Annotated in this window: 62 protein-coding genes and 2 riboswitches; of the genes, 14 read left to right on the forward strand and 48 right to left on the reverse strand. The window is 37.5% G+C overall.

All coding sequences use genetic code 11. The annotated features are described in order from the left end of the window. Positions 1-147: 147 nt before the first annotated feature. The 8 genes from SAZ04_RS16705 to SAZ04_RS16740 form a co-directional block, all read right to left on the reverse strand. Positions 148-1194 carry a M14 family metallopeptidase gene (locus SAZ04_RS16705; protein ID WP_332697312.1) on the reverse strand — a complete coding sequence of 349 codons (1047 nt, stop codon included), beginning with the start codon at positions 1192-1194 and terminating at the stop codon, positions 148-150. Positions 1195-1347: 153 nt separating this feature from the next. Beyond that, positions 1348-1749: a hypothetical protein gene (locus SAZ04_RS16710; RefSeq protein WP_332697314.1), complete on the reverse strand. Its 402-nt coding sequence runs from the start codon at positions 1747-1749 to the stop codon at positions 1348-1350. Positions 1750-1812: 63 nt separating this feature from the next. After that, a complete protein-coding gene (locus SAZ04_RS16715; RefSeq protein WP_332697316.1) occupies positions 1813-2736 on the reverse strand; it encodes a M23 family metallopeptidase in 924 nt (307 codons plus the stop codon). A 96-nt stretch (positions 2737-2832) separates the two neighbouring features. Then, entirely contained in the window at positions 2833-3942 is a 1110-nt protein-coding gene (locus SAZ04_RS16720) for a Ger(x)C family spore germination protein (protein WP_332697318.1), read from the reverse strand. Continuing rightward, positions 3920-5032, reverse strand: a complete 1113-nt coding sequence (locus SAZ04_RS16725) for a GerAB/ArcD/ProY family transporter (RefSeq protein ID WP_332697320.1) — start codon at positions 5030-5032, stop codon at positions 3920-3922. Before SAZ04_RS16725 ends, SAZ04_RS16720 begins: the two co-directional genes overlap by 23 nt. Positions 5033-5044: 12 nt before the next feature. Beyond that, positions 5045-6538 (reverse strand): spore germination protein, encoded by a 1494-nt coding sequence (locus SAZ04_RS16730; RefSeq protein ID WP_332697322.1) that lies wholly within the window; start codon positions 6536-6538, stop codon positions 5045-5047. A gap of 174 nt (positions 6539-6712) precedes the next feature. After that, entirely contained in the window at positions 6713-7630 is a 918-nt protein-coding gene (locus SAZ04_RS16735; protein ID WP_332697324.1) for a VanW family protein, read from the reverse strand. A gap of 190 nt (positions 7631-7820) precedes the next feature. Further along, positions 7821-8405, reverse strand: a complete 585-nt coding sequence (locus SAZ04_RS16740; RefSeq protein ID WP_332697326.1) for a cob(I)yrinic acid a,c-diamide adenosyltransferase — start codon at positions 8403-8405, stop codon at positions 7821-7823. Between the two features lie 279 nt (positions 8406-8684). After that, a riboswitch (cobalamin riboswitch) is annotated at positions 8685-8872 on the forward strand. 114 nt (positions 8873-8986) lie between these two features. Here SAZ04_RS16740 and metE point away from each other — a divergent pair. Both metE and SAZ04_RS16750 read left to right on the forward strand, forming a co-directional pair. Then, complete coding sequence (metE, locus tag SAZ04_RS16745; protein ID WP_431309023.1) at positions 8987-11275, forward strand: 5-methyltetrahydropteroyltriglutamate--homocysteine S-methyltransferase; 2289 nt, start codon at positions 8987-8989, stop codon at positions 11273-11275. Positions 11276-11292: 17 nt separating this feature from the next. Continuing rightward, positions 11293-11469, forward strand: coding sequence for a hypothetical protein (locus SAZ04_RS16750; RefSeq protein WP_332697329.1), 177 nt, complete (start codon positions 11293-11295; stop codon positions 11467-11469). Between the two features lie 66 nt (positions 11470-11535). Here the strand turns inward: SAZ04_RS16750 and SAZ04_RS16755 are convergent, their stop codons facing one another. The 10 genes from SAZ04_RS16755 to SAZ04_RS16800 form a co-directional block, all read right to left on the reverse strand. Beyond that, positions 11536-13317: an ATP-binding protein gene (locus SAZ04_RS16755; protein WP_332697331.1), complete on the reverse strand. Its 1782-nt coding sequence runs from the start codon at positions 13315-13317 to the stop codon at positions 11536-11538. A gap of 2 nt (positions 13318-13319) precedes the next feature. Continuing rightward, complete coding sequence (locus tag SAZ04_RS16760; RefSeq protein ID WP_332697421.1) at positions 13320-14033, reverse strand: response regulator transcription factor; 714 nt, start codon at positions 14031-14033, stop codon at positions 13320-13322. Between the two features lie 89 nt (positions 14034-14122). Beyond that, on the reverse strand, positions 14123-15313 hold the full coding sequence (gene ccsA / locus SAZ04_RS16765) for a cytochrome c biogenesis protein CcsA (RefSeq protein ID WP_332697333.1): 1191 nt from the start codon (positions 15311-15313) through the stop codon (positions 14123-14125). Positions 15314-15379: 66 nt separating this feature from the next. Further along, positions 15380-17017 (reverse strand): cytochrome c biogenesis protein ResB, encoded by a 1638-nt coding sequence (gene resB / locus SAZ04_RS16770; protein ID WP_332697335.1) that lies wholly within the window; start codon positions 17015-17017, stop codon positions 15380-15382. A 15-nt stretch (positions 17018-17032) separates the two neighbouring features. Then, a complete protein-coding gene (gene resA, locus SAZ04_RS16775; protein ID WP_332697337.1) occupies positions 17033-17560 on the reverse strand; it encodes a thiol-disulfide oxidoreductase ResA in 528 nt (175 codons plus the stop codon). Positions 17561-17644: 84 nt separating this feature from the next. After that, on the reverse strand, positions 17645-18373 hold the full coding sequence (locus tag SAZ04_RS16780) for a pseudouridine synthase (RefSeq protein ID WP_332697339.1): 729 nt from the start codon (positions 18371-18373) through the stop codon (positions 17645-17647). A gap of 125 nt (positions 18374-18498) precedes the next feature. Beyond that, positions 18499-19914, reverse strand: coding sequence for an NAD-dependent succinate-semialdehyde dehydrogenase (locus SAZ04_RS16785; protein WP_332697341.1), 1416 nt, complete (start codon positions 19912-19914; stop codon positions 18499-18501). Positions 19915-20145: 231 nt separating this feature from the next. Continuing rightward, a complete protein-coding gene (locus tag SAZ04_RS16790) occupies positions 20146-20679 on the reverse strand; it encodes a spore maturation protein (RefSeq protein ID WP_332697343.1) in 534 nt (177 codons plus the stop codon). After that, entirely contained in the window at positions 20680-21273 is a 594-nt protein-coding gene (locus SAZ04_RS16795; protein ID WP_332697345.1) for a nucleoside recognition domain-containing protein, read from the reverse strand. It lies immediately after the preceding gene. Further along, positions 21266-22414 (reverse strand): D-alanyl-D-alanine carboxypeptidase family protein, encoded by a 1149-nt coding sequence (locus SAZ04_RS16800; protein WP_332697348.1) that lies wholly within the window; start codon positions 22412-22414, stop codon positions 21266-21268. The genes SAZ04_RS16795 and SAZ04_RS16800 overlap by 8 nt, the downstream gene beginning before the upstream one ends. A 187-nt stretch (positions 22415-22601) precedes the next feature. On the opposite strand from SAZ04_RS16800, the gene SAZ04_RS16805 reads away from it, so the two are divergent. Further along, a complete protein-coding gene (locus SAZ04_RS16805) occupies positions 22602-23321 on the forward strand; it encodes a DUF421 domain-containing protein (RefSeq protein WP_332697350.1) in 720 nt (239 codons plus the stop codon). An 85-nt stretch (positions 23322-23406) separates the two neighbouring features. On the opposite strand, the gene SAZ04_RS16810 is transcribed toward SAZ04_RS16805, so the two are convergent. Then, positions 23407-24270: a DUF421 domain-containing protein gene (locus tag SAZ04_RS16810; RefSeq protein WP_332697352.1), complete on the reverse strand. Its 864-nt coding sequence runs from the start codon at positions 24268-24270 to the stop codon at positions 23407-23409. A gap of 95 nt (positions 24271-24365) precedes the next feature. On the opposite strand from SAZ04_RS16810, the gene SAZ04_RS16815 reads away from it, so the two are divergent. Further along, positions 24366-24728 (forward strand): DUF4363 family protein, encoded by a 363-nt coding sequence (locus SAZ04_RS16815; RefSeq protein ID WP_332697354.1) that lies wholly within the window; start codon positions 24366-24368, stop codon positions 24726-24728. Between the two features lie 49 nt (positions 24729-24777). Here SAZ04_RS16815 and SAZ04_RS16820 read toward each other — a convergent pair whose 3' ends face one another. Beyond that, a complete protein-coding gene (locus SAZ04_RS16820) occupies positions 24778-24993 on the reverse strand; it encodes a DUF1657 domain-containing protein (protein ID WP_332697356.1) in 216 nt (71 codons plus the stop codon). Between the two features lie 251 nt (positions 24994-25244). On the opposite strand from SAZ04_RS16820, the gene SAZ04_RS16825 reads away from it, so the two are divergent. Further along, complete coding sequence (locus SAZ04_RS16825; protein WP_332697358.1) at positions 25245-25877, forward strand: hypothetical protein; 633 nt, start codon at positions 25245-25247, stop codon at positions 25875-25877. A gap of 184 nt (positions 25878-26061) precedes the next feature. Here the strand turns inward: SAZ04_RS16825 and SAZ04_RS16830 are convergent, their stop codons facing one another. The 9 genes from SAZ04_RS16830 to SAZ04_RS16870 form a co-directional block, all read right to left on the reverse strand. After that, complete coding sequence (locus SAZ04_RS16830; RefSeq protein WP_332697360.1) at positions 26062-26859, reverse strand: potassium channel family protein; 798 nt, start codon at positions 26857-26859, stop codon at positions 26062-26064. A gap of 106 nt (positions 26860-26965) precedes the next feature. Then, a complete protein-coding gene (locus SAZ04_RS16835; RefSeq protein ID WP_332697423.1) occupies positions 26966-27436 on the reverse strand; it encodes a DUF421 domain-containing protein in 471 nt (156 codons plus the stop codon). A 185-nt stretch (positions 27437-27621) separates the two neighbouring features. After that, complete coding sequence (locus tag SAZ04_RS16840; RefSeq protein WP_332697362.1) at positions 27622-28482, reverse strand: DUF421 domain-containing protein; 861 nt, start codon at positions 28480-28482, stop codon at positions 27622-27624. A 12-nt stretch (positions 28483-28494) separates the two neighbouring features. After that, positions 28495-28701 (reverse strand): DUF1657 domain-containing protein, encoded by a 207-nt coding sequence (locus SAZ04_RS16845; protein ID WP_332697364.1) that lies wholly within the window; start codon positions 28699-28701, stop codon positions 28495-28497. 13 nt (positions 28702-28714) lie between these two features. Beyond that, a complete protein-coding gene (gene spoVAE, locus SAZ04_RS16850) occupies positions 28715-29065 on the reverse strand; it encodes a stage V sporulation protein AE (RefSeq protein WP_332697366.1) in 351 nt (116 codons plus the stop codon). Continuing rightward, positions 29062-30078 carry a stage V sporulation protein AD gene (spoVAD, locus tag SAZ04_RS16855; RefSeq protein ID WP_332697368.1) on the reverse strand — a complete coding sequence of 339 codons (1017 nt, stop codon included), beginning with the start codon at positions 30076-30078 and terminating at the stop codon, positions 29062-29064. The genes spoVAE and spoVAD overlap by 4 nt, the downstream gene beginning before the upstream one ends. A gap of 1 nt (position 30079) precedes the next feature. Beyond that, positions 30080-30559, reverse strand: coding sequence for a stage V sporulation protein AC (gene spoVAC, locus SAZ04_RS16860; protein ID WP_332697369.1), 480 nt, complete (start codon positions 30557-30559; stop codon positions 30080-30082). Positions 30560-30574: 15 nt separating this feature from the next. Then, positions 30575-31009, reverse strand: coding sequence for a hypothetical protein (locus SAZ04_RS16865; protein ID WP_332697371.1), 435 nt, complete (start codon positions 31007-31009; stop codon positions 30575-30577). Positions 31010-31096: 87 nt separating this feature from the next. Then, the gene (locus SAZ04_RS16870) at positions 31097-31300 is read right to left on the reverse strand and encodes a DUF1657 domain-containing protein (protein WP_332697373.1); all 204 of its coding nucleotides are present in this window, start codon (positions 31298-31300) and stop codon (positions 31097-31099) included. A 165-nt stretch (positions 31301-31465) separates the two neighbouring features. Here SAZ04_RS16870 and SAZ04_RS16875 point away from each other — a divergent pair, with 165 nt between their 5' ends. From SAZ04_RS16875 to SAZ04_RS16885, 3 genes are all read left to right on the forward strand, one after another. Next, the gene (locus tag SAZ04_RS16875; protein ID WP_332697375.1) at positions 31466-31834 is read left to right on the forward strand and encodes a hypothetical protein; all 369 of its coding nucleotides are present in this window, start codon (positions 31466-31468) and stop codon (positions 31832-31834) included. A gap of 97 nt (positions 31835-31931) precedes the next feature. Next, positions 31932-32612, forward strand: coding sequence for a DUF421 domain-containing protein (locus SAZ04_RS16880; protein WP_332697377.1), 681 nt, complete (start codon positions 31932-31934; stop codon positions 32610-32612). Positions 32613-32720: 108 nt separating this feature from the next. Then, entirely contained in the window at positions 32721-34304 is a 1584-nt protein-coding gene (locus SAZ04_RS16885) for an alkaline phosphatase family protein (RefSeq protein WP_332697380.1), read from the forward strand. Positions 34305-34352: 48 nt separating this feature from the next. Here the strand turns inward: SAZ04_RS16885 and SAZ04_RS16890 are convergent, their stop codons facing one another. The 3 genes from SAZ04_RS16890 to SAZ04_RS16900 form a co-directional block, all read right to left on the reverse strand. Further along, the gene (locus tag SAZ04_RS16890) at positions 34353-35255 is read right to left on the reverse strand and encodes a superoxide dismutase (protein ID WP_332697382.1); all 903 of its coding nucleotides are present in this window, start codon (positions 35253-35255) and stop codon (positions 34353-34355) included. A gap of 123 nt (positions 35256-35378) precedes the next feature. Continuing rightward, positions 35379-35966: an SMC-Scp complex subunit ScpB gene (gene scpB / locus SAZ04_RS16895; protein ID WP_332697384.1), complete on the reverse strand. Its 588-nt coding sequence runs from the start codon at positions 35964-35966 to the stop codon at positions 35379-35381. Then, positions 35935-36729, reverse strand: a complete 795-nt coding sequence (locus tag SAZ04_RS16900) for a segregation/condensation protein A (protein ID WP_332697386.1) — start codon at positions 36727-36729, stop codon at positions 35935-35937. Before SAZ04_RS16900 ends, scpB begins: the two co-directional genes overlap by 32 nt. A 152-nt stretch (positions 36730-36881) precedes the next feature. On the opposite strand from SAZ04_RS16900, the gene SAZ04_RS16905 reads away from it, so the two are divergent. After that, positions 36882-37418: a DUF309 domain-containing protein gene (locus tag SAZ04_RS16905; protein WP_332697388.1), complete on the forward strand. Its 537-nt coding sequence runs from the start codon at positions 36882-36884 to the stop codon at positions 37416-37418. Here SAZ04_RS16905 and SAZ04_RS16910 read toward each other — a convergent pair. From SAZ04_RS16910 to ribD, 6 genes are all read right to left on the reverse strand, one after another. Further along, entirely contained in the window at positions 37415-37768 is a 354-nt protein-coding gene (locus SAZ04_RS16910) for a GNAT family N-acetyltransferase (protein ID WP_332697390.1), read from the reverse strand. The two genes, SAZ04_RS16905 and SAZ04_RS16910, sit on opposite strands and share 4 nt — an antisense overlap. Before the next feature lie 399 nt (positions 37769-38167). Next, entirely contained in the window at positions 38168-39097 is a 930-nt protein-coding gene (locus tag SAZ04_RS16915; RefSeq protein ID WP_332697392.1) for a manganese-dependent inorganic pyrophosphatase, read from the reverse strand. A gap of 243 nt (positions 39098-39340) precedes the next feature. Beyond that, the gene (gene ribH, locus SAZ04_RS16920) at positions 39341-39811 is read right to left on the reverse strand and encodes a 6,7-dimethyl-8-ribityllumazine synthase (protein ID WP_332697425.1); all 471 of its coding nucleotides are present in this window, start codon (positions 39809-39811) and stop codon (positions 39341-39343) included. A gap of 104 nt (positions 39812-39915) precedes the next feature. Next, positions 39916-41109, reverse strand: a complete 1194-nt coding sequence (locus SAZ04_RS16925; protein WP_332697427.1) for a bifunctional 3,4-dihydroxy-2-butanone-4-phosphate synthase/GTP cyclohydrolase II — start codon at positions 41107-41109, stop codon at positions 39916-39918. 46 nt (positions 41110-41155) lie between these two features. Then, positions 41156-41812 carry a riboflavin synthase gene (gene ribE, locus SAZ04_RS16930; protein ID WP_332697394.1) on the reverse strand — a complete coding sequence of 219 codons (657 nt, stop codon included), beginning with the start codon at positions 41810-41812 and terminating at the stop codon, positions 41156-41158. Further along, positions 41813-42898 (reverse strand): bifunctional diaminohydroxyphosphoribosylaminopyrimidine deaminase/5-amino-6-(5-phosphoribosylamino)uracil reductase RibD, encoded by a 1086-nt coding sequence (gene ribD, locus SAZ04_RS16935; RefSeq protein WP_332697396.1) that lies wholly within the window; start codon positions 42896-42898, stop codon positions 41813-41815. Positions 42899-43096: 198 nt separating this feature from the next. After that, a riboswitch (FMN riboswitch) is annotated at positions 43097-43242 on the reverse strand. A 182-nt stretch (positions 43243-43424) separates the two neighbouring features. Here ribD and SAZ04_RS16940 point away from each other — a divergent pair. Then, positions 43425-46634 carry a DEAD/DEAH box helicase gene (locus SAZ04_RS16940; RefSeq protein ID WP_332697398.1) on the forward strand — a complete coding sequence of 1070 codons (3210 nt, stop codon included), beginning with the start codon at positions 43425-43427 and terminating at the stop codon, positions 46632-46634. A 104-nt stretch (positions 46635-46738) separates the two neighbouring features. On the opposite strand, the gene SAZ04_RS16945 is transcribed toward SAZ04_RS16940, so the two are convergent. After that, a complete protein-coding gene (locus SAZ04_RS16945) occupies positions 46739-46867 on the reverse strand; it encodes a hypothetical protein (RefSeq protein ID WP_431309024.1) in 129 nt (42 codons plus the stop codon). A gap of 33 nt (positions 46868-46900) precedes the next feature. Here SAZ04_RS16945 and SAZ04_RS23730 point away from each other — a divergent pair, with 33 nt between their 5' ends. Beyond that, positions 46901-47050: a hypothetical protein gene (locus SAZ04_RS23730; protein ID WP_488803351.1), complete on the forward strand. Its 150-nt coding sequence runs from the start codon at positions 46901-46903 to the stop codon at positions 47048-47050. Positions 47051-47067: 17 nt separating this feature from the next. Here the strand turns inward: SAZ04_RS23730 and SAZ04_RS16950 are convergent, their stop codons facing one another. The 7 genes from SAZ04_RS16950 to SAZ04_RS16980 form a co-directional block, all read right to left on the reverse strand. Next, a complete protein-coding gene (locus tag SAZ04_RS16950; RefSeq protein WP_332697400.1) occupies positions 47068-47550 on the reverse strand; it encodes an SMI1/KNR4 family protein in 483 nt (160 codons plus the stop codon). Positions 47551-47650: 100 nt separating this feature from the next. Continuing rightward, positions 47651-48370, reverse strand: a complete 720-nt coding sequence (locus SAZ04_RS16955; RefSeq protein ID WP_332697402.1) for a P-II family nitrogen regulator — start codon at positions 48368-48370, stop codon at positions 47651-47653. Further along, positions 48348-49097, reverse strand: a complete 750-nt coding sequence (locus SAZ04_RS16960) for a DUF1538 domain-containing protein (RefSeq protein ID WP_332697404.1) — start codon at positions 49095-49097, stop codon at positions 48348-48350. Before SAZ04_RS16960 ends, SAZ04_RS16955 begins: the two co-directional genes overlap by 23 nt. Further along, positions 49094-49786: a DUF1538 domain-containing protein gene (locus tag SAZ04_RS16965; RefSeq protein WP_332697406.1), complete on the reverse strand. Its 693-nt coding sequence runs from the start codon at positions 49784-49786 to the stop codon at positions 49094-49096. Before SAZ04_RS16965 ends, SAZ04_RS16960 begins: the two co-directional genes overlap by 4 nt. A gap of 138 nt (positions 49787-49924) precedes the next feature. Next, the gene (locus tag SAZ04_RS16970) at positions 49925-50968 is read right to left on the reverse strand and encodes an FUSC family protein (protein ID WP_332697408.1); all 1044 of its coding nucleotides are present in this window, start codon (positions 50966-50968) and stop codon (positions 49925-49927) included. Between the two features lie 100 nt (positions 50969-51068). Continuing rightward, on the reverse strand, positions 51069-51707 hold the full coding sequence (locus tag SAZ04_RS16975; RefSeq protein ID WP_332697410.1) for a hypothetical protein: 639 nt from the start codon (positions 51705-51707) through the stop codon (positions 51069-51071). A gap of 199 nt (positions 51708-51906) precedes the next feature. Next, positions 51907-52587: an SIMPL domain-containing protein gene (locus tag SAZ04_RS16980; protein WP_332697412.1), complete on the reverse strand. Its 681-nt coding sequence runs from the start codon at positions 52585-52587 to the stop codon at positions 51907-51909. 136 nt (positions 52588-52723) lie between these two features. Between SAZ04_RS16980 and SAZ04_RS16985 the strand changes: the two genes are divergently transcribed. After that, complete coding sequence (locus SAZ04_RS16985) at positions 52724-53500, forward strand: PRC-barrel domain-containing protein (protein WP_332697414.1); 777 nt, start codon at positions 52724-52726, stop codon at positions 53498-53500. A 100-nt stretch (positions 53501-53600) separates the two neighbouring features. On the opposite strand, the gene SAZ04_RS16990 is transcribed toward SAZ04_RS16985, so the two are convergent. Then, the gene (locus tag SAZ04_RS16990; RefSeq protein WP_332697416.1) at positions 53601-54752 is read right to left on the reverse strand and encodes a M20 peptidase aminoacylase family protein; all 1152 of its coding nucleotides are present in this window, start codon (positions 54750-54752) and stop codon (positions 53601-53603) included. A gap of 618 nt (positions 54753-55370) precedes the next feature. Between SAZ04_RS16990 and mgrA the strand changes: the two genes are divergently transcribed. Continuing rightward, a complete protein-coding gene (mgrA, locus tag SAZ04_RS16995; protein ID WP_332697418.1) occupies positions 55371-56369 on the forward strand; it encodes an L-glyceraldehyde 3-phosphate reductase in 999 nt (332 codons plus the stop codon). 107 nt (positions 56370-56476) lie between these two features. Here the strand turns inward: mgrA and SAZ04_RS17000 are convergent, their stop codons facing one another. Beyond that, positions 56477-57007: a hypothetical protein gene (locus SAZ04_RS17000; RefSeq protein ID WP_332697419.1), complete on the reverse strand. Its 531-nt coding sequence runs from the start codon at positions 57005-57007 to the stop codon at positions 56477-56479. Positions 57008-57100: 93 nt separating this feature from the next. Between SAZ04_RS17000 and SAZ04_RS17005 the strand changes: the two genes are divergently transcribed. Then, positions 57101-57424 carry a winged helix-turn-helix transcriptional regulator gene (locus SAZ04_RS17005; protein ID WP_332697429.1) on the forward strand — a complete coding sequence of 108 codons (324 nt, stop codon included), beginning with the start codon at positions 57101-57103 and terminating at the stop codon, positions 57422-57424. Positions 57425-57671: the final 247 nt, after the last annotated feature.

Below are 57671 nucleotides of genomic sequence, written 5' to 3' on the forward strand. Positions count from 1 at the left end.
TTTATTGGATTTTAGAAAGAAAGATAAAGGCATAAGAGAAACCCCACTTGAAAAAGTGGGGTTTCTCAACAATCTGAAGGTACCTCTTGTTAAAGAGGTACCTTTTCTAGTTAAACTGTTTTCTAACAATTGCAATAGCAAAATGTATTAAAGTTTGAGCCCTTCTAATGCAAGGAGACAATTATTGGACCAAATTTCAGCAAAAGCTTCTGGTGGTAGAGGGTTAGTACCTACCCCTACTTCAATCGTGAACCCTGGTCGACCTGTTTCTTGAATAAACCAATCTTTATAACCTCCATCACTATCTGCTGTGTGTACCGGTAAATAAGAACTTACTAACGAGAGTCGTTCAACCATCTCCTTGCTTTGGCTAGGCTCTAATCCTCTGTATCCCCAATAAATTACCTGCCCTTGTGAATGAAAAGCAAGGACATAGGAAAATGAATGTTTTTTTGTAAGTTGATAGATCGCTTTAGCTTCTGGCTCAGTCAAGGGCGCAGTTCCACTGTAATGACGCGCCCATGGAACTTGCGGACTTTCTTCTGCCTCTCGTTTCCATCCGGCAGGCCATTGATGATTTAAATCAACACCTCTTATATTACTTGACCAATGTTCAAATCTACGCATTCCTTTATTAATTGCTAATACGTCTTTGTAGTAAGGATGATCTTCATAAATTCCTTGAAGGACTAGATCAACACCATCAGGGTTTACAAGTGGAACGACAACTAATGTGACTTCACCTAATATTTTTGTAAGATCATAATCATGCCAACTTTCGTTTTTATTATAAAAGGTTGCAAGTTGATCTATGTAACGTATAAGAAATTTACTTGTATGCCACTCATTAGCATGCCACCCACCTGAATAAAAAATTTCTTTTTTGCCACTTCCATAGAAAAACGCATAAATTGGTTTATTCATGACAGAATAACCAATCACTTGGACTTTTACACCTTTTTCTTTTAATCGAGGGATCATTCTTTCTAGGTCATCTTGCCCAAATTCAGTTTGACATGTCCAATCCTGTTCTTGTTCTAATTGAATAGCTGGTATATGAATTTCCATTCCCGGATATAAATAACTTTTTTCTGAATAGATATGTGGGTTAAACAACAATATATCAAACGGCCTAATTTTATACATATATGCTATTTTTGAAATGGTCTCTCCTGACTTTATAATGTGTTTCATCTCATCCCTCCTCCCCTTATACATATGACTCACTTTACTGATGCATACAGTAAATTCAACTTTATTTTTTTCAGATCCTAATACGATATCCATTTCGCTGATACAACTGAAGCTTATAAAAAAAGAGATCGCCAAAGCGATCCTTTTTTTATGTTACCAAATATATGTAAACAATAAATCTAACTGCACTTCTTTATTTCTCTGTAAATAGGCAGTACCCTTGGATGTTAATCGTAACTTGTCTTCCTCAGCAGTTACTAACTGCGCTGCAAATGCAACATCAATATAAAATTGATAGAGGTGAGCAGCTTTCTTGTTTCCTTTTTTGCTCATTAAACCATACCCAAAAGTACGATCGTGTGATCTCCAAAATCGTGGATGCAGTTCTCGATCATTGATTAACCGTATTGCACGATGTTGGTTTACTTTTTTAAGCATAAAAATAAACCCGTCAACGAGGTCCACTTGATAACTTGAAAGATCTGTTTGTTCGTTAAGCCATTGAAATAAGTCAGTGTTGACATTTACTTGTTCTATACCCATCAATTTCTTCATTCCTAACAATCATAACTTGACTTAATTTTACCATATTCGACAGATTTTTCACAGACTTATCCCTTAGTTAATGACGATCACTTGGCCTGGATAAATCACATCTGATGCCAACTGATTTTTCCCCTTAATATTCTCACTTGTTACACCATATGAACTTGCTATCGAAGTAAGTGTCTCCCCGGATTTGATTACATGAATATTTTCTGTTTGATATAAAACCAACATCTCGTCCACTTCTATAAGGTCATCTTCAAGGTTATTCCACTTTTTCAGTTGCTCAACTGTTACATCATATGTAGAGGCTAAGCCCCAAAGAGTGTCTCCCGATTGTACCGTAACTATTATTTTCTCCTCCTCTATCGAGTTATCTGGAGCGGGATCTTCCAACTGTTTTGGACTCATAACAGAAACAATTTCTCTCTGCTTCCAATATTGACCATAAGGAGAATCTTCTCCGAGCGCCGCATACATATATTCTGGTTCTTTTGAAAGTACAAACAATGGATTAATTGAATCTGACTTATCAATGTTCCATTTTCCATCATGGACTTCAAAATGGAGATGATTCCCTGAAGATCTCCCTGTATTGCCAACCGTTCCAATCTTCTCACCTTCTGTCACAGCTTGTCCTTCCTCTGCTTTTCTTACATGAAGATGCGCATAAACCGTTTCAAGTCCATTATCGTGCTCTACAAAAATAACATTTCCATATGTATCAGAATAATAAGACCGACTAACAGTCCCATCTGCAATGGTTACAACGGATGTGCCTTCTGGAGCTGCGACATCAATCCCAAAATGCCTGCCTCCCCTTGTCCCATACATGTCGGTTACATCACCGACAGTAGGCCAGATAAGCGCTTCAAAGAGCTCCTCTGGCACCTCCTCATTCATTTGGGCAAATGTTGTTGTCGTACTTAGAAATAGTAAACCAATAAAAGTAGCTAGAGCTAGAGCTATACAAATTCGTTTCAAGAAATCAACCATTCTTTCCTCCTCATTGATGTGAGACTCATTTCTTTTTCCATTTATTTCACATTGTTATCCTATGGAAGTATTCTATGAAATATTCCTTTCACTTTTTTATTCAACAGCACCTGATTGAATAATTTTTAAATCCACATTAACTTCGAACTCAGCACTAGGATATAGTTCATTTCTCCATTGTTCTGCATTCCAATTTCTTGTAGTGCTTCGATATTTCTCTCCAATTCCAACAGGATCTATACCTTCATTACGAAATTGTATTAGTAATTCCTGAGCTCGGTTAGAAATTTGATTTTCGATAGATTGCTGAATTTTATTTAAAGTTTTTGTTTCGTCTAAATTCATCTGTCCATCATAATCCTCTATTGCTCCATCGATCTTTACATCGAAGATAAAAAGTGGGACATCACGTGACTTATCCAACTTTCTCTTAAAATCACTATTTAATTTTTCAATCACTACATAACTTGTTTGCTCTTGATCTTCAATTGCAAATTCATGAATCCCTTGTCTCGTTGTATCTAATAGCAATTTCATGAAAAAAGAATCTTCAAAATTCAGTTTAGAATGAAATTTATCGCCTGAAAATAAAGCAGTCCCTGCTACAGACACTTTATCATCAGATTGAATGATTAAAGGCAAATAAGCATCCCGTCCATCGTTATACAAACTAAATAAAAATTGATGCATATTCGTAGGTGGTAACGTACTTGTATCTTGATTTTGTTCGATTAATTCGGGTAAAAACACACCAGATAAATCACCAATTCCAAGGTCTTTATCTAATAATGCTCCTGCATCGTTACCTTCAACAATGCCAAGTGAAATTCGATTTCCAACAGCAGGGTCACGGTACATGGCATCTATGTATTTCTCCACCCCTTGTTCAGCAAGTGCTTGGCTAAATAATAGTACGCGAACTTGTCCAAATAAAATAGGCTTTTGAGCATTTTTATTTAACGAAATTTTAGTCCCTTTTGTTGTTTCACCTGTCGCTTCAATTATCCTTTGTTCTAGCGTTTGTTCTTGACCTTTGTCTGGAAAAGTAGGAAAACTAACTGTTAATTTCAATTTTCCATCTTCTTCTAGGTCAAATGATGCAGCCCGAACCATTGATACTTCATCAACAATTGATGTCTCTAGGCAACCCGTTAATAGTAAGGTATAAATAAGAACAACAAAGCTACAGATTAGTCGTTTGTTCATGTTTTCCTCTCCTTATCTTTAGTGCAATCGTTTGAAGGATAACGAGCAATGGAATATAAACAAAAACGAAATAGAAGCCTGTTTGCGCAACCCAATTACTGAATTGGTTTACTTCTTGTCTCGTCGGTAATAAAATTATAACGACAGCCATTATCACTATAGCTATGACTAATGCACTTCGTTGATTCATCCCGGAAATTCTCTTGGCACAACGGCTGGCTGCCCATAGTGCAAGCGCTATGTTTGGTGTAATTAAAAACATCCACATAGAAACTCCAATATACTCAAATCTTTCTAAAAAAGGCAATTGCACAACTTTATATAAAGTTAACGTTGCCCATATTGTTTTATTTAATTGGTCTTCGCTAAAGAAAGCTAAACTCACAACCATAATGACAGTATAGGCAACATTAGTAATTAAAGCCCCCAATTGTGCCCATTTTTGCGTTAAGTCCCTATTTTTTAAAAAAGGGTAATATAAAAGTAACGATTCAAACCCTATAAAACTAAGGGTTGTATCTTTTGCTCCTAGTAAAAGCTCTACAATAGAATGTTTTAAAATGGGTAACATATTAATAAAATTAGCAAATTCAAGCGGTAATAAAAGCATAGGTACAAATGCCACAGGAATCATTACACCTAGAAAAGTAAGCCCGACAACTGACCTAAACCCACCAGCGACTACATAATAAAAGAAAAAAGACGCAACAATTGCAATAGACCACGTCGGTAAATCAGGAAACATCCATACTTGTACAACTTCAATATAGGTTCTTAGAACATTGACTGCTTTTGCCACGAAATAAATACTAACAAAAAAACAAATCACATTCCCAACCCATTTTCCGAAGATTTGATGATGAATCGATATCAAATCTCCGTCTACACGTTTTAATAGAGTATACATACAGGCAATGACAACGTGGACAACCATTCCGGCTATGAGAACAGAAATCCACGCATCGTATCCTGCCACTTTAACAACGTCTCGCTGAAAACCTAGAACACCTACTCCAACCTGCATCCCATGTATGAGAAACAACGTTAAGAAACCAGATACTAAATATTGTTCTTTTATAGGCTTGTCCACTCGCTTACCTCCTCACTCATCAATATCATGTTTTTGCACTGCTCTCGAAAAATTAAAACGCCCTTTGTCACGAGGTCGTAAATATACAGGACGAGAAGACATCCAGTTAAAAGGAAGCCTTACGAATGCATCACGCCAATCTGAAAACCGTGGAGGAAAGATCGGTTCCATATACGGTCTCCCTAGTGATGTTAATTGCAATAAATGCACGATCGTTACTAACAAACAAAATGCAACCCCAACACCTCCAAGAAAGGCTGCCATTAAAATAAACGGAAATCGAATAAGTCTGATTGTGTTACCCATTTGATAGACTGGCGTTGTAAACGAAGCAAGTGCGGCTAGTGCAACGATGATGAGCAAGATATTACTCGTTAACCCTGCTTCAACTGAGGCCTGTCCAATAACAATTCCACCTACTATTCCAATCGTTTGACCTACTTTGGTTGGCAACCTGGCACCCGCTTCTCGCAATAATTCAATTGTCAATTCAAGGAAAATCGCTTCAAGAATTGGTGGAAACGGGATATTACTTCTTGAGGCAATGATCGTTGACAATAGATCTCTTGGAATCAGTTCGTAATGAAACGTCAATACCGCCACATACAACGGAGTCGATAAAACAGAGAATGCTACCGCAAAGAAACGAAGCAAACGAACGGACGTAGCAATTTGCCAAGGAAGATAATAATCTTCTAATGATGAAAAGAATTCTACTAACGTTGTTGGTCCAAAGACTGCTTCTGGAGAGCCATCTGCTAAAAAAGCTACTTTCCCTTCCGCTAAAACTGATGCCACACGTTCAGGTCTTTCTGTATTAACGAGTTGTGGAAAAATTGACATTGTATTATCTGATATCATTTGAGCTAGACTGCTTGAATCAATAACTTGATCAAATTCAACATCACCTAGTCTCTGCTCGATTGTATGTAAATTGTCTTTATCCACGAGACCATCTATATATAAAACAGCCACACGCGTCTGAGTAATTTTCCCTATTTTCATTTCTTTGATTTGCAATTGAGCTAGTGGCAATCGTTTTCGAATGAGATTGATATTCGTATCAACTGATTCAATAAAAGCTTCTTGAGGTCCAGCTACACTAAATTCATTTTCAGGAGGTGATACATCCCTACCAGAATCCATACTTGATTCTATAATTGCACATTTTGATGGATCTTTTCCTTCGTAAACAGCTACAAACCCTTGCAATACTTTCTCACGCAAATCTTTTGGAGATTTAATGATTTCCTTATCTTGTATTGATACTTCAGTAAGCAATGATTCTAAGGTTTTGCAATCAGACTTAGTTAAGGATGGAAGAATGTCACGATTTAAACGATCGGTATCGATAAGTGTTTGAAAATAAGCGATCTTAAACATTCGTTCATCTGTTTTAAAGGTATAGATAACGAAATCAGTGGACTGTTGAAACTGTAGAAAGACGTCTCTTAAGGTTTCTTTTCGATTATCAATCATTTTTTTCATTAACCATCTACCAATCAATAGAATCACCTCCAAACCAATCTTTGTCTTTTTTTAGTATGAAATGGTTTCTATGGAATTATGCGAAGGATATTTAATATAGTCTGCTTGGAAGGTTGTTTTAAAAAAAGTTGAACAACTTCTAGAAATAAAAAAACAAGAAAATAAGGTAAGCCTTACATTCTTGTTCCATGCTTATTGATGTGTATGAACTGACACTTTGATTTCTCCACGCTCCACATTTACCTGTGATTGAAGTAAAACTGGATACGAATGAGGATTACTAAATCGAAAATCCGGACTTCCCCATGATACGGTCGCATCTCTTCCAGCAGGTACATAACCAACCTCTTTTGAATGTGTGTAGCGTTCAACCATTTCTAACCCTGCTTGATCAACCGCATTAAATAGTGTTGAAGATGTTTGGCAGATTCCCCCACCGATTCCCATAACAAATTCTTTATTCACTATTTCTTTCGCTTCTTGATATCCTCGTTCTCTTGTCCGCTCTCCAACAGTTTGATTAAATGAAAATGAATCCCCCGGACCAAGAACGATACCTGATATTGCCTCTGCTGATAATTTCACATTTACCGATCTACCAGTAACAGCCGGATTAAAATAAGTCTTAAATTCCCCAATAATCTTCTGATCAATTCCAATCAAATCTTCCTCCGTAACGGAAGGTTCGGTTACATAGACGGGTAAAACAAATTCCTTCGTTCCCACCTCAAGTATTTGCAGTTGGTCAACAAGCTCTTGCTCAGATAAAACAACTCGCACTTTTCCCGGAATCACGTTTCCATCCGAAGTAATCCGTGGATTTTGCATCGGAGTATCTATTTGACTCGCCAAATCATTTGCTAATTGGTTCAGTTTCTCTTCATCCAGAGATTGCTCTACAAAATAACCAAAATCATTTAAAAGAATGTCATGAACTAAATCATTAAATTCATCTTTCAAATCAACTTTCCAATAAACAGGTGCTTTCCAATTCGTCTCCGTTTGAAAATAAGAAGAGTGAACAGCAACTGGTTTCAACTCTTCTGCTGACAGATCGTTACTACATGCAACAAGTAAAAAAAGAACACAAAAAAACAAACTCTTTTTCATATATTGTTTCCCCCTCAAAACAGCCCACACATTTATCAATATATGAAAAGACATTTGAATCATTCCAGACAATCCATGCTTTTTTCAAATAAAATCCATACCAAAAACCTGCTACTTAGTTGACTACAATTTAAACATTTCATTTCAAAAAAAAAAACCACACAATATAGTTGCGTGGTTTCTTAATCATCTATTTCGTTCGCTTTCCACCTTTAAATACGATCGCACTTCTTTCATATTCCACATCTTTCACTTTTAGACGATGGTTTACCACTCGTGCAATCGCAAAAAAATAATCGGAAAGACGATTTAAATATTTTAAAACAATTGGGTTCGTCTCATCAACTTCACGATGTAGCCTTGTCACATAACGTTCCGCACGTCTTGTAACCGTTCGGCACACATGAAGAGTTGATGCTTGCAAAGACCCACCTGGTAAGATAAAGCGCTCTAATTCTGGCGCTTCTTGAATGTAGACATCAATTCGCTCCTCGAGAAAATCAATCATCTCTTGTTTTGCCTTATACGGATGTTTTTCAGATGCCTTCATCATAGCTAAATCACCACCACAATCGAACAGTTCATGCTGAATTTTCACAAGTTCCTCCTTTATATCAGGAAAAATCGCATCATCTAACTGAGCTACGACCTGGCCAACAAAAGAATTAAGTTCATCCGTTGTCCCATAAGCAACCACTCTTGTATCATCTTTATCCAATCTCCCACCTATAACACTTGTCTTTCCCTCATCACCTGTACGTGTATATAACTTCATAACGTTCCCCCTACTATATTTGTTTAGAATTGATTTTGTGTTCAATCACATTAAAAAACAAATGATTCAAGATAGAAATTCTAAATAAATACTGCATAATCTTGAAAACATTTCATAGTCTTTATTTCATTTTTGTATTTTTCAGTATACATGAAAAACAAATCTATGACAGTATTTTTTTAAAATGGTCATCGTCTTACTAGATTGGCAAAGGGAAATTTTCAAAATAGAATAAAACTATTGACATAGCCCATCACTCTACGCTAGAGTTTAAAACAATCTCATATGTTGGAAATTGGTACTTTAAATATTTATTTAAAGTTTAAAAGGGAATTCGGTGTAAATCCGGAGCGGTCCCGCCACTGTAATAGAGGAGTTATCGTGACCTGTGTCACTGGCAAAAGCCGGGAAGACCACGATAATGATGATACTAAAGCCAGGAGACCTGCCTATTTCAACAACACTGCTTTACCTACGGGAGATAGGGAGGTGTTAACAATACTTCATTGATTATTCTATGGATATCGTTACCCTTTTTCTGGTAATGATGTCTTTTTTTGTTACAAAAAAATTTGGAGGTTATGACATTGAACGTAATTAAAACTAGTAATCTTGGCTATCCTCGCATTGGCGAGAAACGCGAATGGAAGAAAACACTTGAAGCTTATTGGGCTTCAACAATTTCAGAAAAAACCTTTTATAAGCAAATGAAAAAGTATCGACTCCATTATTTACAAACACAAATTGATAAAAAAGTTGATCTTATTCCAGTTGGTGATTTTTCATTTTACGATCATGTACTTGATACGGCAACGATGTTTGGATTCGTTCCAGATCGCTTTTCTTATTCAGATGGTCCGGTATCTCTATCAACATATTTTTCAATGGCTCGGGGAAGTAAGGATACCCCTGCTTGCGAAATGACAAAATGGTTTGATACAAACTATCACTTTATCGTTCCTGAATTGGAAGAACGGAAACCTGCCTTGGTTTGGAATAAACCACTTGAAGCATTTTTAGAAGCAAAACATGAGTTAAACATCATTGGAAAACCCGTCATCATCGGTCCTTTCACCTTTTTAAAGCTATCAAAAGGATACGAAGAACAAAAATTTGAAAGTCAGTTGAAAAACTTAGCGCAAGTCTATATTCAATTACTCCTTGAATTAGCTGACGCTGGAGCTCCAATTGTTCAAATCGATGAGCCTTATCTTGTAATGGATCTTTCAACTGAAGAAATGACGCTATTCTCAAACCTTTATAATGAAATTACAAAACAAGTACCACATCTTGATATTATTATTCAAACATATTTCGAAGCAGTTTCTCATTATAAAGAGGTGGTAAACCTACCCGTTAAAGGGATCGGGTTAGACTTTGTCAGTGGCTTAAATGAAAATGTGACAGCAATCAAGAAATATGGATTTCCTAAAGATAAACTGCTTGGTATAGGAATCATTGACGGCCGAAACATTTGGAAATCAAATCTAGAAGAGAATCATCGCTTTTTAACTGAACTGGCAGCTTATGTTCCAATTGAAAACCAAATATTGCAGCCTTCTACTAGCTTGCTGCATGTTCCAGTCAGTCTTGAACATGAAACAGAATTAGAGCCAATTATTAAAAAAGCTTTGGCATTTTGCAAAGAAAAACTTGATGAATTATGCCTGTTAAGAGATGTAACCGTTGATTGTAATGATCAAAACAAGCAATCATTATTAAAATATAAGCAATCATTTGAAGCCTTGGAGAAATCAGAATGGCGAGTGAAGCAGGAACGCCCATTACTACCTACGACTCGACCTTTATCTTTTTCAGATCGATACCATCTACAGCAACAAAAATGGGATTTGCCACTGCTGCCAACAACAACAATAGGGAGCTTTCCACAAACAAAAGAAATTCGTCAAACGCGTTTTAAGTGGAGAAAAGGTGAACTTTCAAATGAAGCATACGAATCACACATTTACTCAGCTATTGAAAAATGGATTCACATTCAAGAAGAGTTGGCACTTGATGTCCTTGTACACGGAGAGTTTGAAAGAAATGATATGGTTGAATTTTTTGGAGAAAAATTAGCAGGATTTACGTTTTCAAAAAATGGCTGGGTTCAATCATATGGTTCTCGTTGTGTGAAGCCTCCTATCATCTTTGGAAATGTATCATTCATAGAACCGATGACATTAAAAGAAACAGCTTATGCACAATCTCTAACAAATAAACCGGTAAAAGGGATGGTAACTGGGCCTGTAACAATTTTAAATTGGTCGTTTGTCCGAAATGACATTTCGAATCAAGAAGTCGCTTTTCAAATTGCAGAGGCCATCTTAAAAGAAGTCCAAGTGCTTGAAGCCAATGGAATTACGATGATTCAAGTAGATGAGCCTGCACTTAGAGAGGGCTTACCTCTAAAAGAAGAAAAACATCAAAACTATCTTACATGGGCTATAGAAGCATTCCGCATGAGTACTTCAGCAGTGAAAGATACAACACAAGTTCATACTCATATGTGTTATAGCGATTTCAACGAGATCATTAATGCGATAAAAGCATTAGATGCTGACGTTATTTCTATTGAGACGTCAAGAAGTCATGCTGAATTGATTCAAGCATTTGAAACAACCGTCTATGACAAAGGCATTGGACTCGGAGTCTATGATATACATAGCCCACGAGTTCCAAAGAATGAAGAGATGCTATCTATTATCGAACGCGCCCTCTCCGTCTTACCAGCTAACCTCTTCTGGGTTAATCCAGACTGCGGACTAAAAACCCGTGGTGAAACAGAAACCGTTGCTGCCTTAAAAAATATGGTCACTGCTGCAAAAGTTGCTCGAACAAAAATTGCAGAAAAACAACTAAGTAACTAAAAGGAGATGGTTTAAGAATGAGATATGAACTTGTCCGCTTCCTGCGAAATACGTGTGATGAAAAAGTAATGAATGCTTTTATCAAGAATATGGATGCAAAAAGTTTAGAGACATTGTTTCATTATCTATCTTTGACCGATATCAAAACGAAAGAGCGCTGGATTGCAATCTATCATAATTTGATCAATAGTTAATGTACAGAAGAACCGAGCTTGTCTTAACAAGGTCTAACCCCGACAAACACTTGTCGGGGTTAGGTTTTAATTATTGAATATACATGGGATAAAAAAGGAAAAAGTTGTTCCCTCATTCATTTTACTGTGCACGGAAATATGCCCACCATGCGAATCGACAATATTCTTCGCAATCGCAAGACCTAATCCAGTTCCTCCACGTCCCCTTGTACGTGCTTTATCAGCTTTATAAAATCGTTCAAATACATACGGTAGATCCCCTTCAGGTATGCCTGACCCCGTATCAATGACGTCAAATCTATAACCTTCGTCATATTGCCTAACAGCTAATATTACCTTTCCATGTTCTTTCGTGTGGCGGATTGCGTTATGGAGTAAGTTGGTAAGTACTTGTTCGATTCGATCAGGATCACATTCGATAACATCCGAATGTTCTATATCAAGCGATAGTTGGATTGCTTGTTCACGGGCTAAGCCTTGAAACTTGCGGACAATGCGTTCAGAAAATGGTTGAACCTCGAGCTCTTCTACATTCAACTCAACATGCCCTGCCTCCATCCTTGCAAGATCCAATAATTCGTTTACTAGCCTTCCCATTCGTAATGATTCATCATAGATAATTTTTGCAATTTCCTTTTTATCTTCATCAGATCCAGCAATATCATCAATGATTGCTTCACTATATCCTTGAAGCATAGAGATTGGTGTTCTAAGCTCATGAGACACATTGGCAATAAAATCTTTTCTAAGTTTATCGTGACGACGTTCTTCCGTCATATCGCGGAAGACAGCGACAGCACCACGTATCTCATGGCGATCATATAATGGCGTCATCAGGATCATCCAGCTTCTCCCTTGCATTTCTACTTCAGTCATTTGTTCTTTTTCTAACAATACAACCTTTTCAAATAACGTTTGCATAGCAGCGGGTAAATTCCCTTTTATATCCTGATTCATTCCTTGTTCGTAATACCAAGATTGAATAAATCGTTCTGCAGGAGGGTTCGTTAACACAACCCGTCCCTTTTTATTTAATGTAATCACACCATCTGCCATACTTACAAGAATACGAGAAAGCTGCTCCTTTTCTTGGTTCAAAGCGTGAATGTTGTTATTGAGTTCTCGTCCCATACGATTAAAGGCAATGGCTAGTTGACCAATTTCGTCATGCGTTAAAATCGGAACTTTCGATTTGAATTTACCTTCTGCTACCTCTAATGCAACTTGACGCATCTTACGCAACGGAGCTGTTATTCTAGTCGAGAGAAAAAAAGCAAAGATTGTTGTTAAAACAATGGCTATTCCTGCAGAAAAATAAATAATTTGTTTTGTTTCATTTGATGCATCCTCAATAGCAGAAAGAGATTGATACAAGAAAACCGCACTATCATTTAATTCATCAGGTTGAAGAGGGACACCAACAATCATAATTTCTGAATGAAACTCATCACCGTTTCCAACGAATGGAAAGTCTCCCTCGGTCATAACAACCTGTTCCCCAGAAAATACTTGTGATAATGTTTCATCCGTAAAAAAGGTGTCCAGTGCGACTTGGTGAGACTCTTCCTCATCTGTACTCCATACTTTTTCGCCTTCAACAAGAAAAATGACATGCATTTCAAAAGCACTTCCATATTGAGCAATCGTGTAGAGCGCATCACTTTCCACTTCATACCCTTCATAGATGGAGGCAATCATATTTGCATGATTAACAAGTTGAGATTCTGCCTCATTCACATGAAAACGTTCAAAAGATTGAAGCAGTAAGACCATTAATATCGATAAAACAACTGATACAAGCAATAGAATGGTAAACCAAAGCTTTCCTACAACACTTCGCCAAAGCATTGCTACTTCACAGCCTCGAATTTATAACCAATCCCCCATACAGTAGAAATCATAGCAGCTGCCTCTGGTGAGATTTTATTTAACTTCTCACGCAAACGCTTAATATGTGTATCAACTGTACGTAAGTCACCGAAGAAATCATAGTTCCATACATCTTTTAATAACTGTTCTCTCGAAAAAACTTTATCTGGAGACTGTGCGAGGTAATGTAATAATTCATATTCTTTTGGTGTTAAACTAATTTCGTGATCTGACACAGTGACTCGATGAGCATCATTATCGATCATTAAATGTTGAAAAACCAAAACATCCTTAGCTTGTGTATCGGTTTGCAAAAATTTCGTTGATGATGAGCGACGCAGCAATGCCTTCACACGCAAAATGACTTCACGCGGACTAAATGGCTTCACGATATAATCATCCGTCCCAACTTCAAATCCTTGGACACGGTTTGCTTCTTCGCCTTTTGCGGTTAGCATCATGACAGGGGTTGCTTTTGTTTTTCTAAGCTCTTGACAAACTTCAATGCCATCCATTCCAGGCATCATAATATCAAGTAAAATAAGATCATACTCCATTGCAAGTGCCATCTCTAGTGCTTGTTCACCATTTTCTGCTTCCTCTACTTCATAACCTTCACGTTCTAAGTACATTTTTAACAACCTGCGAATTCGATCTTCATCATCAACTACTAATACTCGCGCTTCCTTTTCCATCATAATTCCTCCTCTGATCAACCTATTGTATGTAGTGTAACATGAATACTAAAATGAAAGAAAACCCTCGCAACAAGCGAGGGTTCATCTCATAATGCATATGAGTGTAAACCTGCGATTACAAGGTTAACAAACACCAAATTAAAAATAATAATCCCAAAACCAATGACACAAAGCCAAGCTGATTTCTCTCCTTGCCAGCCTTTTGATAATCGCAAATGTAAGTAAGCAGCATAGAAAAGGAACGTAATCAGTGCCCATACTTCTTTCGGATCCCAACCCCAGAATCGTGTCCACGCAATTTGTGCCCAGATCATTGCAAAGACTAACCCACCAAGAGCAAAGACCGGAAACCCGATGGCGATTGCTCGATAGCTCACTTCATCGACAGCTTGAGGGCTTACCCCTTTTAAGATCGGTTGAATCGCTCCTCCGATTCGTTTACGTAAGACTAGACGCAGTACCCAGTATAAAGCGAGACCGGTAAGCATCGACCAAATAACCGTATTTAAATCATTTGCAACAATGAGTGCTGGAGCATTAAAAAATGGTGCTATGACTCCCTCAGTTAATAACTGTCCTTCATTTGGTCCAACAAGTGGAGGAAGTGTATAATTCATCTCAGCTTCTAATCCATTTTCATTGATAAATGTAAATTTCGCCTCATAGTCCATAGCATCAAAAGCTGAGCCGATAACAATAAATCCGACTAACGATAAAAGACAGTACATTACAAATTCAAGCGCACGCGTTTGCTTATTTGCTTTCGTGAAATCTAATGTACGAATTAAATAGATTAATCCAGCAGCCATCCCAATAGATAAGATTCCTTGTCCTAATGCTACTGTAATAACATGAATCGTTAACCAGTGACTTTGAAGGGCTGGAATTAATGGTGCTACCTCTCCTGGAAACATCGAAGCATACGCAATAACTAACATAACAATTGGCATTGTAAATAAGCCAAGATAATCTAAACGATAAATAGCATAGATAATGACAAAAGCAAAACCAATTGCTATTCCGAGAAAAGTCATATATTCAAACATATTACTAACGGGAGCATGACCTGAGTGCATCCAACGTGTAACAAAGTAACCAATCGAAAATAAAGAACCGAGAATAGAAAAAAGGAAACCAAAAGTGCCCCATCTATTTCCACTTACCTCCCCTTGTTTGTTGCGCCATTTCTTTCCTGTTATTGATACAGTAAAAGCAATTGTTGCACCAAGATAGAGGAAAAAGGCAATATATAGTAAATTCCCACTAATCGTTGCCATGGTGAACCCTCCTCACAAAAAGGACGGGGAATTTTACCAACTCCCTAATCCCTTTCTTCCTTTAAACTAATTATTTTTGTCTTTTGTTATTTCTTCTTCTTCTACTTGATCAATGGGCGTCGAAATTCCTGTATCAGCAATTGCAAATTCAATATCTTTTCTTAATGCTAAATAATTTTTATTTGTATGCCCTGCAACCCATACTTTCCCATCAATTCGCTGCAACCAAATACGACGGTGAGCCCAGTAAGAACCTTGAACAAGACCAATCATAAAAATAATCCCTCCTATAATTAGGAAAGGCAGTGTATGATCCTTTCTTACTATCAATGCTGTAACGTGCTTCGTTTCAACATCAACGAACGTCATTTTGTAATTATTTTCCCCCACCGGTTCGAGGTTTGTCCGAATTCCAACAAAGCTCACTTCTCCTTCTGGAGTTTCAGGTGTATACATCTCAAAAATAAATACTGGATTATCTGGAATTTGCGAACGAGTCGTTGGTATGTTAGAGCTGTTCATGAAATAGTCTGGAAAGTACTCCCTAATTTCAATTCTGTATCCATTTCCTAAATCATAAACCGACCGAGGGTTAAATAAATCAATATCGACTCTACCAAATGTTTCACTTGTCTCTTTATTTTCAAGTGTGAAACTCATCGTATTTAATTCATGAAGCTTATAATCAACTTGATAAAGTGCAAAACTATCAAACTTCATCGGATCATTGACACGAATTTTCTTTCGGTCAACTTCAATTAATTCTCCTTCGGATCCTACTGCTCCAGTATCCTCACGCTCATACAATACAGCATCTGTTTGATATGTTTTGACAACTGGTCCACCTGCACGTTGCATTGCTTCTTTAAAGACTTCATCATCCTCATCGTAAAGCTCGATAAGAAATTCTTCATTACCGACATGATATTTTCCACCTGTACTCGGAACGACAGTCGTTTCACCTTCGCGGATCCACATATGCTCGTCCACATACATTCCAGGAAAATACCGTAACATACAGCCAATCAAAAAAATGATAAGTCCTATGTGATTAATATAGGGCCCCCACCGTGCAAACCGCCCTTTTTCAGCAACAATATTACCGTTCTCTTCTGAAATGTTATACTTTTTCTCTTTTAATTTCTCTTTAGCAAGATCAAACGAACGATCAATATCGTCAACTGCCGATGTTCCATAGACACGCTGTCTTTTCAAGAAATTTTCATGCCTCGTTACCCTTTGTGTTTTTAATGCTCTGTACAATGGGAAAAACCTATCAACACTGGCAATAAATATGGATACTCCTAAAGCGGCAATTAAAAGCATATACCACCAAGAACTATACAGGTTATGAAAACCTAGCTGATAATACAACTGCCCCATAAGCCCGTACTCATCTGCATAATGATTAGCAGGATTAACCGTTGGTGGTATATACATCTCTTGTGGATAAATCGTTCCAATCGCTGAAGCTACGAGTGTCACTACAATGATCCATATTCCCACTTTTACAGATGAAAAGAACATCCATATTTTATCAATAAATGTTGTTGTGTACGTTTGTGAGCGACGAGCAACTCCTTCGTACTTCATATCTAGAAGTTGCTCTTTTTGTTCATTTCCTTCAACTGGCTTTCCACACGATTCACAAACAAATGTTCCTCGCGGGTTTTTATGCCCACATTCACATGTAAATTTACTCATTTCCCCACACCTCAATTACGTTCCGGGTTTTATCTCTTCCATGAAATCACGCACCATTTGCTCAGTCATGCCACCCGAAAACACTCGAACAATTACTCCATGCTCATCAATCAAGATAGTCGTCGGCAATGGTTTAATTCCATATGCATCAATAACATTTCGACCTTTATCAATGGCGATTGGAAAAGTTAAACCTAAGCGATTTGCAAAATTTTCTACTTGAAGTTCTGTTTCATTTGCATTAATCGCAACAATTTCCACACCTTGATCTTTATATTCAGTATATAATTCTTCCATAATAGGCATCTCTTTGACACATGGAGGACAATAGGTTCCCCAGAAGTTTAAGAAAACACCTTTTCCTTTCATTCCTTCAAGCTCAATGCGTTCCCCTTCTAGATCATTTAAGACAAAATTTATTGAATAGTCGCCTGCTTGTGCCACGCTATGATCTGCAATAAAGTTCGCATAAAACGTATAGGCAAGGGCAATTCCAATCACAACTAATATGCTAGAACGCACGATTAGACGTTTTTGTTTCAACAGACTCCCCTCCTTTTCACTGCAAAATCATTTACCTTAATTATCTCTATTATAACGTTAGAAACGAATGTATTTAGGCGGGGTTTATGACGGTTTCGTGACAGCTAATTCTCGTAAATGTTTCACTTCAATCGGTTTCAGTGGACGCACGTCACCTGGATTCATTCCACGTAAAGTAAGAAAACTATATTCTTCACGTTTTAGTTTCATCACAGGATGGTCGATTGCATCAAACATTCGACGTACTTGTCGATTACGCCCTTCATGAATGGTTAAACGAATAATGGACGTTTGTTTTTTCTTATCCATTGACATCATTTTCACTTTCGCCGGCGCAGTCTTCCCATCTTCGAGCCTTACCCCATTCTGAAGCTCTTTCAGTTTTTCTCTTGAAGGAATTCCTTTTACTTTCGCTACATACACTTTTTCAATTTTAAACTTAGGATGCATAAGTGTATTGGCAAATTCACCATCATTGGTTAATAACAATAAACCAGATGTATCATAATCAAGTCTTCCAACCGGGAAAACACGTTGTTCGATATCAAGAAAATCTGTAACAACTTTACGATCTTTTTCATCTTTTACACTTGAAATGACGCCACTTGGTTTATACAAAAGAAAGTACACCGGTTCCTCACGGTCGATCGGCACGCCTTCAACCTCAATTGCATCTTTATTCGGTGTTACTTTCACTCCAAGCTCACGTACTACTTTCCCATTTACTTTCACTTTTCCATCAACTATTAGTTGTTCTGCCTTACGCCGTGATGTTATTCCAGCTTGGGCAATTACTTTCTGTAACCGTTCCATCTCGTTCACCTCATGTACCATCATACTCTTCCAATAATGAATTCTCAAGTAAATAGATACATACCCCTTTTAATAGCGTAAAAAAAAAAGCAAATGACCTGTGGCCACCTGCTTTTACTTTAATTCTAGATTCCCATTGAGATATATTTTGTTTCGAGGAATTCATCTATTCCGTGATGGCCACCTTCTCGCCCTAATCCGCTTTCTTTAAAGCCGCCAAACGGCGCCTGAGCAACTGCCGGAAGAGCATCGTTTACTCCAACAATTCCATATTCAAGAGCTTCACTCATCCGAATCGCATTTGATAGTTTCTCTGTATAAACATAAGCCGCTAAGCCAAATCGTGAGTTATTCGCTCGCCTTATGACTTCATCCACTGACGCAAATGTAGAGATGGGCGCAATAGGACCAAATGTTTCTTCTGTCATACATACCATATCATCTGTAGCGCCTGCTACCACTGTAGGTTGAAAAAACAATCCAGAAACCAAATCTCCTCCTGTTAAGATCGATGCACCTTTCTCTTTTGCGTCATGAATTTGCGCTTTCACCTTTGCTACCGCATCCTCATCGATCAACGGTCCAATGTTATTTTCCTCTTTGAAACCATCTCCTACAGATAATTCTCTTACTTTTTCTATGAATTTAGTTAAAAAAGGATCAATGACATCTTCATGGACATAAATGCGGTTAGCACAGACACACGTTTGACCCGCGTTACGAAATTTTGATGCAATTGCTCCTTCAGCAGCAAGATCGAGATCAGCATCATCCATGACAATAAATGGTGCATGTCCTCCTAATTCCAACGAAAGTTTTTTTACTGTGTCAGCAGCTTGTCTCATCAGCAATTTGCCCACTTCTGTTGAACCGGTGAACGTAACTTTTCGGACACGCTCATCACTCATCCACGTCTCTCCAATTGCTTTAGCATCACCAGTAACAACATTTATTACGCCCGCTGGAATACCTGCTTGTTCAGCAAGCATTGCTAAATAAATTGCAGTAAGAGGTGTTTGTTCAGCAGGTTTGATAACTGCTGTACAACCAGCCGCTAGGGCAGGTGCAATTTTTCTCGTAATCATCGCTGCTGGAAAATTCCACGGCGTAATGGCAGCGATTACTCCTACAGGCTGCTTTTGGACAATAATTCGCTTGTTAGGAAAAGAAGCAGGAATTGTTTCCCCGTAAATACGCTTTCCTTCTTCTGCGTACCAAGAAATAAAACTATTCGCATAGCCCACTTCACCTATTGCTTCTTTGAGTGGTTTTCCTTGTTCCATTGTCATTATTTTAGCAATCTCTTCTGCTTCTTCTTTTATTAACTGATACCACTTTACTAAAATCTCACTACGCTCATTGGCCGTCTTACTAGCCCAGTCAGGAAAAGCATTATAAGCTGCGTCTACAGCGAGCTTGGCCTCTTTTTCTCCCCCGTTTGGAACTTGTCCAATTACCTCACCTGTAGACGGATTCGTAACTTCAATTTGCTCACTTAACGTTACCCACTCTCCACCAATGAAAAGATCGCTTTTTTGCATCACTTTCTCCTCCTTTTTACTTCTAATTACTCGTCTTCTATTCTTTTGTATGCGCTCTTATAGAATTTTTTTATCATAGATTAATAGGGAAAGCAAGAATCCTGTTCCTACTACTAACTTATAACCTTTAGCAAACACTTCTAAACTTCAAGTACAACCAATTAAAAAGAGAAACCTCTAATAGATCTTTGAGGCTTCTTTTCAAAATTCAAATCTATTGAATATTAATCCTTACATTCCAAATACATAAGTTACAATCACAATGGAAGCGATAATTCCTACAACATCAGCAAGTAAACCGACCTTAAGAGCATCGCCCATTTTCTTGATGCCGACTGCTCCAAAGTAAACAGTTAAAACATAAAACGTTGTATCTGTACTCCCTTGCATCGTGGAAGCCAATCTTCCAATAAACGAATCCGGTCCATAGGTCGCAATTAAATCTGATGTCATTCCAAGAGCACCTGTTCCAGAAATCGGGCGAATCATCGCGAGCGGAACAATTTCTGAAGGGACTCCAATTGCTTGCAAAAGAGGTTTCATAAATTCAATAATAAAATCCATCGCTCCAGAAGCACGAAAAACTGAGATCGCAACAAGCATCCCGACGAGATATGGAATAATTGAAATAGCCATCCCAAATCCTTCTTTTGCCCCTTCAACAAATGTTTCATAAGTTGGTACTTGTTTGTATGTTCCATACATGAGGACAAACGCGATCAAGACTGGAATGAACCAAATTGAAATAACCGTAATCCAGCCCATCTAAGCTCTCCCCTTCCTCACACGTCTATAATAAAAATATCGATCAATTAGCAACGCTCCAATTGTTGAACAGGTTGTTGCCACAAGCGTTGTCCCCACAATTTCCGTTGGTGAAACAGATCCATAGCTCATTCGAATCGAAATAACCGTCGTTGGAATAAGGGTAATACTCGCCGTATTTATTGCAAGTAATGTGATCATAGATCGACTTGCTGAATCTTTGCCCCCATTTAAATCCTTTAATTGTTGCATCGCCTTAATTCCCATTGGTGTAGCTGCATTTCCTAGACCAAATAGATTAGCCGTCATATTCGATAAAATATATCCCATCGCCGGATGATTTGCTGGAACTTCAGGAAAAATCCTTGTTGCAATTGGACGCATTAACTTTGCAAGGGCATTTAGCAGCCCTCCTTCTTGGGCAATTTTCATTAACCCTAGCCAGAAAACAAGGATACTAATTAACCCTAAACAAATGGTTACAGCATCCTTGGCCCCTGCAAAAATCGCTTCATTCACTTCTTCCATCCGGCCGTTTACTGCACCAAATCCAATCCCGATTACGAGCATCGCCACCCAAATTTTATTAATCAATACTACTCACCCCAATGGTAAAAGAGAAAAAGTCCAGAAAGCGAGACCAAAAACCTCGTTTCTCTTCAATTTCTGGGGCATCATATAGCAACGGTACTTGGCCAATCATTTCGTTATTTATTGTCAGTTCCACTTTGCCAACAGGCTGAGGTGGATCATAACTATTCTTCCTTTCATCTGTAGGTGGTCGGTATAAGGTAATTTCTTTTTGAAACTCTTCTTTTTCTGATTGAGATAATGGATACTCAAATGAATAAGGAGCATATACTCGATCTTTATAAAATTCATCTTCAATTTCTTGAATGGTCCCTTCTTCAACTAGAAGCTCCGTTGAATACGTATCAAATGCCCAGTTGAAAAGATTCATATGATCATGCCAATCACTTGGTGCGTTTAATGTCACAGCAATTAAGTTCTCATTATCTTTCGAAGCCGTAGAGACGAGCGTCCGTTTTGCACGTTTCGTATAACCGGTTTTTCCACCTGTTGAATATTGATAAAGCTCTGTTAATAAACGATTTTTATTACGCCATACTCGCACTTGCTCTCCTTCTGCGCGATGATTCTTCGCAGAAGAAATTTCACGATACACTTCGTTCCCCATTGCATATTGGCCTAATAACGCCATATCATAGGCAGATGAATAGTGATCTTCATGATCATCTAATCCATGGGGATTTTGAAACATCGAGTTAACCATTCCTAACTGTTCCGCTTTCTCGTTCATCATGTAAATAAAGCCTTCTAGACTCCCGCCAACATGTTCGGCTATAGCTACAGCTGAATCATTTCCACTACGCAACATCAACCCATAAACAAGATCCTCTAGTTTAATTTTTTCACCTGCACGCAAGTAAATAGAGGACCCTTCTGTCCCTTCGGCTCTTGTAGAAACTTGAACCATTTCATCCATCTTTCCAGATTCAATGGCTAGAATAGCGGTCATGATTTTCGTAATGCTTGCAATTCGAAGGGGAGTGTTTTCATTTTTCCCATACAACACTCTCCCAGATTCCTGCTCGATTAATACTGCCGCTTGAGCAGAAACGGAGAAATTTCGTTGCTCTGAATTGGCTTGCATCGGTAGTAGTGGACTAATTAATAAAGTAACAATAATTATAAGTGCTATTTTTTTTCCCATTTTTCAGATCCCCGTCCTGTCTATGACAGCAACTATGTGCCTGTCTTTTTTCTCTTACTAGCAATCTATGCAGGACAACCAATGATATGACTCCAACCTATAAGCCAATTCAATAAATAATACTCGTTTATCTTTGGTAAATTAGGAAATAATGAAACAGATTAGTGTGCAAGAAAGGAAGGTTTCTATGTCATTGTTGTTAGAACTTGCTAATATTTCAGGACGCATTATAACAATATTCCCCCTATTACTTGCCATGACTTTATTTATGGGAAAAAGATCGATTGGACAAGTTCCTATTTTTGATTTCTTGATTTTCGTCACTCTTGCTAGTGTTACTGGTGCTGATTTAGCCGATCCTTCTGTTAGCCATATTCATACAGCTTACGCGATTGTGGCAATTGGTTTCTTTCAAAAAGCTGTTGCAAAGATCGCAATGAAAAAACGAAAATTCGGAAAGTATATTACGTTTGAGCCAACTGTTGTGATCAAAGATGGGCAATTATTAATTGATAATTTAGGAACAATTCAGTATACCATTGATAATATTTTTCAGTTGCTTCGACAGAAAAATGTCTTCGATATAAATGAAGTGCAGGTTGGAGTGATTGAAGCAAATGGGGACCTTAGCATTCAAAAGAAGCCTGCTAACGCAGCTCCTAGTATTGAAGATTTGGGGATTACAAAGAAAAGTAGTGGCATGTCTTACCCAGTGATCATCGAAGGAGTTATGCAAGCTGAAATCTTAAAAGAACTTAATGTTACAAAAGAAACCCTTCGCCAGCGTTTGCAAAACGAAGGGATCGTACGTATCGAGAGTATTTTTCTTTGTACGATGAATGACGAAGGAAAACTTCATTTAGCTTATACACGTAAAGATGAAAAATATCAACGAATCCAACATTAATATTATACTAACCATCTGTAAGAAAAACGGCGTAGCCGTCTTTTCTTATTTTTGGGACTTTTTTTATACAACGGAGTTATGTATACTATTCTTTTAAATATCCACTCATTTCATCTAACAATTTATCCATTTGTTTGGCATAGCCATTGTACATTTCTTTTGCATTTTTATTTTCAGTTTGCAAAGAGAAATTCACTAAATTTGCTTGAAGTTGTTTAATATTAGCAGCTACTAATAGCTTTTGCTTAATTTGTGGCATTTTCAATGTGTCATTGTATAAGTCAACATAAACATTCCCTATCGAATCAATTTGTGCAGCAAATACATCAGAAAAATTCTTTGCCCCCTGCTTCATGATTTCACCCAACAACCATTCTTTCGTATAGCCATATTCACGCAAACTTCTTTCCATGATATTGCCATCAATAATCACTAAACGTGGTTCGCGTTCTTGTTCAACTACTTCGCCTATGTCTTTTGGAGTTAACGGCTGCAATTCACTTTTTTTCATTACACTTACTTGTCCACTTTTTTCCATGATGGCTGTTTCAACGTCAGAAAGTTTAAAGACATCTTTTTGCCGTAGATTTATCATAAGTTCATCTACTGTTAAATTTTCTTTTTTTAAATTTTTTTCAAGGATTTTTCCGTTCTTGATTAAAATGGTAGGATGACCTTCTGTTAGTACGCGAAAGCGCAATGATTTTAATTCAATCTTAGAAATGATTATCGGTATGATAGCCCAAATAAGCATGCCAAGAAGAAAATTTGACATTCTTACCTCTGTACCGAATGTTAATTCCGCCGATATACTTCCGATTGAGATCCCTACAATATATTCATAAAATGTCATATCTTGAATATGTTTCTTGCCCATAAGACGGGCCAAAATGAGCATGAATAGAATTCCAACCACACCTCTAATCATAACTGTTCCTAATTCAGTCATCGAATCCCACCTCTATATATAAACGTACTATCTTATTTATTATTGGGCAAAGTAAAACTAAGCATACTATGAAAAGATATTTAGGGAGTGTTACTGTGGACAGAAAAATAACTATTAATTTGGGTTTGTTTATGATTATCATTTTGATTTCAGGCTGTAATGTCGGAAATATCGTAAAAACTGAAAAAGATGAATTATTATTAAATTCAATTTCGCACCTGCACCATCAGATAGAACAAGAAGAATGGGACGGTGCAGTCTCAAACATCACCGAATTTGAAAAGGAATATGCAAAAAGAAAGTGGAAATTGCAACTTTTAGCAGCACAAAGTGATTATCAAGACATTGAATTAGAGGTTGAATTGCTTAAAGAAAACATGAAAGATGAGGATAAGGTAGAATGCCTGTTAAGGTTAAGACAAATCCATTATAGACTGACTAGCATTTATAATATGTAAAAGAACAGACTCACAAACTGTGAGCCCGTCCTCTTTTTATAAGGAAGTTTCAAAAATCCGAATCCATTTTGAAGCTAGGTTCTTCCTGCTCAATCATATCCATTCGTGTTTCCAACCCATCAATTATTTCTTGAATCTGTGTAGCGGCCTTAGCATACTTTTCTTTAGCCACCTCATCCTGTGTTTGAAGTGCAAACGTTTCAAAATTCGCTTGTACACTTTTGGCATTTGCTAAAGCTTGTCTCACTTGTGTTCCAACTGTCACTTTAACGCCTCCTTGGACAAGTATTAAGCATATTTTTTCCCCTGTAAGCTATTTTTATTTATATCATATAAATATCTCTACTTTCTTTCAAACTAGCAACTACTATGTTAATGAAGTAGGAGAAATTAGCAAGACCACCAAAACTTCTGCTTCGATGTTGTAATCTACTGACTTATGAGGTCAGCATATTACTAAATGTTTAATCATATAGGTAGGACATCCATTAAATCAAAAATAGAGGGGGAAAATAAGTGTCTTTCCTATATGAGCATGGGTGGGTTTTATTTATTCTTTCAGAAGGACTGACTTGGTTAGCTACGCTGTTGTTTTTAGTTAGCCGCTACCGATTCAGATTGGACCTTCTTAGTCAATGGTGCTTGATAATTATTATCTTATGCACTATTTTCCAAGCTTTATTGGCTGGAATTAATTATTACTTAACTGGAAAAGTATCTTTTTTTCAAGTAATTATTATTCTTTTTATTCTTTATGCTAGTACATTAGGAAGTTCTGATTTTAAGCGTTTAGATTACTATATACAACAAAAAACTAAAAAATACCGCGGACTCATCGACACAACCGTGAAAAAGGATGACATACTTGCCTATGTAAAATATCGGCAACAGTTATTTTTCATACATACAACTGCTATATTTATCATTCACTTCGTCTGGTTTGCGATTGATTTCAATACATCAAATGGTTTATCTGGTTATAGGTTGTTTTTTCTCAATGAATGGTTTCAACATCCACATCAAGGTTTTTTCAATAACCTTACTTTTAACATCATTAGTTATCTATGGAGTATTATATATATCTTTGATTTATATATTTTTCTAATTTACACGTTTCTTTTGCATTTTAGACAAGTAAGAAATACATGAGGATGTGAGTGCTACTGTTTTTATAGACGTTGTTCAAAAAATTCGTTTTTAACCTTTTTGACCAACTCGAAGCAATGATCGTACCCACTGCATTTCTTAAAGCCTGCTATGGGGGTTTCTCATAGAACATACGCTAACTATGTTGACCATTGCCCCTCTTTTGATTTTTTTAATATGAGAGATTTTATGAGTAATCAAGGTGCTTATGTAGAGCTGTTTTAGCCATTAAATGTGAAAATGGCTTATTAGACAAAATGAATTCATCTACACAACCAAGATTCGTATTCCTTACATGGTCTTCATCTAATATTTCAACAATAACATAGACAGTAGCTTGCTCCTGCTCGGCTAACTTTTTAATCGTAGAAGCAATTAATAACGTCTTACCATCTCCTGATATTTCGTCGAGTGTAAAATCAGGAGCAAAAATACAAATCGATTTTGCATCTAAAATATTTGCTCTTTTAAGGGTTTCAGTCTTTGTGGCATTCCCTAGAACATAATGGACATTATTATTTTTCATCGGAGATTCACTTAATTGATCAATTAATACAATATCAATATTTTGACGCTTTATAATTTCTTCAATCGTAAATTTAGCTTTTTGAGACCAATTAATCATAACCATGTGATTTTTCCCTTTATAACCCAGTATTTTCTCCTCCTTTAATTCTTCATAATTATTTAGTAAGTCGACCCATTTAGTGACAATAATTGCAAAAAAACCGACACCAACAAGATACAATATCACTGTATAAAATCTGCCTATAGTTGTTTTAGGTATATAATCCCCAAAACCAACTTGTGAAATAGTTGTCATCACAAACCAAAAGCCGTTAAATGGATTTTTATACTCATTTGGCTCTAAAAAATAAATAATAAACGAGCTTAGTAGGATAAAAACAAAGCCCATAGCTATTAATTTCCAGTGTGATATGTTAATGGTCTTTCGGAGTACTTTTCTAATGAGACTTAATACCATTATGAATTCTCCTTGATTCTTTTATTTCAAGCACTCGAATGTAAAAAAAACATAATATAAAGGCCTAATCTAAAGATTAAAGCATTTAACTAAACGGTATAATATATTATTTAATATCCTTGGTTGACTCGTCTTGTTTGGATTTCTCGAACACACTTAATTTGCCACTTGGTTCTAGGATAACCAGCTGCACTTCCGATGGTGACTGGAACCCTTTCACTCGTAATTCCTCACTCAATTCATTTTTACTGAGTCTTGCTTTGCGTAATCCGCTCATAATAATTAAACCATTCTCAACCACCTTGATCGGTCTACCTGCAATGATTCTTTCAAAGGTTATACTTTTAAGAGATAGCAAACTGATGACGATTTGCGCGATTACCAGTGCAAAAATAGCAACTACTGAAATCCATGGATTTAAATCAGGGTCTGACAACGGTTTAGCAATTAACGCACCAATTGCAATTGCTATAACTAGATCAAAATCGGTCAATCTGCCAACAGCTTGACTCCCCATGAATCGAAAAGCCGTAAGCCCCACAACAAACATCCCTAGCGCTTTGGCAAATGATATCACATATTCCAATATTTATTCCTCCTTCGTATTATTTCAATGGATGCTTAGCAATGACCTCTTTTCCAGTATATCCAAATAGAATACAAAAAATTATTAGACATCATAGGATGGAATATTAAAAATTCTTAATACAAAAACCCTTCGTACGTTTTGACAAAACGAAGGGACAAATTTGAAGAAGAGCATTACGATTTTGTATATGGCGATACCATCTGATGAACTTGTTTCATTTGTTCAGCACACCATTTATATGTTTGTTTAGCCTCTACATCTTCAGTATCAAGAGCAAACTGCTCCATGTCAGCTTCAACTTTTTTCATACTAGCTTCCAGCAAAGGCAACTCTGTTGGCTGTGGAACTTGAAGAATATCATCAAATAAATCAATGGTAAGCTGACCATATTCATCTATTTGAGCCAGAAACACATTTTCAACTATGGCATCCATCTTCTTGAGCTCTGTTTTAAGCCACTCTTGACTTAGTCCTCTTGTAGCTAATGGTTCATTCAGAACTTTCCCGTCCATTATTACTGTTTCTGGTTCCTTTATTGGAGGTATTTGGTGATGCAGCATTTTAGACGTGATTGGTTGTTGTTCTTTTTTTACTAGAACATTCAATTCTCCGTTTCCTTCCAATACAGCAAATTCAACATCAGCAACTTGAAATACTTGTTTTGCTCTTAGTTTACGAAGTAACTCATCTGTATTTATGTGCTGTTTTTTCATATTATCTTCAAGAATTTTTCCATCTTTCATTATAGGAATTCCTTTTCCGTAAATGGCAGAACGAAACGTTGCATTTTTCATACTCAGTAATGTGATGCTAATTGCCCCCCCCGCCCAAATAACTAAGGCAATCAATAAATACGTGATTGGAATGGTTAATTGAATGGAACCTATTGCTAAGATCACTGCGACTGAGGCGATGAGCCCAAATTCTAATTGCGAAGTTTCCCCCAGCGGTTTTCTTACTAATAACCTTGCAATAGCTAGTAACAACACAAACCCGATGAAACTCCGAAGCGCAACCTCAATCCATCCTTGCATTTTAACACCTCCTTACGTTTGTTGATATTGTGGTTCCTCCGACTCAATTTTACCTTTTCGCTTTAGTATTTCTTGTATAACTGTACGTGTTTTTAATGCACCTTGGTGGAAGGCTTCTCTTGCTTCTTGCTCATTCGATTTTAATGCAAGTGACGTTAACGTCGCTTCAATTGATTGCAATGATACTAACATGCCTTGCACTTGACTTCCAACTGTCATATCCCATACTCCTTTAGCCTTTTGGTTTAAATACGAGCGAGGCAAGAAATCCAAAAATGATTGCTGCTGAAATGCCGGCACTTGTCACCTCAAATATTCCTGTAATAACACCTACTAACCCATTCACATCGGCTTCTGCCATTGCCCCATGTACAAGTGAATTCCCAAAGCTTGTAATCGGTACGGTAGCACCCGCACCAGCAAAATCTATAAGTGGCTCATATAACCCTAAACCATCTAAAATAGCACCAGATACAACAAGTGCACTCATCGTATGAGCTGGCGTTAGTTTCAACACATCCATTAAGATTTGTCCAATTACACAAATCAAGCCCCCGACAACAAATGCCGATAGAAAGATCATGCAAGACCACCTCCTAGCTCAATTGACACAGCATGAGCAATACAAGGGATCGTCTCTTGTTGTTGAAACGATAAAGGTGATAATAATGCTCCTGTTGCAACGATTAATATCCTTTTTAGCTCTCCTCGTTTCATACGATTAAGCAAATGACCATATGTAACAGAAGCTGAACAACCGGGCCCACTCGCACCAGCTAGAACAGGTTGTCCTTCTCGATAAATCATTAACCCACAATCTTGAAAAGAACCTTCCGGTACATACAAGCCCTTCTGCTCAAGTAATTCTTTAGCAATAGGAAGCCCTATTTCGCCTAAATCTCCAGAAGCAATTAAATCATAATGATCTGGCGGAAGGTTCCGGTCTCTAAAATGAGACACAATCGTATCGGCGGCGGCTGGTGCCATTGCTCCACCCATATTGAATGGATCCGACAATCCCATATCAATTACTTTTCCTATGGTTGCAGATGTTACGACTGGGCCACTTCCTTTATTGGCTATAACTGCAGCACCTGAAGCCGTAACGGTCCATTGGGCTGTTGGTGGTTTTTGCCCCCCATATTCAGTTGGATAACGAAACTGCTTTTCCGTAGCTGCATTATGACTTGAAGCAGCTGTTACAATTCGTTCTGCCCCTTTTGCATTAATAATAAAAGCAGCAAGAGCGAGCCCTTCCATAGAAGTAGAGCATGCTCCAAATAAGCCTAGATAAGGAATTGCTAATGTCCTCCCGGCAAAACTTGACGGTGTAAGTTGATTAATTAAATCCCCAGTAAACATGAATTGAATATCTTCATTGCGTAATTCAGCTTTCTCAATTGCACGTGTGATCGACTCTTCTAATAATACTTTTTGGGCCTTTTCATAAGATTCTTGACCAAGCCACAAATCTTCGTGTAACAAATCAAAATCCTCAGCTAGTTCTCCATTCGCTTCAAATGGTCCACCAACTGTTCCTGTCGAAAGAATGACTGGCTGATTTTCAAACTCCCATGTTTGATGCCCTTGTAACATCTTACAACCCTCCCCACTGAACGAGCATTGTTTTTATAATGGCAATAACGAAAGCGGCAACCGTACCAAAGACGATAACAGATCCAGCCAATTTAAACATATTTCCTCCAACACCAAGCACATATCCTTCTGTACGATGTTCGATAGCTGCTGAGGCAACTGAATTAGCAAAACCCGTTACAGGTACAGCCGTTCCCGCTCCCGCAAATTGTGCAAACCGATCATATACGCCAAAACCAGTCAAAAGAACAGAAACAAAGATTAACGTTGCAACCGTTGGATCACTTGCTGTCCGTTGTGTAAAATCAAAAAATGTATAATAAAAAACATGAATCCCTTGTCCAACAAGGCACACAAACCCACCTACTAGAAAAGCACGAATACAATTTTTCGCGACAGGACGTTTTTGTTCATGTTTACTCGCTAGTTTCTGATAGTTTTCTTGTGCAGGAGTTACATTTTTCTTTTTACTCGATGACATCTACTTTCACCTCTTTTACCCTTTCATCATCTCATCAAGCTTTTTTAATTTCTTTTCCATACGTTCTTCACTTATCGTTTTATTTTTTAATTCTTGTTCTAGCTTCTCAAGTTCCATGAAGATTTTTTGGTCAGTCGAAACGTGAACCGTTGCATCTGGATACCGTTTTTTCACTGAATCATACCCGTACTTTCGTATTTCCTTTAACCTAAAGCGATCGAAATGTTTTACTCTAGGAGCCAAATAAATATCTGTTTTTTGTGATACCCCTTTTATTTCAACTACTTCTTCCATTGATAAAATAATTTTCTTTGCTTCGTCAGCATATTCCTGATCAATAACTGCATTTTGTGATAGTTGCATGGGCCTTATATCTTGTTCGGCGCCTAACATTTGACACCCACTTAAGAAGCAAAGAACAAGGATTGCTTTTATTAACCCTTTCATCATAGTTCTCTCCTTTTGTAAACTTATGTACAAAGGGTGACCCATCATAAAGATCAGTCCAGTATGAGTCACCCCTTTTACTAGTTCTTTTTATTGCTTATATTGAGGCTCTTCTTCTTCAATTTGTTGCAAACGTGGTTCTAAGCCATCAACTACTCCTTGTGTTTGTTGGGCCATTTGTTGAAAAAGTTGCTTTGCTTGTTGATTTTCTGTTTCAAGTGCAAACGTCTCTAGGCTAGCTTGTGCACTTTTTAATCCTGCTAATGTTTGTTTAAACTTTGCTGCTACGGTCATTGTTAAGTCCCCCTAAGAGTTATAAATCGCTTTTTGAAGAATCCCCTTCGGTTCTAGGATGGAAACTTTTAAAGAAAACTATTAGCTACAAAATTTGTAAATAAAATATTTTGTTTATGCTACACTGTTTGTATATTGAAATTGGAGGTTACTGGACTAAATGAGTTGACCCAAACATCAACATCTTTTAATGTACATATTCAAACAAAATTACTTGAAGAAAAGAAAGCACATTTACTCCTTTTGACTTATCAAATTCGCGAGGCTGTAGCCAAGCAACAATTTGCTATACACTCAAAAATAGTGGAAGAAACTCCTCAAACGCATAATGTCTCGGCGTTCGAATTATCAAAAATGTTCTCACCTGAGCAAGTGATTATCATCGATCAATATTGGACTGCCTATAGATCTTATTTTGAGTCACATTGGCTTAATAAAAGCGGTCAAATCAAGTCACTATTTCGTGGTCACCAAATAAACCTTGACTCAGAATTCGGTCAACTTCACCACACTTCCGTTCTCCTCGTTAATTAATTTGATAAATGGCTCACTCAGTTAAATTCTGCTCATAAACTCCCCTTTATTCGTTCACACTAATTGGTAATGTGATTACGAACAAAGGGGTAGTAGTGTGAATACGAATTTTCTTTCCTTAACGTTAGAACTCTTTGTCGGCTTTTTTGCTTTACTTGTTATGACAAAAGTATTAGGTAAAAACCAAATTACTCAACTCACACCGTTTGATTTTATTTCCGCACTCGTCTTAGGAGAACTCGTTGGTAATGCAATTTATGATAAAGACATTGGACTACATTACGTACTCTACGCCGTAGTAGTTTGGGGTTTGTTAATTTATACTATTGAAATGATCACTCAAAAAATTCGCGAATCAAGACCATGGTTAGAAGGCACACCTTCGCTTATTATTTCGAAAGGACAAATTCAATATGAAGAGCTAAAGAAAAACAAACTGGACTTGGATCAACTTCTCCACCTATTACGCGATAAAGGAGTATTTTCTGTGCGTGAAGTTGAGTATGGAATTCTTGAAACAAACGGTGCAGTAAATGTCATGCGAAAGCAACCCATTGACTATCCGACAAATCGTGATTTGCATATACCCCCGCAACCTGTACATTTACCTGTTCTACTCATTCAAGATGGGGAAATTATTGAAGAAGGGTTAGCTAAGTTGAAACAAGATAAAGCATGGTTAACTAATGAGTTATTTCGTCTCGGAATACCCGGTCCTACCCATGTCTTTTTTGCCGAATGGCAAGAAGGCGAAGGGTTTGAGATTCAAACGTATTAGAGGTTGGTCAAAGGGGACAATTTTTCACCCTTTGAACAACCTCTAGGCAATGAGCTGAGCCGCTTCATACACTTTTTCAAAACGCTCTATTAGATAGGATGATGATAAATGATAAGAACGTACCTTTTCTTTATTCTTATTTGCTGCCTGTTAATTGGATGTGATGAAAAGCGTCCTGAAGGAGATATGCTACCTCAATCAGCTGAAACTGGTGCTGTTAACGATCATAAGAATGTGATTGTCGTTTTAATTGACTCTATGACGGAGGCAGTGATTAACGACGGACTTGATCGTAGTTCATTACCAGCAATCTCATATTTAATCAAAAATGGATTTGTTCATCATGATTTAGTTGCTCCTTTTCCGTCAATGTCTGTTGCGATTGAAAGCACATTAATGACTGGATCTTCACCTCAAAAACATCAAGTTCCAGGTCTAGTTTGGTATGATCCAAATGATGATGTCATCATGGATTATGGCTCCACACTGTCTAAATATTGGAAATTAGGGGTGAATGATACTCTAGTGAATACTCTTGTGCATTTAAATACGAATCATTTATCACCTAATGTTGAAACAATATATGAAGCACTACACCAAAAAGGGTATTCAACTGGAGCAATTAACTTCCTTGTATATCGTGGACATCAAACTCATGATATCTCTGTTCCGAATTACGTAAAAGTACTATTCCATCTACCAGAGAAGTTGAAAACAAAAGGACCAGATTTGTTAGCATTTGGACAAGCTATTCAGCCAAAAGTTGTGCAAAATCAAAAGGTTGATGACGCCCTTTATCAACGATTTGGATTAAATGATTCCTACTCAGCGGAGGTTACAGCAAAACTAATCAAAGAAAATCAGCAACCTGATTTCACTATGATTTTCTTTCCTAATTATGATAAAGATGCCCATAAACATGGACCTGTTAGCCCGGAGCATTTCACAAGAGCAGATGGGTATTTGCAAGAGATATTGAATGCATATGATAGTTGGGACAACGCACTCGAAGAAAATGTTTTTATTATTATGGGGGATCATGGCCAAGATCAATTGAAGGAAAAAAAGGAAGAAGTAGCGATTGAACTCGAACCTTTACTTGATCCATATACAGTTGCACCGCTTCTTGATGAGCCCAGCAGTGGTGATGTAGTAATTTCAAACAATCATCGAATGGCTTATCTCTACCCTACGTCATCAGATATTAGCTACTTTGATTTAGCTAGCAAATTGCAACAAGACTATCGAATTGATCATCTTGCTTGGTTAGAGGAGGAAGAATTAGTCATTTACCAAAGTGGTAACGATGGTGTGTTACATATAAAAGAAGGTGGAGATTGGCAAGATCAATATGGGCAAACGTGGACCATAGAAGGGAATGAACCGATTGTAGACATTGACCTGAATCAGAGCGAAATGAAGCTAGCCTATGGAGACTATCCTGATGTATTTCATCAATTATACGGAGCACTTCGAAGCCATAGTGAAACGATGATTGTTACCGCAAAACCAGGATATACCTTGAAATCAGAAGGAGCCCCTGTTCATTACAAAGGTGGGGAACACGGTGGTCTACACAAAAACGATACGCTTACTTCAATTATCATTACAGGTACAGAGAAAGAATTAGATAACCATAACCGACGGATGGAATCGTTGAAGGATTATTTCTTAAGCTTGTTTGATAAATGATAAGAGGATGGACAAATGCCCCTCCTCTTTTTATGCATACTTTCTTCATTATTTATATGTTTTCCACCGTAACTGGCGAGCTTGAATGTATCTATTAGTAACTTCTGGCCAGTTGACTACATTCCACCAATTTGTAATGTAGGGTTTGCGTTCATTTTTATATTGTAAATAATAGGCATGTTCCCACACATCAAGAACAAGTAACGGGATCACATCTTGTTGACTTAAATTTTGATGCTTCTCTGCTTGAAGAATTTCAAGCCGATGTGAACGTGGAGACCAAACCAAAAGTGCCCAACCACCTCCCTCTACTTCTTCTGCTGCCTTTGAAAAATGTTCCTTCATTTTTTTAAAGGTTCCAAAATCCTTGCTTATTTGGTTCGCTAACTCACCACTAGGTTCTCCACCACCTCTTGGACTCATAATATTCCAAAAAATCGTATGCAAGTAGTGCCCCGCACCGTGAAATGCAGCTTCCCTTTCCCAATGTTTAATTAAATCATAGTCATTCTTTCTTCTAGCTTTCTCCATTTCTTTTTCTGCTTTGTTTAATCCATCGACATAACTTTGATGATGCTTATCATGGTGAAGGCGCATAATTTCTTCTGCAATATATGGTTCAAGTGCATTATATGCATATGGCAATGGTGGTAATTTATGACCACCTATTGGAACAGGATCAAATTCTGTTTGGATGGCTTCAGAACGCATGGGTTCTAACTCTAACCACTTTTTGTACACATCAAAAGCAAGGTCGTCTATTTGTTGCCGATCCACCCCTCTTTGTTGCGTTTCTGGATTTTCTAATACATTAAGTAACGTAACTAATGAAGTTATAAATGGTTTAATCGTTTGATCGTCAGTTCGTACTTCAATCTGAGTTCCACACTGATTCCAAACATTTTTGACCTCTTTTGCCCAAGCATAAATAGCTTCTTCATGTGTATTCACATTCCATTCCTCCTCATCTAACATGGCAGTAACGTTTTATTCTATGTTACATGAGGCTGTCTAGGTGTTTCTTCGAAAAAAAAACGGATGAGCGGTGATCTCATCAGTTCTAAAGAGCAGACACTACTCTATTTCCATCGTTTCTTCAAATTTCTTAAAAAATAAATCAGCCTCATCTTCAAGAGAACTTTCATCAATGTTCTCTGGTAAAGGAGGAAGCTCATCTAACTTGTTCAAACCGAAATGATCTAAAAAGAATGTTGTCGTCCCATACAAAATTGGTCTTCCTGGACCAGGCTCTCTTCCTACTTCTTTAATAAGTAATTTTGATGAAAGTGTATGAATGGCACGATCTGATTTCACTCCTCGAATATCATCAATTGCCATCCGAGTTATTGGTTGTCGATAAGCTACAATCGCTAACGTCTCTAGTGCAGCTTGAGATAAGCTTGAATGAAGTGGAGATGTAGCTAGTTTCTTAAAATACGTGGCATGCTCTGGTCTTGTCGTTAAACGAAAAGCACCCGCCATTTCCACAATTTGCAAACCCCGTTTTTGTTCATTATATAACAAGCGAAGTGCAAATAATGCTTCTGAGATGGTCTCTTCTTCCGCTTCTAACACCGTCGCAATATCAGCAACTGTCATCCCTTCGTCTCCAACTACAAACAACAATCCCTCAATTGCTGCTTGAAGCTCCTGAATTGTCATTGCGGACTCCCTCCTCCATACTGTAAATCATGATGTCTGAAAAATTGCTCGTTTGTTCGCAACGAATAGTCTTTGTCTTCATTAATTCTAAGATGGCAAGAAAACTGACGACAACTTGTCCTCGTTCTGGTACTGAAAATAAGTCTGTGAATGTGCAAGAGCCTTGAAATCTTTTTTCTAGAACTTCCAATATTTCTTGCATTCTATCTTCAATCGAATATTCTTGACTTGTTACTGTTGTCATCCGAGGCGCTTTTAATTCCTTACGTTTCATAAGTTTTTGATAAGCACTCAACATATCAAATAGAGAAACACCAGAAATCGCAATATCACGTCGCTCTTCATCAGAAATATACGGCTCCAAATCTTCAGGTGGACGTGTATGTACTAGACTTCGTTTTTGTTCTTTTTCTTTTAACTCTGTTGCTGCTTCTTTGTATTTTTTGTATTCAATTAATCGATAAATTAATTCATCACGAGGATCCTCTTCCTCATCCATTTGCCATTCATCATCAAAAATCTCCTCCTCTTGCTTAGGGAGTAGCATCTTGCTTTTTATCGCAAGCAATGTAGCGGCCATAACAAGGTACTCACTGGCAATATCAAGTTCTAGATCTTGCATCGTACGAATGTAGGCCAAATATTGATCGGTAATGACAGCAACTGGAATATCATAAATATCTACTTCTGCTTGATTAATAAGATGCAAAAGGAGATCAAGAGGCCCTTCAAACGTATCGAGCTTCACACTATATTGATTCATCCAACCACCACTAGCTTTGTTTAATTAACGCCAGATGCGATTATACCATAATTTAATAAAGTGGGGAACATGCCTTCGTCCTCATTCAAGTAGGTCAATTTTCTAGTAATATGATAGACTAAAACTAGACTTTCAAAAAAGGAGTATGTCATATGTATCCGAAAGCTTATTTAGATTTCCTTATCTATTTCCACAGTGACCGTGATTACTTTGAGTGCCACGAAGTATTAGAAGAACATTGGAAAGAACAACCAACAAGAAGTCGCCAATCTCACTGGGTGGGGCTCATTCAAATAGCAGTAGGAATGTATCACCATCGTAGAGGGAATGTGAATGGAGCATGGCGAATGTATGATAAAGCAATCTCAATTATTACAAAAGAACACAAAGCTATATCTAAATTAGGATTAGATGTACCCAACCTTTTGGATCAGCTAAAAGCACAACAAATGCTTTTGAAAACATCCCCACGTTCTTTTGTTGATCTAGAATTCCCTATAACTGATGATGCATTACTTCTGGCGTGTAAAGAGCGTTGCCTGCAATTAGGAAAAGAATGGTCTACACAAAAAGAAGCTCCAGAGAACCTAATTCACAAACATTCCCTAAGAGATCGTAGTGATATTGTTAAAGAACGAGCACGTCAATTAACACTTAGAAAACAGAAGAAGGAAGAAGAGAACAATTAAAGGCTCTCTTCTTCCTTCACACATGTTCTTAAAAAACGTTTTGTTTCTTTTGTCGGTTTCAGATCACAAGGTAAAGTTTTCATTAATTCTCGTAGCATCTTTTTCCCGATTCCTTCTCTTCTATGCGAGGGATTCACACAAACATGTTGTAACAATGCTTCTCCACTTTCTATTGATATCCCAATAACTCCAACAAAATCTTCTTCCTTCCACAAATACAACTTCCAATCAATATCATTTTCATAACGTTCAATTGTTTTTTGTAGTTTTTTGACATCTTTTTCTTTGGGCATAAAGGAAAGAAGCCCCATTGCAATTTTTTGATTCATTGATTTATAAGGTACAAGCATGATAGACCTCTCACGTTCTAACCCTAACTTGGGTTGTTTTCGTATGCGCTTTCACCAATTATTCTACCATAATTCAGCAGATTTCGTTTCATTTTTTTACACTTTACTTGTCGTTCACCCATTTTAACATATGCAAAGCTGCAGAAAAGGGTTCTTATTCAAATTGTTTCTATATCTACCTTATGTAATTTCATTTCATTTTTTTAAAGTGATATTCAACAACATATGGAAAAGGTACGTTTATTTCCGTTTTTTTATTGGAGTTACTTTATGTATGTTTTGTTTTGAGGATAGCTTTTTTACATTTGAAGTGAAGAGGTACTTTAAATGTAAAAAAAAAGAATAACTGGAACAACATCACCAATGTGTTCCAGCTACCCTGTACTTCCTTATTTTTGTTTATTTTGCTAATACAGAATCTAAACCAGGGACAATTTGCTTTTTACGAGATACAACACCTTCTAAAATAGCTGTGTTATCTTTTAACGTTACGTTGTATGCTTTCTCAACTGCATCAGTAAGTTTTCCCATCGCCAAAATTTCCGAATCATTTTCTAGGATGTCTGTTACAACTAACAAGAAAAGGTCTAATCCTTTTTTATCAATTACACTAGCTAATGCCTCTTCTACTTCTGCTTTTCTTTGAAAAACATCATTTGTATCGACAACGTTTACTTGAGCGATTTCTAATTTATTCGCCCCCATCGTAAATTCTTTTGCATCTAAAGAAATAAGCTCAGCAACTGACTTACTGCTAACATCAGCTCCTGCTTTTAACATGTCAAGACCATAGCTATCAAGATCAACTTCAGCAATTTCAGCGAGCTCACGAGCTGCAGCAATGTCTTGTTCTGTACATGTTGGTGATTTAAACAATAAAGAATCAGAAATAATAGCTGAAACCATTAGACCCGCAATGTTTTTTTCAATGGCAACTCCGTTTTCTTTATACAATTTATTTAAAATAGTTGCTGTACATCCAACAGGCTCTGCACGATAATACAAAGGATCACTCGTCTCAAAATTCGCAATACGGTGATGATCAATTACTTCTAGCACACGAACTTGAGCGATATCCGATGCACTTTGTTGAAATTCATTGTGATCAACTAAAATAACATTTTCAACTTCATTTGCAACCGTTTCTACTAAACGTGGCACCTCTACTCCAAAATGCTCTAATGCAAATTGTGTTTCACCGTTAATTTCACCAAGACGAACAGGCTCTGCATTTACTCCTAATTTATTTTTCAGATTAGCATAAACAATAGCAGAAGTAATCGTGTCTGTGTCTGGACTTTTGTGTCCGAAAATAAGAATTTTTTCCATTGTTGTACTCCTTTTTAATTTATTTTTCGTTTAAAAGCATGTACTTAATTATGTATAGCCACCATTTATTTTACCAAAACAAACGGTTGAATAAAATCATTTTCGACAAATACTTTTCTAAATCATAAAAGCTGTTGTTTTAGGAAGCTAATCACCTATAAAATAAATGGATCTGATTAGCTTCCCCTTCTCCAAACTAAGACCATAATGAAAGTCATCGATAAATGATCTGGGATGGTTTTCTTACTTCTCGAAGCTTCTTCCTAAATTCGCCATTTCAATTGCAGCAGTAGCGGCATCCCATCCTTTATTTCCCGCCTTTGTTCCAGCACGTTCAACTGCCTGCTCAATCGTATCCGTTGTTAGCACCCCAAATATAACAGGTTTCCCTGATGAAAGCGTCAAAGATGACACACCTTTTGCGACTTCACTACAAACATAATCAAAGTGTGGTGTTGCCCCGCGGATAACCGTCCCTAATGTAATAACCGCATCATATTTCTGAGTGTCTAACATTTTCTTTGCTGCAAATGGAATTTCAAACGCACCTGGTACCCAGGCTACATCTATATCTGCTTCGTTAACACCATGGCGTTTTAACGCATCTTCCGCTCCACCTAGTAATTTACTCGTGATAAATTCGTTAAAACGTCCTACTACAATCCCTACTTTTAATCCTGTTGCTACTAAATGTCCTTCATATACTTGACCCATCATATTTCCTCCTCAAGAATGATTACTTTTTTAATTTATAAGCTAGACTATACTCAATTATAAAGAGTATCAATCAAGTTAACATATGTTCTTGTTTCACTACTTTAAAAATGAAGCATATGCCCTAGTTTTTCAGACTTCGTCTTTAAATACTTTTCATTATCTTTGTTATGCGGTAATTGAAGAGCTACGCGTTCTATAACCTCAAGCTCATATCCTTTTAACCCCGTAATCTTACGTGGATTGTTTGTTAATAAGCGCATCTGTCTAACACCTAAATCGCGTAAAATTTGTGCTCCAATTCCATAATCACGTAAATCGGCTGGGAAGCCAAGCTTCTCATTCGCCTCTACCGTATCATATCCCTCTTCTTGAAGTTGATAGGCTTTTAGTTTGTTCATTAAACCAATGCCACGTCCCTCTTGTCGCATATAAAGAAGAATTCCTCGACCTTCTTGTTCAATTTGTGCAAGAGCAGCATGGAGTTGCGGACCACAATCACAACGATGTGACCCGAATACATCACCTGTTAAACATTCAGAATGTACACGAACAAGAGTCGGCTCTCCTTCAATGATTTCTCCCTTTACAAGAGCAACACTTTCTTTCCCTTCATAAATATCAGTGAATCCAATAGCACGAAAATCACCGAAATCAGTAGGCAATTTAATTTCTACTTCACGTTTTACCAACTTATCTTTACGATGGCGATATTTTATTAGATCTTTTATTGTGATCATCTTTAATTCATGTTGATCCGCAATCTTACGCAATTCAGGTACCCTAGCCATCGTTCCGTCCTCATTCATAATCTCACAAATGACACCAGCTGGTTTAGCCCCTGATAGACGAGCTAAGTCAACCGCAGCTTCGGTATGCCCTGCACGTCGTAATACCCCACCTTTTTTCGCAACAAGAGGAAACGTATGGCCTGGACGTTTAAAATGATGTTTCTTCGCGCCATCTTCAACTAGTGCGCGGACTGTATCAGCTCGTTCTGCAGCGGAAATTCCAGTCGTGTTTGTATAATGATCAACACTCACTGTAAAGGCTGTACCATGAGGGTCTGTATTATGGTCAACCATCGATACAAGGTCTAACTCTTTGGCACGCTCTTCTGTAATCGGTACACAAACAAGGCCTCGACCATGCGTAACCATGAAATTAATCACTTCAGGAGTTGTCTTTTCCGCTATTGCAAGAAAATCACCTTCATTTTCGCGATCTTCATCATCACAAACGATGACACAACGACCTTGCATAAGCTCATATATAGCCTCTTCAATTGGATCGAACATTTTTTTCTCTATATTTTCAGCCATCTCACTCACCGTCCTTATCTTCTTATTTGTATCCATGTTCTGAAAGAAAACTCTCTGTTAACGAAGATGTTGGCTTTTTTGTTGATTCAAATCTTCTTGAGATGAATTGCTCAATGTATTTTCCGACCATATCGCACTCAATGTTGACGATGTCTCCCACACCTTTTGTGCCGATAATGGTTTCCTCAATCGTATGAGGAATAATTGAGATCGTAAAGCTTTCCTCATCCACAGCAAAAATCGTTAAACTTGTCCCATCAACAGCAACAGAACCTTTTTCAATCATTAAATGACGTAACTCTGGATTTACGCCAATACGGTAATAGACAGCATTTTGATCGGGTGTTTTTGCTAAAATCGTTCCAGTCCCGTCCACATGACCAGAAACAAAATGACCACCAAACCGCCCTTTTGCACTCATCGCACGTTCAAGGTTCACACTAGAACCTCGACCTAGCCCTCGTAAGCTCGTTGCTCGAACCGTTTCTGGCATCACGTCTACAGTGAAATGAGTAGATGTATAAGATGTTACGGTTAAGCAAACCCCATTTACGGAAATGCTGTCTCCAAGATGTACGTCACTTAAAATGCGAGTTCCACTAATTTTCATAACCATCGATTCCCCGGTTGAACGCATTTCCTGGATTTGGCCTATCTCTTCAATAATACCTGTAAACATTTACTCACTCCTTCTAACACGTGAAACGATTTTAATATCTTTTCCTATCGTTGTCACTTCTTTGATTTCTAATTCAAGAGCATTTTCTACTTCTTCAATGCCTTTACCGCCAATTGCCGTTGGTGCCATCTGACCTCCAAATAACTTTGGAGCCATATATGTAATCACTTGATCAACGGCACGAGCCCTCAAGAAACTACCATTCACTTCGGCACCACCTTCGACAAATAAAGATGTTATTCCTTTCGTCCCGAGAAGAGGCAATACTTTTTCTATAGAACCATCTGGTGTTCGTAAAACGTCAATCCCGTATTTCTCAAGTTCTTTTTGCTTATCCATTGATGCTTCTTCTGTCGTCAATATCCAAGTCGGAGCCTCTTGATCCTGAACAAGCTTAGCTTCAACTGGGATTCGTAACGAGCGATCAAGAACTACTCGAATCGGATTTTTTCCTCCATTGGGAAGCCGTGTTGTCAAAGAAGGGTTATCTGCTAAAACCGTTCCAATTCCAACGAGTATAGCATCATGTGTATGCCGATAACGGTGAACATCTTCCCTAGCTTCTTCACCTGTGATCCATTTGCTTTTCCCAGTGACAGTAGCTGTTTTTCCGTCGAGTGTTGTTGCTGATTTCAGCGTTACATAAGGTTTTTGATACTTCATAAAATGAAAAAAGATTTCATTTAACTCATTTGCTTCTTGTTGACAAACGCCAAATTTAACTTCAAGCCCAGCTTCTTTTATTCTCGTAAGACCGCGTCCAGCCACAGCCGGATTAGAGTCTCCAGTGGCAACAACAACTCTCTTTAATCCTTTTTCAATAATAAGATCAGCACATGGCGGTGTTTTTCCATAATGACTGCATGGTTCAAGCGTGACATAAATAGTCCCGTCTTTTGCCTTTTCCCCAGCCATCTTGAGCGCTTGAACTTCTGCATGGCCTTCTCCGGCCTTTAAATGAGCACCAACACCCACAATGGCACCGTCTTTCACAACAACTGATCCAACCATCGGATTTGGCGACGTTTGACCTTGTGTACTTTTTGCGAGCTCTAGGGCAAGTTTCATATAATCAATATCATTCATGGCAATCCCTCACATTACTCTACTTCACAGAAAAAGCCCTGAGTACAAACAGTCTCAGGGCTTTGATTATAAAAAAATGTTCACGAATGAAACGTACAATCTTTCAATTGCCGTTCATCTAAGTGCTACAAAAGGACATACTTCTCCCTCTGAAATAAGGTTCTTTTTAAAATGAAACTAATACCTTACTGCACCGATTCGTTCCTTCTCCCATCCAGACTTTCACTGTCGGTCCCGGAGTTTCACCAGGTCCACCGCCTCTCGCTTTAAGAGTCGGGTCACGGACTAAGAAGCTAAGCTTCATCACCGCCGGTCGGGAGTTTCACCCAGCCCCGAAGGAAACAACCAATAAAATGGTCTTATATTAAATTGTGATTAAATTGTATCCTTATACAGTCGTATTCGTCAACTAAAAGATCTAGGCTCTTTTAATAAGGTAAGTGAAATTTTTTCAGTCTTTCCTTAACCAACAATAAGTTGTAACATGTTATGATATTTACATCGTTAAAGAGGAGGCACTTATTCAATGACTTATCCGTGGCTCACTGCTACCTATATATTATCGATAGCAACAAATCAATCAACCTTTAATAGAGGAATAAACTATTACCGTTTGGGACGTGTAGCAGACCTTGATTTTGAAATGATTACCAACACGTACTATGCCTTTATTGACGGTTCTTTGCTTTATGAATGTAAAATCAGCTTCAATAGCCCTGGGTCAATCGATTATTCATGCGACTGTGAAGCTGCGGCTACCTATTCAGGTGCATGTAAACATATTGTTGCAATGTTATTTGCGATTAAAGATACGCAAGAAGAGAATAGCCCAATCATTCCCTTTCCTTCTGCTCAGGCGAAACAACCACGTAGTAAGATGATTGAGAAATTTCAAAGCGTATTAACGACTACCTCAAGAGTAGCAACAGTTGAGAAAGAAACATTACAAGTTGAATATGAAGTAATTTGTTCACAAACGTCTTTTAGACCACTCATAGATAAAGTTGAGATCAGGCTTAAAGTAGGGACTAAGCGTTTATATGTAGTAAAAAATATAGAAGAGTTTCTGCGAGCCTTTATAAGAGCAGAGACTTATACATTTACGGCCAATTTCTCGTATGATCCTTTGCATCATTCTATAAATGAAGTGGATGCAACTTTATTTAAACAGTTGCATACCCACTTAGAGATTCAAGCAACAAATAAGGATGACTTCTATTATCGATCAAGTCAAAAACGAGCTTATGAAATACCCGCTATTAGTTTGCCTTCTTTTCTTGAGCAATTAAAGGATAAAGCTGTTATTTTAACAATCGATGGGATGTTGCAGTCTGAAAACGCAAAAATCAAAGAACTTGAAAAAAAGCAATTGCTTTCGTTCAATTTAAATTCGAAGGAACAAGGTGCACCAGTTGATCTTATTAGTGAAAATGCAAATGAATTTGACTTTGCTAGTGAAGAATACCGCATACTTATTCATGGGAATACAATTTATCAATTAAGTAATAAACAAGCCTGGCACCTACAAATTATCGGAGAGCAATCAGCTCATTCTAATACGATTGATGTTATTCCGAAAGAGCAGCTAGAGGAATTTTGTTCATATGTTCTTCCATCCCTCCAATCAATTGGTGTCGTTCATTTATCGGAACATTTAAACGGTGCGATTGAAACAAAACCATTAATGGCTAAATTTTTCCTCGACCTAAATGACGGTACACTAACAGGGAAGATTTCATTTGAATACGGGGAACATGTACGAAACCCATATGTCGACAGCCAGCAAACGAATGAAAAAATCATTACTCGTGATATTCAAAGTGAAAATTTTATTTTAGCGCAGCTCTCTCAAACTGACTTTCACATTGAGGATGGTCAACTAACATTGACGAGTTGGGAATCTATTATCCCGTTTTTATTTGAACAACTTCCCGTTTTGCAAAAGGAGATCGAAGTATTTACGACATCAGCCATACGAAATGTCATTGCAACACCAAGTTCCGCACCGTCTGTACAACTTGATGTTAACAATGAAACGAACTGGCTTGATGTGAAGTTTTCAATTGAAGGCATTCCCGATGAGGACATTATGGATGTGCTTGGTGCACTACAAAGTAATGCAAAATATTATAAGTTATCATCTGGTGCGTATATTCAACTAAATCACAATCGCTTTGATACAGTAAAGCAAGTCATTAACACTGTTGCATCGCCAAAACAATCATTACAAAAAGAAATGACGATTCCATTGCATAAAGCGTTTGAACTGGATAAGCAAAATGGACAAACACGGGTATCTAAACAGCTTCATCAGCTATTATCAGATATTCAGTCACCTGAATTTAGCGACTGGAAATTACCCGCTGATTTCCATGCCGAACTGCGAGATTACCAAATGAGTGGATATTGCTGGTTACGAACCCTTTCACAAATAGGTCTTGGCGGCATATTAGCCGATGATATGGGTCTTGGTAAGACAGTGCAGACGATCGCTTTTTTACAAGCAGAGAAAGAAGATCGTCCATCTTTTCAAGCGCTTATTGTAGCTCCAGCTAGCTTACTATATAACTGGGAAAAAGAACTGGCAAAGTTTGCTCCGAATCTGCAAGTTGTTGTCGTGACCGGATCAAAACAAGTACGAAAAGATTTGGTCTCAAACTACCGAGACACAGATGTATTTATTACCTCTTATCCGTTAATTCAACGTGATAGCGACATTTATGAACCATACTTATTTTCAACACTAATTTTAGATGAGGCTCAAGCAATCAAAAATGAAGCAACAAAGACAACAAAAGCTGTTCGTTCTTTGCAATCAACTAGTTGTTTCGCTTTAAGCGGAACACCGATTGAAAACCATCAAGATGAATTGCATTCGATTTTCCACAGTATTTTGCCAGGAATTCTCGGTACGAAAAAACAATTTAAAGAGCTATCAAATGAAGTTGTTGCTAAAAAAGTAAGACCATTTATTATGCGAAGACTGAAAAAAGATGTGTTATCAGAACTTCCTGATAAGATCGAATCTGTACAATTTACCGATTTAAGTGCTGATCAAAAGAAAATGTACGTAGCCCAAGTGAAGCAACTAACAAATGATGTAAATGAGGCTATTACGAGTAATCAGTTCCAACAAAAACGAATTGAAATTCTCGCTGGCCTTACACGCTTACGCCAAATATGTTGCCACCCTAATCTTATTCACCCAGATGCTAATTACCAGTCAGGGAAATTGGACAGGCTCCTGGAATACGTCGAAGAAGGTTTGCAATCCGGTCAAAGAATGGTCATCTTTTCACAATTTACATCGATGCTCCGATTGATCAAACGCTCATTTGATGAAAATGGATGGTCTTATCACTCTTTAGATGGTCAGACCCCTCCGAAAGAACGGGTAGAGATGGCTGAGAGATTTAACAATGGCGAGAAGTCACTGTTTCTAATTTCATTAAAAGCTGGTGGAACTGGTCTTAATTTAATAGGTGGAGACACTGTTATTCTTTATGATACGTGGTGGAACCCTGCGATTGAAGAACAAGCCGCAGATCGTGTCTACCGTTACGGTCAAACGAAAAATGTTCAAGTTGTGAAACTAATTGCGAACGGGACAATTGAAGAGAAAATTCTTGACTTGCATGAAAAAAAGAAAGCGCTCGTTGATGCGATCATTCAACCAGGAGAAGAAACATTACAATCATTAAGTGCAGAAGATATAAAGCAATTGTTAACTTTTTGATAATACCTACAACTCTAATTGTCTTTTAGTGAATGTCCTACTACAAAAAGGTCTGTCTCAAAGCTTGAGACAGACCTTTTTTTCCATCTAAACTATGTAACCACTTAGGACATCCTCTCAACCTTTAAAAGAAATTCTTCCACTACAGTTTCTCCGACTTTTGGCCGGACGCTTGTTGTCGTAACTAAATCCATATTTACACTGCCAATAACAGTGATTTTTGGCTTTCTCATTTTCCCACCCCGATTTCTTGAATTTCCTAATCTATGTCATCCAAAATCCAAAGAGAAAAATGCTGTGCTTCCACTTTAGAAGTTCCACATATTACGGATTTACGAACACGAAAAACAAAAACGAAAAAAGAAGTTCTATACCGCTCAAAACAAAAGAATCATCTTCCAGAATGGAAAAGATGATTCTTTTTATTTTATATTTACGAGCTAGAGGATTCCTTTTTAAACAGACGACCGCTGAATTCGTCAAATGATGTAGCAAGAAAGTGTTCTTGCCAAGTTCCATTGCCTGACTCATGCTCGGTAATATAGATTATAGCAGGCTCATTCGCACCTTTACGGTAATCAAGCGCAAGCCATGAATGAAAATCGCCCGTTAATAAGACTAGATGATCTGGTAACCCACACTCCTCAACAAAAACAGAAGATAACCCAACACCACTTTCTACGTCAAGTTCATGAAAGTAGGGAATAATCGCTGCATCACCATCATTAAATAACACATAACGATACGTCAGTTCCCCTCCATTTTGTTCTTTCATTAACGTTACATATGCCTTAGGCAACGGGACTCCAAGATGTGTTTCGACTTCTGAAACTGTCTGTTCAGTCACTTTCTCTCCAGGTTTATATTCAGATGGTGATTTCCAAAAATGGTCGTGTTTATAAAATTGTAAACTCATAAATGTCCCCCATGTAAATCAAAATGGTTGTGTCCATCGTTCCCAATTCATTATTACATGTTGCCTCCATATAAGTCGACCCTAACATTACAGAGTGGCATCAATACCCTCTTTCATCGTTCACCTTTTTATTTAAAATGTGATTAATCCCAACTGTTCGTTCAACATCTAATACAAAAGCAATTCCATTCCCTGGTTGATTCAATTCTGCTTCTTCCATAATAGCTTGTAAAACCGTATTCGTCTGTTTGCGGTCAATTAAAGTAAGAACTATTTCTTTTTCTGGTTCAATTTGAATATTTAAAAACTTCGCCTGCTCATGAATCCCTGTTCCTCGTCCACTAATGATCGTACCTCCTTCTGCTCCAGCTCTTTTAGACGCATCAACTACTTTACTTGAATCGCCTTTGTTTACAATCGAAACGATTAAATCATAGTACATCTCTTGATTAGACATAGAAATGATATCCTCCTTGTCTTCAACCGTTGCTTCTTCAGTAGGCAAATGACAAATTCCTAAAACGCCTTTAAGATCAATCACGATTCCCAGACCTTTTCCAGGCTCTTCAATTCTGACTTCATCTTGAATGGCTCTTACGACTTGATTTATCACATTATTTCGAACAAGTGATAAGACAATCTCTTTTTCATATTCTACGGGTATACCTAAAAATCGCTTATTTTCATGAATGCCGACCCCCTTGCCTAATAGAACGGTGCCTCCTTCTGCTCCAGCATTCTTTGTAGCTTTCACAACGGTTTTTGCTCGCCCTTTTTTCACGATTGTGATGATTAATTTATGTTTCGGATTGACTAACATGCTCTTTTTTCCCACCTTTTTTCTCATACATTATCCCTAAAATTAAAACGGATAAAATCGGCGTTAAAGCCACAAGTGCGATCATGCCAAACCCATCCATTAGCGGGTCTCTCCCATCTGTAACAGAGGCCACTCCTACAGCAATCGCTAAGATGAATGTGACGGTCATGGGTCCCGTCGCTACCCCTCCTGAATCAAACGCAATCGATGTAAATCGATTTGAAGAAAGAAACGTCATGAGAATGACAATTGCGTACCCTGGTATAATGAAATACCATAAAGGAAAACCGATGAGAATTCGAAGCATAGACAAGGCAATTGAAATACCTACACCGATCGACAATGTATAAAGCATGACTTTTTCTGAAATATATCCACCAGACACTTTTTCTACTTGTTCATTTAAAATTCGAACAGCTGGTTCTGCAAAAGTGGCAACAAATCCTAACACAAATCCGATCGGAATTAATAGCCAAGTAGAGGACAATTCCCCTAATTTCTCACCCATTACTTCTCCAGCTGGAAAAAAACCAACATGAACACCTTGCAAAAACAAAGCTAAACCACAAAATGACATGATCATTCCTTTGGCAATGTTTAGCAATTTTTCTTTTTCTAATTTCAAAAATACAAATTGAAAGACGAGAAAGAAAATGAGAAGGGGCAAAAGTGCCATGGCAACTTCTAACAGAACGTCACCAAATCCCTCAAATATGATAATGTTCATCCATAAATCACCCCAAGCATTAATACAGCTAAAATCGGGCCAATTGAGGCAAGAGCCACAAGACCGAAACTATCACTAGATGATGACTTTCCTCGAAGCACTGCAGCAACCCCGACCCCTAGAGCTAAAATGAAAGGAACGGTCATAGGACCTGTCGTCACACCACCAGCATCAAATGAAATCGGAATATATGAACCGGGAGTAAATGCAGCAAGTAGAAATACGAGTCCATATCCACTTACTAATAGCCACTTCATTTGAATGTCAAAAATGATTCGAGCCATGGCAAGTGCAACAAAAATCGCAACACCTAGAGCCACCGAATGAATAAGGAGCATTTGTGAAATTTCTCCGCCTGATACATCATCTATTTGACTTGACAATACTCTTACATCAGGCTCAGCTACAGTTACAACAAACCCAAGAAAGAAACCAACAAGGATGATTAACCATACTTTTTTTGTCTTTGGTAATGCTGATCCAATCATTTCCCCAACTGGTAACAAACCAAGATGGACTCCTAATAAAAATAAAATTAACCCAGACGAAACCATTACAACCCCAACTAAAAACTGGAGAAATATTTCCATCGGCAACCAGAGCAACGTAAACTGCAAAATGATAATAACGATGGTAATTGGCAGCACCGCGAGTATTACTTCTTTTACAGTATCTTTTATATCTTGCATGTTTACCTCCTCTGCGAATCTATAAAAACCCTTTTCTTTAAAATTACTATTCCTTTTTGAAAATAGAAGTAAACATTTACTGATCATGAGAGTACAAAACAAAAAATACGCTTAAAGTCTCCTCAAAGCGCTTCACACCTAAACTTTGTGAATCTGATGTCTAGAGACTCGCTCTAATTCTTCAAGCACATCATGGATAGAAAGAATGACAAATAGGATCACTGTCTCTGATGTGAAATGATGATGATATTTCTTCTCTAATGGTTGCTCCACATCATTTGTATCCCAAAACCTTTTATCTAGCTCATTAATGTTTTGTAAATGCTCTTTTGGAATTTCATTCCCTGATGCTTTTAATACCTCTACTGTTGAATCAATTGTTTGCAATAATAATTGCGAATTGGTGAAATTGTTTTCTTTTATGTGTACAGAAATGATATGTCCCAAGTAATAATGGATTTGTTGTAATTGATCTAATTTCTTTTTTTCAAAAATAAATGATCTTAATTCAGCAGTTGAATGACGATGATATTTCCATTCTTCACGTTGATAATGACACAACTGAACCGATTTAGCCAACTCACTAGTAATCCTTTGATACTCTTTTTGAGTTTTCTTCGATATTGGCTTTTTTTCGGTTATGAGCTCTTTTGTTCTTTTTTTTAAGAGATTAGCTGTTTCGAGATATAATTCATGATTTCGCTGTTTGATTACCTCTGAGAATCTAGCTGGTAAAATAAAAAAATTAACTAGGGTTGAGACAACCAATCCGATAATCGTCGTGCCAACTCTTTCAATAAACGTTAAAAAATAATGATCATATGTAACAGAAATCATTGCTACGGCAGTAATCGTTGCGATGAGGGCCCCTGCTTCTAATTTACACTTGATACAAATAAAAATGGTAAATACTGCTGCAAGAGTGTACGTTAGGGGGCTTTGTCCAAACAAAAAAGTAAATGTCATCGCAAGACTGGCACCAATTAACGCAGCCGGAAAACGTATCATTCCTTTTCGAATGGAATCTGATGCCGTCCTTTCAATTGTTACAATGGCAATAATAACAGCAAAAACAACGGGTAAATCTAATACATAACAAATCTTCGCTGTCAGAAATACGGCGATTCCCGTTTTAATCAATCTAGCTCCAAAAATTTTCCCTTTTTTCTTATTGCTCATCATTATTCACTACCTGCTTAAAAGATTCTCTATTTACTTAAGCATATAATAATTACGTAGGGGATTCTAGCATAACATTTAACATAACAATCTAAAGAATGCGTCAATCTCTATCAGTTGCCAAATAAGCATGTAACTGCTTTTGTTGTGACTCATTACCAAATGCCTGAGTAACGTCCCAAACTTTATCTACTTCTTGTCCATTCATATTAGCATCTAAATCATGAAAAATCCGATGTAAATAACGTAATGACATAGAATCACCTGTACTTGCCACAGTTAAAAATTCAAGAGCATTCTCCATATCAGTCAAAACGACAGATTGAGCAAACCCACTCTCTTGTAACCAAACAATATCGTCTTTCAGTTGCTGCCACTCTTGATCTTCCTTTAGTGTAAGCCAATCCAATTTCTCAGCATTTCCCCACCCTGCTAACTGATTTAAATATTCATGTTGCTTGGCAATCATTGATTTCACCGCAGTTTCTGTCCCTTCTTGGTAAGCAACTTGTTTTGTCGTCTCTTCAACACTTAGTACAGATTGATCATTGTCTTCTTCTAAAGATTCATTAGTAGATTCATCATTTGTATTTTCAATAGTTTCTAATGTTTTCATTTCTTCTGACTCCCACTCTTCTATTGACTGAGTTGCTTCTTCATTCACACCTTGCTGAAAGCTTACAAAGTAGACACTTACCGCTAATACGATCACACCTAATATTGCGATTAAAATCTTATTCATAGCTGGCCCTCCCCTTAACTTATCAGTCTATGAAAAGCCTACTATGAAATGAACCTAGCTTTCAAGCACATGACAAAACAAGAAGAAAATCGCTTTTCTTTGCCAAAATCCTTGTTGCTGTTTCGATCTATTTTGATAATATCTCAACTTACATACAAATAAAGGCAACTTACCTAAGCCGCCTCTATTTGATAACCATTCAATTGAAATAGACAAATTCAGCTTCTATAGCAGCTTCTATAGTAAGTTGCCCTTCTTGTATTGGCGTGCTCCCTACTTGAGCTGAAAGAACTTTTGGATACGCTTGTTGAGCGATTGTTTGATTTAGTTCCTTTACTTGTATAGGTGTTGGATTAAGGGTAACGCCAAGAGTGTTGCTGATTACCTTTGCTTTTTCTCGTGCATTTTCCAGTGCATTTGTTAAGGCAGCAAGATAAATACTCGATGGATCTCTCATCGTAAAGGTGATAGACGCAATCGAATTAGCTCCATTTTCAACAGCTGAGTCAATAATCGTACCCGTTAGTTCCACCTGATCAATAGTTACTTGCAGTAAATGAGCAACTCTGTAACCACGAAACACTTGCTCTCCTTCAATAAAGTCATACTGAGGGTCAATCCGATAAACGGTCGTTTGAATGCTTTCTTCTTGAATACCCAACTCCGTAAGCCCTTGAATAATAGCTGTAATAGCTGCAGCATTTTCCTGCTGAGCCGCAACAACACTTTTGTCCTCTGTAACAACCCCTAACGTGATAAGTACACGATCAGGCGTTGTTGTGACGGTCCCTTCTCCTACTACTTTCATATTCTGATTTTGATTTCTTATTACTGTTTGCCCTTGACGGTTCTGATTGTAATTTGACTGTTGACCATACATAAGTAAGTCCACCTCTCTAAAGTAACAGTTTCTTTCTATATATTTATTTAGAGACCCGATCTTCCATTCATATAAATGTTTATCTTTATTTTACAGTGGGAAAGGATTAATACAATTGGTTAAAGGGGCGATTACAATGTATCTAAAGTCAAGTAATCTTCAAACATTTTCTTTGCTTTCGAAAGACGGTGAACTTGGATCCATTGACGACTTTTATTTTGAAGCAAGCAATTTAATGATCCGCTATTTTGCAATAAACACAAGAAAATGGTTTTTCGGTGGAACCGGATTACTTAGTCCAAAAGCATTTGCCGCAATCAATATTCCTGAACAAATGATAGAAGTCACTATAACTAAAGAACAGCTCAAAAACAGTCCAAAACTAAGCGATCATTCACCACTTTCTCTAGCATACGAAAAGAAACTAAATCATTACTATGGTTGGAGTCTTTATTGGAAAGATCAAATAGCTCCACCAATAGAAGGAGAAAACCTTAGTGGAAGTCCAATGAATGGTGTTTTTACAAGTGCAGACGATCAACAGGAGCTAGTACAGCTCAATCAGACACATCACGTATTACGAACGAGTAGTGAATTGATAGGATGTAAAGTGTATGCAAAAAACAAAGAAGTAGGAAAAATAACCGATTTAGTCATTGACCACCAATCATGGGACATTCGCTTTTTGGAAATCGATATTGGAGGATTTCTCTCCAAACAAGTCGTTCCTCTCTCCACTAATTGGATATCAGAAATCAACTGGATCGATGGAGTCGTTCTGATGAATAAAGATAAACAAGAGGTGGAACAAACGTTATCATTTGAAGGCTCATATCTCTATGAAGGAGATTTCCGTTCCCATGTAGAAGCAGGACACCCCCCAGATAAGGAAGAAAGCTCGAAAAAAAAATAAAAAAACATGTAAGCTGTTGAGAGAGTGTCCTCAACAGCTTTTTCAGTGCCCTCTCATTTACTGGATCCCTTTATTAGATTCTATTAACGAATGGTTACTTTTAGTTTTCTTGTTTCTCAAATATTTTCACAAGTGACTTCGCTATAATTTGCACGCCGTCATGTAAAGCCAGTAAATCAAAGTTCATATTAGGATGGTGCAAGCCCGGTGTTAAATTAGCCCCTAATCCGATCATTGTTGCTTTTATTTCCGGTCGATAAACAGAGTAAAAATGAAAATCTTCTCCCCCAGGAGTTTTTATTGGTGGAAAAGTTCCTTCACTCCCTAACACTTCTTCAATCGCTTCATGTACAACTGTTTCCATCCAATTGTTCGATTTAGCTGCGACCATTGACACCGTTGTTTCTATTTCAACTTCTGCACCGTTAAAGCATACGCCTGAAAAAACAGCTTTACGCACCTTCTCTTCAAGCAATTCCATTGCTTCATTCGTTTCCGCACGTAAGTCAATTCCAAAGACCGCTTCATCAGGGATAATATTCATATTTTTCCCACCAGCTTGGACCATCGTTACTTTCGCTGAACTCGAAATCGTAGGATCCATTTTCACTGAGTTAACAGCTTGAATCATAGCCGCAATCGAATCTAACACATTTATCCCGAGATGAGGTCTAGCTGCATGGGCTTGAACGCCTTTTACCTTCCCTTTTAACACCTTTGTCGCTCCATGATAAATTGCAGGTGCAGCTTGTTTTAATGTTAGCTCTTGGATTGGCCTAACATGTATACCTAGTAAATAATCAACATCGTCTATAACACCCTTATCTATGAAAGCCTTGGCTCCTTTACCTGTTTCCTCAGCCGGTTGAAAGATAACTTTTAACGTACCCTTTGGTTTATATTCCAATTCTTTTAACATCTGAATCGCGTAAAGCACCATCGTTGCATGGGCATCATGTCCACATGAATGGTTTGCTTTCCAGATTCCGTCAACATTTTGCCATAAAGCATCTAGGTCTGCTCTTATCCCCACAACAGGACCTTCTTCATTCCCTCGCCACGTTGCTACTAAACCGGTATGGTCAGAAAATGTCGAATATAGTATTCCCATTTTCTCAATCTGATCACATAAAAATTTCGTCGTTTCAATTTCTTGGAAGCTACATTCGGCGATTGAGTGCAGGTGATAATACGTCGCTTCTATCTGATCTCGATGATTTTGTATCCAAATTGATTGGTTGATTGTTCTCACTCCTTACGTTCCTATTTCTTATAGTTAAAAACCTGAGACGGAACTCACTTCATAGAAATAGCATCCTTACAAAAGAGTTTCTTTTCCAAATCCACTTTAAGAAGTAGCTTACTCTGTATATCTCGAATTATTTAATCAGACTCACCTCATTAAGAGTTCTATTCCCTAGTATAGTGTATTCTTATTGCCACTCAGATTCTATTGCTCATTAAAATGTAATTTCATAAAAGGGCTCATTTCACATGCTTCTTAATAAAACACTACTTATATCCATCTCTACCTTACACGATATAGCAACTATAAAATTGTTAGTTAGTAAACTAAATGTAATTATATTTAATTCATTTCACTACTGTTAATAAGGGATTCTTTTATATAAACTAAAAGAGTAAGATTCATTAGTAAGACAACGAGGAGGAGTTGGCTTTCATGATTAAAGGACTAGGACACGTACCATTAACTGTTTAAGATATGGATAAATCTTTACATTTCTACTGTGATATCCTAAGTTTTGAAAGGGCTTTCGATATTAAAGATGATCAGAACAATCCATGGGTTGAAAATATTAAAGTCGATAGATAAAAAACTAATTTATTACATAAAAAGGAGTTTTAAACAATGACTTATTTAGCTAACCAAGAACGCTATAGCAATATGAAATACAATCGCTGCGGAAATTCAGGACTGCTACTGCCAGCTCTTTCACTAGGGTTATGGCATAATTTTGGAGGCGTAGACGCGTTTGAAAATGGACGTGCCATGCTTCGCAGAGCATTCGATTTAGGAATCACCCACTTTGACCTTGCAAACAATTATGGACCACCACCAGGTTCAGCTGAAGAGATGTTTGGTTCCCTTTTAAAAACCGATTTTGCCCCATATCGTGATGAGCTTGTTATCTCGACTAAGGCTGGTTATCACATGTGGGATGGTCCATACGGTGAATGGGGTTCAAAAAAATATTTAATCGCAAGCCTAGACCAAAGTTTAAAGAGAATGGGCTTAGATTATGTCGATATCTTTTATTCTCATCGCCCTGATCCTAATACTCCACTTGAAGAAACAATGGGAGCTCTTGATCAAATTGTTCGTCAAGGGAAAGCATTATATATAGGAATTTCAAGCTATGATGCTGAACAAACAGCAGAAGCGATTAAGATTTTAGACAATCTAGGAACTCCATTGCTCATCCATCAACCAAGCTATTCGATGTTAAATCGATGGGTCGAAGAAGATGGATTACAAGATGTGTTACAGGAACAGAAAGTTGGCTCTATCGCTTTCTGTCCACTACAGCAAGGATTGTTAACGAACAAATATGTAAACGGAGTCCCAACAGATTCGCGTGCCGCAAAATCAAATAGTTTTCTATCTAAAGATCAAGTGACAGAAAATGTGATTAACAAAGTTCAACAGTTAGGGAACATCGCTAGAGATCGCGGCCAAAGTCTAGCTCAAATGGCCTTAGCATGGGTGCTTCGTGAAGGTCGAATCACAACTGCATTAATTGGTGCAAGTAAAGTTAGTCAAATAGAAGAAAATGTGAAAGCAATAGATAATCTTGATTTTTCCGATGAGGAATTAGCGAAGATTGAGGATATTCTAAAATCGAAATAAAGGGCGTACAGGTGTAAGCAATATTTTATGTCTACTAGATTATTAATGTAAAAGAAAAGGATAGATAAAACCCGGTATCATCACCGCTTTATCTATCCTTTTTCTCTTTAAACATCTTGACTAAATTTCAGAAATAATGCAATTTCAAGCACTTGAATCTGACGAAGTGTTTCAGCTTCAGTACTTGATTCCAATCCATTCGTGACTACATGCTCAACTGCGTCAATAAAGCGGCTTGGATCCCATTCGCCCCATGACTTTACTTCCGCTGAGATAACACTTGCTTTTTCGTACAAGAAAGGATAAATAGGATGGTTGCCTGCGTTTTTGAACCAGTATTTAGCATTACTAAAGTCTCCTTCACGACGATGCATAATCCCATGCCAGTAACTTCCTAATTCATTAGAAATACCTTGTGATATCGTATGAGATAAATTCAACTCATCATTCCATAACAAGAGCCCTGATTTAACAGCCTCCATTGCTAGCTGTGATGGATTTTCTTTTCCAATTAATTGTTGAGCAGTTAATTCTTCAATTTCTTTCGTAATCTCTTCGTTCCAAGCTTCTTGTGGACAAAGCGGCGGCAAAGGATTTCTTTCTTCAAAACGCTGGACAAGTAACGATAAAGTTGTCAAGATATTCACTCCTTTTTTAAATTGATTCAGTATTGTGACTTTATTCTCGCTTTTAAACTAGTAAAAGAAAGCCTATACATGTAAAACTATAACATAGATTCGAACTTTCAAAATATTATTGGCTCCAAGTGGTCTTTTCTGATTCTAAGAGAATTATTTTGTGGAACCAAACGATTTGGTGAATTGCAAAAAGCGGTAAAAGGAATTAGTCCGAAAGCTTTGACCGATTCTTTGCGCCACATGGAGAAAAATGAAATTCTTATAAGGACTGTGTATCCTACAGTCCCTGTTAAAGTAGAATATTCATTAACTGAAAAAGGAGAAGACCTTCACTCAATCATTAAGCAAATGAAGGTAGGGGTTCAAAATGGGGATAAGCAATTACTTTTTCTAGACTCTTACTTGCCAAACGAGTAAAGCAATTAATTTATCGAAACGTTGTATTTTGAGCCTCTTACAGTTGAGAGTATTTCTTCTCGGATGGGTATTAGTACACGTTTTCTTAATTCAATTTTTAAGGACGAATATCAACTTAGGCCGATGCAGTATTTAACAGAAGTAAGAATGCAGCATGCGAAAAAAACTACTCGAAGAATCAGTTGTATAGTTTTCTTCATTTTTTCTAGTTTCCTTATCTTACTATTACTAAAATTTAATAATACCT

The organism is Halalkalibacter lacteus (assembly GCF_036663595.1).
GTDB classification, from domain to species: Bacteria; Bacillota; Bacilli; order Bacillales; family Bacillaceae_D; genus Halalkalibacter; species Halalkalibacter lacteus.

Excerpts from the sequence above, each read along its gene's own strand:
- SAZ04_RS16715 (WP_332697316.1), bottom strand. The coding sequence starts at position 2,736 with ATGGTTGATTTCTTGAAACGAATTTGTATAGCTCTAGCTCTAGCTACT.
- SAZ04_RS16710 (WP_332697314.1), bottom strand. The coding sequence starts at position 1,749 with ATGAAGAAATTGATGGGTATAGAACAAGTAAATGTCAACACTGACTTA.
- SAZ04_RS16840 (WP_332697362.1), bottom strand. The coding sequence starts at position 28,482 with ATGCAAGGATGGATTGAGGTTGCGCTTCGGAGTTTCATCGGGTTTGTG.
- SAZ04_RS16870 (WP_332697373.1), bottom strand. The coding sequence starts at position 31,300 with ATGACCGTAGCAGCAAAGTTTAAACAAACATTAGCAGGATTAAAAAGT.
- SAZ04_RS16950 (WP_332697400.1), bottom strand. The coding sequence starts at position 47,550 with ATGAGTTTACAATTTTATAAACACGACCATTTTTGGAAATCACCATCT.
- SAZ04_RS16925 (WP_332697427.1), bottom strand. The coding sequence starts at position 41,109 with ATGTTCGATCCAATTGAAGAGGCTATATATGAGCTTATGCAAGGTCGT.
- SAZ04_RS16810 (WP_332697352.1), bottom strand. The coding sequence starts at position 24,270 with ATGACTGAATTAGGAACAGTTATGATTAGAGGTGTGGTTGGAATTCTA.
- SAZ04_RS16965 (WP_332697406.1), bottom strand. The coding sequence starts at position 49,786 with ATGCAAGATATAAAAGATACTGTAAAAGAAGTAATACTCGCGGTGCTG.
- SAZ04_RS16940 (WP_332697398.1), top strand. The coding sequence starts at position 43,425 with ATGACTTATCCGTGGCTCACTGCTACCTATATATTATCGATAGCAACA.
- metE (WP_431309023.1), top strand. The coding sequence starts at position 8,987 with ATGACATTGAACGTAATTAAAACTAGTAATCTTGGCTATCCTCGCATT.
- mgrA (WP_332697418.1), top strand. The coding sequence starts at position 55,371 with ATGACTTATTTAGCTAACCAAGAACGCTATAGCAATATGAAATACAAT.
- SAZ04_RS23730 (WP_488803351.1), top strand. The coding sequence starts at position 46,901 with ATGTCATCCAAAATCCAAAGAGAAAAATGCTGTGCTTCCACTTTAGAA.
- ribE (WP_332697394.1), bottom strand. The coding sequence starts at position 41,812 with ATGTTTACAGGTATTATTGAAGAGATAGGCCAAATCCAGGAAATGCGT.
- SAZ04_RS16755 (WP_332697331.1), bottom strand. The coding sequence starts at position 13,317 with ATGCTTTGGCGAAGTGTTGTAGGAAAGCTTTGGTTTACCATTCTATTG.
- SAZ04_RS16800 (WP_332697348.1), bottom strand. The coding sequence starts at position 22,414 with ATGGGAAAAAAAATAGCACTTATAATTATTGTTACTTTATTAATTAGT.
- SAZ04_RS16945 (WP_431309024.1), bottom strand. The coding sequence starts at position 46,867 with ATGAGAAAGCCAAAAATCACTGTTATTGGCAGTGTAAATATGGATTTA.
- SAZ04_RS16740 (WP_332697326.1), bottom strand. The coding sequence starts at position 8,405 with ATGAAGTTATATACACGTACAGGTGATGAGGGAAAGACAAGTGTTATA.
- ccsA (WP_332697333.1), bottom strand. The coding sequence starts at position 15,313 with ATGGCAACGATTAGTGGGAATTTACTATATATTGCCTTTTTCCTCTAT.
- ribD (WP_332697396.1), bottom strand. The coding sequence starts at position 42,898 with ATGAATGATATTGATTATATGAAACTTGCCCTAGAGCTCGCAAAAAGT.
- SAZ04_RS16780 (WP_332697339.1), bottom strand. The coding sequence starts at position 18,373 with ATGGAACGGTTACAGAAAGTAATTGCCCAAGCTGGAATAACATCACGG.
- SAZ04_RS16760 (WP_332697421.1), bottom strand. The coding sequence starts at position 14,033 with ATGGAAAAGGAAGCGCGAGTATTAGTAGTTGATGATGAAGATCGAATT.
- scpB (WP_332697384.1), bottom strand. The coding sequence starts at position 35,966 with ATGACAATTCAGGAGCTTCAAGCAGCAATTGAGGGATTGTTGTTTGTA.
- SAZ04_RS16720 (WP_332697318.1), bottom strand. The coding sequence starts at position 3,942 with ATGAACAAACGACTAATCTGTAGCTTTGTTGTTCTTATTTATACCTTA.
- SAZ04_RS16705 (WP_332697312.1), bottom strand. The coding sequence starts at position 1,194 with ATGAAACACATTATAAAGTCAGGAGAGACCATTTCAAAAATAGCATAT.
- SAZ04_RS16975 (WP_332697410.1), bottom strand. The coding sequence starts at position 51,707 with ATGAATAAGATTTTAATCGCAATATTAGGTGTGATCGTATTAGCGGTA.
- SAZ04_RS16885 (WP_332697380.1), top strand. The coding sequence starts at position 32,721 with ATGATAAGAACGTACCTTTTCTTTATTCTTATTTGCTGCCTGTTAATT.
- SAZ04_RS16915 (WP_332697392.1), bottom strand. The coding sequence starts at position 39,097 with ATGGAAAAAATTCTTATTTTCGGACACAAAAGTCCAGACACAGACACG.
- SAZ04_RS16785 (WP_332697341.1), bottom strand. The coding sequence starts at position 19,914 with ATGCAAAAAAGCGATCTTTTCATTGGTGGAGAGTGGGTAACGTTAAGT.
- ribH (WP_332697425.1), bottom strand. The coding sequence starts at position 39,811 with ATGGGTCAAGTATATGAAGGACATTTAGTAGCAACAGGATTAAAAGTA.
- spoVAE (WP_332697366.1), bottom strand. The coding sequence starts at position 29,065 with ATGATCTTTCTATCGGCATTTGTTGTCGGGGGCTTGATTTGTGTAATT.
- SAZ04_RS16865 (WP_332697371.1), bottom strand. The coding sequence starts at position 31,009 with ATGATGAAAGGGTTAATAAAAGCAATCCTTGTTCTTTGCTTCTTAAGT.
- SAZ04_RS16980 (WP_332697412.1), bottom strand. The coding sequence starts at position 52,587 with ATGTATGGTCAACAGTCAAATTACAATCAGAACCGTCAAGGGCAAACA.
- spoVAD (WP_332697368.1), bottom strand. The coding sequence starts at position 30,078 with ATGTTACAAGGGCATCAAACATGGGAGTTTGAAAATCAGCCAGTCATT.
- SAZ04_RS16910 (WP_332697390.1), bottom strand. The coding sequence starts at position 37,768 with ATGCTTGTACCTTATAAATCAATGAATCAAAAAATTGCAATGGGGCTT.
- SAZ04_RS16985 (WP_332697414.1), top strand. The coding sequence starts at position 52,724 with ATGTATCTAAAGTCAAGTAATCTTCAAACATTTTCTTTGCTTTCGAAA.
- resB (WP_332697335.1), bottom strand. The coding sequence starts at position 17,017 with ATGAGTAAATTTACATGTGAATGTGGGCATAAAAACCCGCGAGGAACA.
- SAZ04_RS16750 (WP_332697329.1), top strand. The coding sequence starts at position 11,293 with ATGAGATATGAACTTGTCCGCTTCCTGCGAAATACGTGTGATGAAAAA.
- SAZ04_RS16970 (WP_332697408.1), bottom strand. The coding sequence starts at position 50,968 with ATGATGAGCAATAAGAAAAAAGGGAAAATTTTTGGAGCTAGATTGATT.
- SAZ04_RS16805 (WP_332697350.1), top strand. The coding sequence starts at position 22,602 with ATGTCATTGTTGTTAGAACTTGCTAATATTTCAGGACGCATTATAACA.
- SAZ04_RS16790 (WP_332697343.1), bottom strand. The coding sequence starts at position 20,679 with ATGGGCTGGATTACGGTTATTTCAATTTGGTTCATTCCAGTCTTGATC.
- spoVAC (WP_332697369.1), bottom strand. The coding sequence starts at position 30,559 with ATGTCATCGAGTAAAAAGAAAAATGTAACTCCTGCACAAGAAAACTAT.
- SAZ04_RS16830 (WP_332697360.1), bottom strand. The coding sequence starts at position 26,859 with ATGGTATTAAGTCTCATTAGAAAAGTACTCCGAAAGACCATTAACATA.
- SAZ04_RS16955 (WP_332697402.1), bottom strand. The coding sequence starts at position 48,370 with ATGTTAGTCAATCCGAAACATAAATTAATCATCACAATCGTGAAAAAA.
- SAZ04_RS16960 (WP_332697404.1), bottom strand. The coding sequence starts at position 49,097 with ATGAACATTATCATATTTGAGGGATTTGGTGACGTTCTGTTAGAAGTT.
- SAZ04_RS16735 (WP_332697324.1), bottom strand. The coding sequence starts at position 7,630 with ATGAAAAAGAGTTTGTTTTTTTGTGTTCTTTTTTTACTTGTTGCATGT.
- SAZ04_RS16845 (WP_332697364.1), bottom strand. The coding sequence starts at position 28,701 with ATGACAGTTGGAAGTCAAGTGCAAGGCATGTTAGTATCATTGCAATCA.
- SAZ04_RS16900 (WP_332697386.1), bottom strand. The coding sequence starts at position 36,729 with ATGAATCAATATAGTGTGAAGCTCGATACGTTTGAAGGGCCTCTTGAT.
- SAZ04_RS16905 (WP_332697388.1), top strand. The coding sequence starts at position 36,882 with ATGTATCCGAAAGCTTATTTAGATTTCCTTATCTATTTCCACAGTGAC.